This window comes from Pseudomonas sp. P65(2024) (assembly GCF_057480955.1).
Genome location: NZ_JBLIYX010000012.1, coordinates 114,914 through 172,584, shown reverse-complemented (window position 1 = coordinate 172,584; position 57,671 = coordinate 114,914). Strand labels below are relative to the sequence as shown.

General features: G+C 64.8%; 45 protein-coding genes and 2 pseudogenes (1 of these 47 cut by a window edge). 26 read left to right on the top strand and 21 right to left on the bottom strand.

All coding sequences use genetic code 11. The features are described from left to right. The 4 genes from AC25MA_RS17455 to AC25MA_RS17440 form a co-directional block, all read left to right on the top strand. Positions 1-7,228: part of a hemagglutinin repeat-containing protein coding region (locus AC25MA_RS17455; protein WP_486972237.1), annotated on the top strand (this coding region is incomplete at its 5' end). The annotated region extends 6,113 nt beyond the left edge of the window; the window shows 7,228 of its 13,341 annotated nt. A gap of 19 nt (positions 7,229-7,247) precedes the next feature. Then, positions 7,248-7,640, top strand: a complete 393-nt coding sequence (locus AC25MA_RS17450; RefSeq protein WP_247283438.1) for an SMI1/KNR4 family protein — start codon at positions 7,248-7,250, stop codon at positions 7,638-7,640. Between the two features lie 116 nt (positions 7,641-7,756). Further along, the gene (locus AC25MA_RS17445) at positions 7,757-8,161 is read left to right on the top strand and encodes a hypothetical protein (RefSeq protein ID WP_028691123.1); all 405 of its coding nucleotides are present in this window, start codon (positions 7,757-7,759) and stop codon (positions 8,159-8,161) included. 91 nt (positions 8,162-8,252) lie between these two features. After that, the gene (locus AC25MA_RS17440; RefSeq protein ID WP_062360614.1) at positions 8,253-9,179 is read left to right on the top strand and encodes a DMT family transporter; all 927 of its coding nucleotides are present in this window, start codon (positions 8,253-8,255) and stop codon (positions 9,177-9,179) included. A gap of 16 nt (positions 9,180-9,195) precedes the next feature. Here AC25MA_RS17440 and AC25MA_RS17435 read toward each other — a convergent pair. Further along, a pseudogene (locus AC25MA_RS17435) lies at positions 9,196-9,339 on the bottom strand (helix-turn-helix domain-containing transcriptional regulator); the annotation flags it as partial. 95 nt (positions 9,340-9,434) lie between these two features. Continuing rightward, a complete protein-coding gene (locus AC25MA_RS17430) occupies positions 9,435-10,604 on the bottom strand; it encodes an MFS transporter (RefSeq protein WP_486972236.1) in 1,170 nt (389 codons plus the stop codon). 106 nt (positions 10,605-10,710) lie between these two features. Here AC25MA_RS17430 and ptrR point away from each other — a divergent pair, with 106 nt between their 5' ends. Both ptrR and AC25MA_RS17420 read left to right on the top strand, forming a co-directional pair. Further along, entirely contained in the window at positions 10,711-11,604 is an 894-nt protein-coding gene (gene ptrR, locus AC25MA_RS17425; protein ID WP_028691120.1) for a putrescine utilization regulator PtrR, read from the top strand. A gap of 124 nt (positions 11,605-11,728) precedes the next feature. Next, complete coding sequence (locus AC25MA_RS17420) at positions 11,729-11,857, top strand: PA1414 family protein (protein ID WP_256206021.1); 129 nt, start codon at positions 11,729-11,731, stop codon at positions 11,855-11,857. Positions 11,858-11,927: 70 nt separating this feature from the next. Here AC25MA_RS17420 and AC25MA_RS17415 read toward each other — a convergent pair whose 3' ends face one another. Together AC25MA_RS17415 and speB are read right to left on the bottom strand one after the other, a co-directional pair. Further along, on the bottom strand, positions 11,928-13,307 hold the full coding sequence (locus AC25MA_RS17415; RefSeq protein ID WP_088852703.1) for a sodium:solute symporter family protein: 1,380 nt from the start codon (positions 13,305-13,307) through the stop codon (positions 11,928-11,930). Between the two features lie 168 nt (positions 13,308-13,475). Further along, on the bottom strand, positions 13,476-14,426 hold the full coding sequence (gene speB / locus AC25MA_RS17410) for an agmatinase (protein WP_062574808.1): 951 nt from the start codon (positions 14,424-14,426) through the stop codon (positions 13,476-13,478). Positions 14,427-14,652: 226 nt separating this feature from the next. Here speB and AC25MA_RS17405 point away from each other — a divergent pair, with 226 nt between their 5' ends. The 8 genes and pseudogenes from AC25MA_RS17405 to AC25MA_RS17370 all read left to right on the top strand — a co-directional run bounded on the left by AC25MA_RS17405 (position 14,653) and on the right by AC25MA_RS17370 (position 22,127). After that, positions 14,653-15,546 carry a LysR family transcriptional regulator gene (locus tag AC25MA_RS17405; RefSeq protein ID WP_028691117.1) on the top strand — a complete coding sequence of 298 codons (894 nt, stop codon included), beginning with the start codon at positions 14,653-14,655 and terminating at the stop codon, positions 15,544-15,546. A gap of 98 nt (positions 15,547-15,644) precedes the next feature. Continuing rightward, positions 15,645-15,989 (top strand): annotated as a pseudogene (locus AC25MA_RS17400) (PAS domain-containing protein); the annotation flags it as partial. A gap of 234 nt (positions 15,990-16,223) precedes the next feature. Continuing rightward, on the top strand, positions 16,224-17,252 hold the full coding sequence (locus AC25MA_RS17395; RefSeq protein ID WP_371263157.1) for a methyl-accepting chemotaxis protein: 1,029 nt from the start codon (positions 16,224-16,226) through the stop codon (positions 17,250-17,252). Positions 17,253-17,402: 150 nt separating this feature from the next. Continuing rightward, the gene (locus tag AC25MA_RS17390; RefSeq protein ID WP_028691115.1) at positions 17,403-18,002 is read left to right on the top strand and encodes a tRNA-uridine aminocarboxypropyltransferase; all 600 of its coding nucleotides are present in this window, start codon (positions 17,403-17,405) and stop codon (positions 18,000-18,002) included. A 203-nt stretch (positions 18,003-18,205) separates the two neighbouring features. Continuing rightward, positions 18,206-19,615 (top strand): circularly permuted type 2 ATP-grasp protein, encoded by a 1,410-nt coding sequence (locus tag AC25MA_RS17385; protein WP_028691114.1) that lies wholly within the window; start codon positions 18,206-18,208, stop codon positions 19,613-19,615. Positions 19,616-19,618: 3 nt separating this feature from the next. Beyond that, positions 19,619-20,569, top strand: a complete 951-nt coding sequence (locus tag AC25MA_RS17380) for an alpha-E domain-containing protein (protein ID WP_028691113.1) — start codon at positions 19,619-19,621, stop codon at positions 20,567-20,569. Further along, the gene (locus AC25MA_RS17375) at positions 20,566-21,363 is read left to right on the top strand and encodes a transglutaminase family protein (protein WP_186596949.1); all 798 of its coding nucleotides are present in this window, start codon (positions 20,566-20,568) and stop codon (positions 21,361-21,363) included. Before AC25MA_RS17380 ends, AC25MA_RS17375 begins: the two co-directional genes overlap by 4 nt. Before the next feature lie 32 nt (positions 21,364-21,395). Next, positions 21,396-22,127 (top strand): proteasome-type protease, encoded by a 732-nt coding sequence (locus AC25MA_RS17370; protein WP_062360629.1) that lies wholly within the window; start codon positions 21,396-21,398, stop codon positions 22,125-22,127. Positions 22,128-22,221: 94 nt separating this feature from the next. On the opposite strand, the gene AC25MA_RS17365 is transcribed toward AC25MA_RS17370, so the two are convergent. From AC25MA_RS17365 to AC25MA_RS17355, 3 genes are all read right to left on the bottom strand, one after another. Then, positions 22,222-23,577: an HlyD family type I secretion periplasmic adaptor subunit gene (locus tag AC25MA_RS17365; RefSeq protein ID WP_028691110.1), complete on the bottom strand. Its 1,356-nt coding sequence runs from the start codon at positions 23,575-23,577 to the stop codon at positions 22,222-22,224. A gap of 51 nt (positions 23,578-23,628) precedes the next feature. Next, entirely contained in the window at positions 23,629-25,764 is a 2,136-nt protein-coding gene (locus AC25MA_RS17360) for a type I secretion system permease/ATPase (protein WP_145978846.1), read from the bottom strand. A 77-nt stretch (positions 25,765-25,841) separates the two neighbouring features. Beyond that, the gene (locus AC25MA_RS17355; RefSeq protein WP_028691108.1) at positions 25,842-27,215 is read right to left on the bottom strand and encodes a TolC family outer membrane protein; all 1,374 of its coding nucleotides are present in this window, start codon (positions 27,213-27,215) and stop codon (positions 25,842-25,844) included. Between the two features lie 488 nt (positions 27,216-27,703). On the opposite strand from AC25MA_RS17355, the gene AC25MA_RS17350 reads away from it, so the two are divergent. Beyond that, on the top strand, positions 27,704-34,813 hold the full coding sequence (locus AC25MA_RS17350; RefSeq protein ID WP_486972235.1) for a retention module-containing protein: 7,110 nt from the start codon (positions 27,704-27,706) through the stop codon (positions 34,811-34,813). 174 nt (positions 34,814-34,987) lie between these two features. Here the strand turns inward: AC25MA_RS17350 and AC25MA_RS17345 are convergent, their stop codons facing one another. Together AC25MA_RS17345 and AC25MA_RS17340 are read right to left on the bottom strand one after the other, a co-directional pair. Next, positions 34,988-35,350, bottom strand: a complete 363-nt coding sequence (locus AC25MA_RS17345) for a YbaN family protein (RefSeq protein ID WP_028691106.1) — start codon at positions 35,348-35,350, stop codon at positions 34,988-34,990. An 8-nt stretch (positions 35,351-35,358) separates the two neighbouring features. Then, a complete protein-coding gene (locus tag AC25MA_RS17340) occupies positions 35,359-35,946 on the bottom strand; it encodes a YecA/YgfB family protein (protein WP_028691105.1) in 588 nt (195 codons plus the stop codon). A gap of 244 nt (positions 35,947-36,190) precedes the next feature. On the opposite strand from AC25MA_RS17340, the gene recQ reads away from it, so the two are divergent. Further along, a complete protein-coding gene (gene recQ, locus AC25MA_RS17335; RefSeq protein ID WP_088852883.1) occupies positions 36,191-38,338 on the top strand; it encodes a DNA helicase RecQ in 2,148 nt (715 codons plus the stop codon). Positions 38,339-38,476: 138 nt separating this feature from the next. Beyond that, entirely contained in the window at positions 38,477-38,914 is a 438-nt protein-coding gene (locus AC25MA_RS17330) for a MarR family transcriptional regulator (RefSeq protein WP_028691103.1), read from the top strand. Positions 38,915-39,008: 94 nt separating this feature from the next. Here the strand turns inward: AC25MA_RS17330 and AC25MA_RS17325 are convergent, their stop codons facing one another. Further along, on the bottom strand, positions 39,009-41,195 hold the full coding sequence (locus AC25MA_RS17325) for a patatin-like phospholipase family protein (RefSeq protein WP_028691102.1): 2,187 nt from the start codon (positions 41,193-41,195) through the stop codon (positions 39,009-39,011). Positions 41,196-41,261: 66 nt separating this feature from the next. On the opposite strand from AC25MA_RS17325, the gene AC25MA_RS17320 reads away from it, so the two are divergent. Further along, positions 41,262-41,543: an Rdx family protein gene (locus tag AC25MA_RS17320; RefSeq protein WP_028691101.1), complete on the top strand. Its 282-nt coding sequence runs from the start codon at positions 41,262-41,264 to the stop codon at positions 41,541-41,543. Here AC25MA_RS17320 and AC25MA_RS17315 read toward each other — a convergent pair whose 3' ends face one another. Further along, the gene (locus AC25MA_RS17315) at positions 41,544-42,431 is read right to left on the bottom strand and encodes a DMT family transporter (protein ID WP_028691100.1); all 888 of its coding nucleotides are present in this window, start codon (positions 42,429-42,431) and stop codon (positions 41,544-41,546) included. Positions 42,432-42,489: 58 nt separating this feature from the next. Further along, entirely contained in the window at positions 42,490-43,284 is a 795-nt protein-coding gene (locus AC25MA_RS17310; protein WP_028691099.1) for a helix-turn-helix transcriptional regulator, read from the bottom strand. 124 nt (positions 43,285-43,408) lie between these two features. On the opposite strand from AC25MA_RS17310, the gene AC25MA_RS17305 reads away from it, so the two are divergent. After that, entirely contained in the window at positions 43,409-44,224 is an 816-nt protein-coding gene (locus AC25MA_RS17305) for a UDP-2,3-diacylglucosamine diphosphatase (RefSeq protein ID WP_028691098.1), read from the top strand. Between the two features lie 16 nt (positions 44,225-44,240). Here the strand turns inward: AC25MA_RS17305 and AC25MA_RS17300 are convergent, their stop codons facing one another. Both AC25MA_RS17300 and AC25MA_RS17295 read right to left on the bottom strand, forming a co-directional pair. Continuing rightward, complete coding sequence (locus tag AC25MA_RS17300) at positions 44,241-44,825, bottom strand: HD domain-containing protein (protein ID WP_028691097.1); 585 nt, start codon at positions 44,823-44,825, stop codon at positions 44,241-44,243. 102 nt (positions 44,826-44,927) lie between these two features. Next, positions 44,928-45,239 (bottom strand): Mpo1-like protein, encoded by a 312-nt coding sequence (locus AC25MA_RS17295; RefSeq protein WP_028691096.1) that lies wholly within the window; start codon positions 45,237-45,239, stop codon positions 44,928-44,930. A gap of 154 nt (positions 45,240-45,393) precedes the next feature. On the opposite strand from AC25MA_RS17295, the gene AC25MA_RS17290 reads away from it, so the two are divergent. After that, positions 45,394-46,440: an AraC family transcriptional regulator gene (locus AC25MA_RS17290; RefSeq protein ID WP_028691095.1), complete on the top strand. Its 1,047-nt coding sequence runs from the start codon at positions 45,394-45,396 to the stop codon at positions 46,438-46,440. Here the strand turns inward: AC25MA_RS17290 and AC25MA_RS17285 are convergent. After that, complete coding sequence (locus tag AC25MA_RS17285; protein WP_028691094.1) at positions 46,397-47,851, bottom strand: TrkH family potassium uptake protein; 1,455 nt, start codon at positions 47,849-47,851, stop codon at positions 46,397-46,399. The genes AC25MA_RS17290 and AC25MA_RS17285 overlap by 44 nt on opposite strands. A 181-nt stretch (positions 47,852-48,032) precedes the next feature. On the opposite strand from AC25MA_RS17285, the gene AC25MA_RS17280 reads away from it, so the two are divergent. Continuing rightward, positions 48,033-48,590, top strand: a complete 558-nt coding sequence (locus tag AC25MA_RS17280; RefSeq protein ID WP_028691093.1) for a nitroreductase family protein — start codon at positions 48,033-48,035, stop codon at positions 48,588-48,590. Positions 48,591-48,622: 32 nt separating this feature from the next. Here the strand turns inward: AC25MA_RS17280 and AC25MA_RS17275 are convergent, their stop codons facing one another. From AC25MA_RS17275 to AC25MA_RS17250, 6 genes are all read right to left on the bottom strand, one after another. Beyond that, positions 48,623-50,011 carry a sensor histidine kinase gene (locus AC25MA_RS17275; protein WP_062360639.1) on the bottom strand — a complete coding sequence of 463 codons (1,389 nt, stop codon included), beginning with the start codon at positions 50,009-50,011 and terminating at the stop codon, positions 48,623-48,625. A gap of 12 nt (positions 50,012-50,023) precedes the next feature. Then, the gene (locus AC25MA_RS17270; protein WP_028691091.1) at positions 50,024-50,440 is read right to left on the bottom strand and encodes a Spy/CpxP family protein refolding chaperone; all 417 of its coding nucleotides are present in this window, start codon (positions 50,438-50,440) and stop codon (positions 50,024-50,026) included. A 129-nt stretch (positions 50,441-50,569) separates the two neighbouring features. Next, positions 50,570-51,247 carry a response regulator transcription factor gene (locus tag AC25MA_RS17265; RefSeq protein ID WP_028691090.1) on the bottom strand — a complete coding sequence of 226 codons (678 nt, stop codon included), beginning with the start codon at positions 51,245-51,247 and terminating at the stop codon, positions 50,570-50,572. A gap of 7 nt (positions 51,248-51,254) precedes the next feature. Further along, positions 51,255-51,632, bottom strand: a complete 378-nt coding sequence (locus AC25MA_RS17260; RefSeq protein ID WP_371349942.1) for an SH3 domain-containing protein — start codon at positions 51,630-51,632, stop codon at positions 51,255-51,257. Positions 51,633-51,791: 159 nt separating this feature from the next. Next, positions 51,792-52,091, bottom strand: coding sequence for a YciI family protein (locus AC25MA_RS17255; RefSeq protein WP_028691088.1), 300 nt, complete (start codon positions 52,089-52,091; stop codon positions 51,792-51,794). A gap of 1 nt (position 52,092) precedes the next feature. Beyond that, positions 52,093-52,689: a septation protein A gene (locus AC25MA_RS17250; RefSeq protein ID WP_028691087.1), complete on the bottom strand. Its 597-nt coding sequence runs from the start codon at positions 52,687-52,689 to the stop codon at positions 52,093-52,095. Positions 52,690-52,756: 67 nt separating this feature from the next. Here AC25MA_RS17250 and AC25MA_RS17245 point away from each other — a divergent pair, with 67 nt between their 5' ends. The 5 genes from AC25MA_RS17245 to rluB all read left to right on the top strand — a co-directional run bounded on the left by AC25MA_RS17245 (position 52,757) and on the right by rluB (position 57,099). After that, positions 52,757-53,617 (top strand): PHP domain-containing protein, encoded by an 861-nt coding sequence (locus AC25MA_RS17245; protein ID WP_028691086.1) that lies wholly within the window; start codon positions 52,757-52,759, stop codon positions 53,615-53,617. A gap of 13 nt (positions 53,618-53,630) precedes the next feature. Next, positions 53,631-54,260: an L-threonylcarbamoyladenylate synthase gene (locus AC25MA_RS17240; RefSeq protein ID WP_036986145.1), complete on the top strand. Its 630-nt coding sequence runs from the start codon at positions 53,631-53,633 to the stop codon at positions 54,258-54,260. Positions 54,261-54,265: 5 nt separating this feature from the next. Continuing rightward, on the top strand, positions 54,266-55,084 hold the full coding sequence (locus AC25MA_RS17235) for a segregation and condensation protein A (protein ID WP_486950477.1): 819 nt from the start codon (positions 54,266-54,268) through the stop codon (positions 55,082-55,084). 14 nt (positions 55,085-55,098) lie between these two features. Then, on the top strand, positions 55,099-55,860 hold the full coding sequence (gene scpB, locus AC25MA_RS17230) for an SMC-Scp complex subunit ScpB (RefSeq protein WP_062360641.1): 762 nt from the start codon (positions 55,099-55,101) through the stop codon (positions 55,858-55,860). Between the two features lie 174 nt (positions 55,861-56,034). Continuing rightward, positions 56,035-57,099, top strand: coding sequence for a 23S rRNA pseudouridine(2605) synthase RluB (gene rluB, locus AC25MA_RS17225; protein ID WP_028691082.1), 1,065 nt, complete (start codon positions 56,035-56,037; stop codon positions 57,097-57,099). The last annotated feature ends 572 nt before the right edge of the window (positions 57,100-57,671 follow it).

The following is a 57,671-nucleotide window of genomic DNA, read 5'->3' as shown; positions in this document are numbered from 1 at the left end:
GGTCGGCCAGCGTATCGACATTGGGCTGAGCGGTGCCTTGGACAACCTTGGCGGCATCGTCGAAAGCGTGAGTACTTTCGCCATCACGGCCGCCAGCCTGGATAACCAGGCGGGGAAACTACGTGCCCTGGGCAACAGCGGCACAACGCGATTCCAGATCGGCGGCGTGCTGGATAACCGAAACGGAACCGTGGAAACCGCCAACACCGATCTTGCCCTGGTCATCGGCGATCTGGTGAACACCGGGGGCAGCATCGCACACGTCGGCAATGGCGATTTCGGTGTCAGCAGCCAGCAGGTCATGGCGGCGGGAGGTCGCCTGTTGACGCATGGCACCCTGAATCTCAGTGCCGACAGCTGGGTCAACAGCAGCGTGCTGCAAGCCGGCACGCTCAACCTCAATGTCAACAACTTCAGCCAGACCTCGAGCGGGCAGTTGCTGGCGACCAAGGCGTTGCTGGGCACGGGCGGCAACTGGCTCAATGACGGGTTGATTGCCAGCGATGGCACATTGAACCTGACCTTGGGTGGTGCCTATTCGGGCAACGGCCGATTGACCAGCCTGGGGAACATGACCCTGACTGCGGCGCAGATGAGCCTGGGCACCGCCACCAGCATCGCCGGTGGCGACAGCATTGTGGTCAACATCGGCAACCAGCTGAGCAACCTTGGGCGCTTGTCGGCGGCCAATGACCTGACTATCAACGCGGGCAGCCTGTCGAACTACGGTGCATTGGCCGCTTCACGCAACCTGAACTTGATCGCCCAGTCCGTCCACAACGACCAGGCTGCCGACGGAAGTCGAGGCTTGCTGTTCAGTGGGCGGGACATGACGATTAGCACCGCCGATTTCAGCAATCGCTACGCGGATGTGTACAGCCTGGGCAATCTGCTGGTTGCCGGCGTCACCGCGGGTAGTTCTGCGGCAACCTTCCTGAACAGCTCCGGCACTGTCGAGGCGGCCGGCGACATCAACCTGCAGGCATCCAGTTTCGTCAACAAACGCGACAAGTTCAGGGCCAGCCACCAGATCACCGATGGCTACATGACCATCTACTGCGTCCAGCATTGCAAAGGGCCGCGGGTGAGGGGGCCGGTGCACATCTACAAGACCCAGGAAACCGTGGTGCTGGAAGATTCGCCAACGGCAACCCTGGCTGCCGGGCGTAACCTGACCATCGGTGGGGACAGCGTTCTCAATTCTCGAAGTGTGATCTCGGCGGGCAATGATCTCACCATCACGGCCGGCAGCATTACCAACGAGGGTGAGCGTTCCAGGTCGGGAACCGTTGGCAGAGAGGTGGGGGCTGGAGTCAAGATCCCCAGGGCGTATTTCTTCCAGTTGATCAACGAAGTAAACGCCTACAACCAGGCCCACCCACGTTCCGGGCCGTTTGATGAAGCCGCCTTCAACAAACTGGTCGCGAAGTTCGACCCCGGGGTATTTTACGGCATCGATGCAGAGCCCGTGGTCCAGCCGGATCAGAAGTTCATCGCTCCAGCGGTCATTCAGGCCGCCGGGACGGCCAAGCTCACTGCCGCAGGCAGCATCAGCAATATCGTTGTGAACAGGGCGGCAGCGGCTACCGGCAATCGCTCGTTCGATACCCAGGTATCCAGCGTGACGCAGCCCACGGCGGTCAACCTGAATGCGCAGTTGCCACCTGATCTGGCCCAGCGACAGGTCGATCCCACCACCCTGCCAGGCTTCAGCCTGCCAGCCGGGCAGAATGGCCTGTTCCGCCTGAGTGGCAAAGGCAGCGACACAGCCACTGGCACCGCCCAGCGCTGGACATTGGGCAACGCCACTGTCACCTCGCATGAGCGTGAGGTGCTGGCCAGTTCCCGACCGGGCTCGATCCAGGCAATGGATGCGTCCGCGTCCAGAGGAAGTGAGCAGGCAATCGATCGCGTTGCCCACCAACGTGTCGAGTCGGCTGCCAAGGCCAGTGTCATCGGGGTCAATGCGCCTGCGGGCGAGGCCGTGGATAGCTACGTTCCCCCACCGAGCGCAGGTGCGCTGGCCGCCGAGCTGGTGGCACAGGTGCCGGGTATCGGCGCTCGCCCCTGGATTGCGGGCGTCACTCGCCTGCCGGATAGCCAGTACACGAGCAAGCCGCACAAGTATCTGATCGAAACCAATCCGGTGCTGACCGACCTCAAGCAGTTCATGAGCTCCGATTACCTGCTTGGCAACCTGGGCTTCGATCCGGACAAGAGCTGGAAGCGTCTGGGTGACGGCTTCTACGAGCAACGCCTGATCCAGCAGGCGGTGGTGGCTCGCACCGGCCAGCAGTTCATCGATGGCCAGACCTCCGGCGAGCAGCTGTACAAGCACCTGATGGACAATGCCATCCGCAGCAAGGACCAGCTCAACCTGAGCCTGGGTGTCGGTTTGACCTCCGCCCAGGTCGCGGCGTTGACCCACGATATCGTCTGGCTCGAAGCACGCGAGATCAATGGTGAGCAGGTACTTGCGCCAGTGCTGTACCTGGCCCATGCCAATGGTCGACTGGCGCCTGACGGTGCGCTGATCGCGGGGCAGGACGTCCAGTTGATCGCCGGGGAGAATCTCGACAACGTAGGCACGCTGCGTGCCTCGCGCAACCTCAGCGCCACCGCCGGCAAGGACCTGACCAACACCGGCCTGGTCCAGGCCGGCGAGCGCCTGGACCTGCTGGCCGGCAACAGCTTGGTCAACAGTGCCGGTGGCATCGTCTCCGGTCGTGACGTCAGCCTGACCGCCATCAACGGTGACCTGATCAACCGACGCGACCTCACGCGCACGGACATCGTTTACGGCGGCGTGCGTGAGCAGAAGGATTATCTTGAAAGCGCCGCGCGTATCGAGGCCGGCAACAGCCTCAGCCTCAAGGCCGGGCAGGACATCAAGAACGTCGCCAGCGTGATCCAGAGCGGCGGCGACCTGTCGCTCAGTGCCGGTCGTGATGTGAGCCTGCTGTCGGTCGAGGAACGTCAAGGCTTCTACACCGATCGCCAACGCAGCAGCACGGTGCAGCAGCACGGCGCCACGGTCAGCGCCGGTCGCGACCTGAGCCTCGGCGCCGGCCGCGATCTCACCGCCGTGGCCAGCCAGATCGATGCGGGCCTCAACCTTACCCTGGCCGCGGGCGAGGACCTGAACTTGACCTCCGCCGCCAACGAAGCCCACAGCTTCAGCCGCAGCAAGAAAGTCACCCAGTCCAAGGACCAGGTCACCCAGGTCTCGACCACGCTCAAGGCCGGTGGCGATGTCTCGCTGTCCGCGGGCCAGGACATGGCCATCGTCGCCAGCCAGGTCAAGGGCAAGGGCGATGTCGACATCGACGCCGAACGCGACCTGACCATCGCCTCCGAGCAGAACGAAAGCGCTTCGTACTACCTGAAGAAGAGCAAGGGCTCGTTCGGTCGCAGCAGCTCGACGCAGAAAGAGAGCTACCACAGCACCAACGTCGCTTCGGTGATCGAGGCCGGTGGTGACCTCACGGTCAACGTCAGCAAGAAGGACGACGGCGGCATCGCCCTGGACGGTGGCCGCGATGTCTCGGTGATCGGCAGCCAGCTCAAGGCCGGCGGCGATGTCATGCTCGGTGCCACCGGCGATGTGGCGGTGCTGTCCGGCGTCGAGGAGCACGGCGAGTACAGCAAGAAGACCAAGTCCGGCTTCCTGGGCCTGTCGAAGAGCGGCAAGAGCCAGCTGCAGACCCGCGCCACGCAGGTCGGCAGCGAGCTGGATGCCGGCAACGACATCGTCATCGCCGCAGGCAGCGATGTGCGCCTGCGCGCCAGTGAGGCCAATGCCGGCAAGGACGTCGAGCTGCGTGCGGGGTTGATCGACAAAGAGGGTGACGTCAACCTGGTGTCGGCCAATGACACGGCCTATAGCCACAGCGACTCGTACAAGAAAAAGATCGGCATGTCGGTTTCCCCCGGCATCGTCGTCATTCCGTCCGTCTCGCTAGCCTCGGCGAAGAAAGCCGGGCAGGAAGCACGCAGCAGTACCAGTGTCGGCAGTCAGGTCCTGGCGGTGCGTGATGCCTCGCTCCAGGCCGAGCGCGACATCAACCTGCTGGGCAGTGGTGTCAATGCCGGTCGCAATGTCAGCTTGAACGCGGGACGTGATGTCAACGTGGCAGCCGCCGAGAACCAGAGCGACAGCAAGACCTGGTCGAAAACCTCGAGGGTTGGTTTGAGTGCCAGTGCCGACGACAACGGGATCAAGGTGTTCGCGGGTGTCGAGAAGGAAGTGGCTAAGGATCGCTTGCGCGAACAGTTGGCCTCTTCCAGTCAGATCAAGGCCGGCCAGGACCTGGATGTCAACGCGGGGCGTGATATCAACCAGACCGGCTCCGACCTGATCGCAGGCCATGACATCAGCCTGGGCGCGGGCCGCGACATCAATATCGACGCAGCGCGTGAAACCCGTATCCACGAGCAGGAGCGGGAGTATGCGACACAGGGTGCCGGGGCTTCGATCAACCATAACTTCGGGCGCACCAAGGACGCGGTGAGCAACGCCGGCAAGGGCGAGAATGGCGTGAGCAAGGTCGCCAGCACCCTGCAGGCCATTGACGGCATCAACCAGTTCCTTGCCGGGCCAACCGGCGATCTCAAGATCGGCAACAGTTCGCAGAAGAACCAGCAGACCAGCATCGAGCAAAGCAACCGTGGCTCCAGCCTGGAGGCCGGCCACGATATCAAGCTGCAGGCTGGCAACGACGTCAATGTCAAAGGCAGCCAGGTGCAGGCCGGGCGGGACATCGACGTCAAGGGGCGCGACATCAATATCGATGTCGCCCACGGCAGCAGCACCCAGAAGACCCGTGAGTCGCAGAACTGGGCCGGGGTTCACGGTGGTACCAGTGGCGGCATCAAGGTGGGCATCGGCGCCAGCCATGGCGCTGCGGGTGTCGATGGCACCCAGGGCAACTCGACGCCGAGTCAGCTCGACGCGGGGCGCGATATCAAGCTCGACGCCAGCCACGACCTGAACATCGTCGGTTCACAGGTCAAGGCCGGGCGTGACATCGACCTGGCCGCAGGCAATGACCTGAACATCCGCGCTGCGCAGAACGACTCGCACTACGAGCAGAACCGCCGCAGCGGCGGAGGTGAAGTCGGCCTGGCGTTCGGCTCGGAAGGGGTAGGTATCTATGCCAGCGTCAACCTTGGCAAGGGCGCGCTGGAACGCGATGCCCAGCGTCACCAGGAGGCCTATATCTACGCGGGCGACCAGCTGAAGTTCATCAGCGGCAAGGACACCAACATCCAGGGTGCCCAGGTGCGCGGGGACGAAGTCATCGGCCGTGTGGGGGGTGACCTGAGCGTGGCCTCGGCCATTGACACCGGCAAGGTCAAGGGCAAGGAGTTCGACCTGAGTGCCACCGTTACCATCGGCCCGGGCTCGGGTATCAGTGGCTCGGTCGGCAAAGGCAAGACCACGGGTGAAACCGAGTGGGTGGAGAACCAGACCCGCATCAGCGCTCGGGACAAGGTCGATATCCGCACCGAAAACCACACCCAGCTCGATGGTGCCCTGATCGCCGCCGACAACGGCAATCTCAAGCTCGACACCGGCACCCTGGGCTTCAGCGATATTGCCGGCAAGGACAAGGAGCACGGTTACTACCTGAATGTGGGTGGCAGCTGGAAGAAGGGGTCGGCCAGTGCCGGGCAGGACCCTTCCAACGGCAAGATCACCGAAAGTGCAGGCAACGGCGAGAAGGGTCCGAAGAACCAGACCAGCTGGAGCGTCAGCGGCTGGGAGTATGAAAAGGACCGTGAGCAGACCGTCCGCGCCACCGTGGGTGCAGGTGATATCACTGTGCGCAAGGACGCCGAGACCGGCCAGGACTCCACCGTCGGGCTGAACCGTGACCTCGACAAAGCCTACGAAATCACGCGGGACAAGGAGTCGCGTACCGATCTCTATGTGACCGACAGTTCGCTGCACGATGTGCTGAATCCCAAGGAGACGCTGCAGAAGTGGAGCGATGGGCTGCTCGACTACGACAAGACGGCGCTGAAGAACTTCGAACAGGCCGGTAATGCCCTCAACGCCCTGGTCAATCGTTACCAGCGCATGACCGGGCGGCCAATGGACAGCGGCGCTGTTGCGGTCGCGGGCCGGGCGCTGGCGGAAAACACCCTCGAGTCGCTGATCCTGGCAGGAATGTCGCCACGCGATGCCATGGCCTTGATGGGCAAGGAAGACTTCCAGACCCAGGTATTGCAGCAGCTCAACAACCTTGAGCATGTGTTCGAGCAGTCGCAGGATTTCACCCGCGAGCTTGAGCGAAATCTGGGGGCTCTGCAGCTAGACACGACACATGTCACGGCGGAGCGCGACAGCGTCCAATGGACGCTGACCTATGTCTCGACCATCAACGAGTACCTGGACGCGCATCCGGATGGGGCCGAGGCGGTCACCGTGGCACTTGCCATGCTGCAAGGCCCCAATGCTGTCATCCAGTTGGCTGTCAGCCAGGTGATCGACCAGACGGAGCTGGGCAAGGACTTCAATGCCAAGGTCGAGGAGGCCGTGGCGAAGGTTGGCAAGTACATTGCCGAGCGCATGGAGGGAGAGGACGACCTCGACAAGAAGGAAGGTGGCGACTTCCTGATTGGCGGTGGCAAGTTGATCACCAGCGTGATCATGGGTGCCATACCAGGACGCAAGGGCGGCACCCACCATGAAGGGAGCAATGGGCCGGGATCTCACCTGGATGTGCCGGACACCCGCAAGCCGCACGAGCCGCCTGCCGGCGATGTGCCGCCCAAGGGACCGACATCGGCGTTCACCCAGCTTTCCAGCCAGGCACGGCGTTATCTCAATGAGCTGGAGGCGCACACGGGCCTCAAGGTCACCGCTGAGCAACGCGACAACCTGGCAAATGCCTTGCGGGAAAAGAACTACACCAAGCTCACGCCCAAGGAAACCCAGAAACACCGACGCGAGTTCAACAAGGTCAAGGACGAGCTGATCGGCCAGTGGGAAACCAAGACAGGCCAGACATGGCCCCGCTACACCGAGAACGTGATGAGCAAGGATGGAACAAAGGTGGTGCGCAAGGCCGGACAGCCCTACGATGCGCACCACATCATCGAAAGTGGGTTCGGCGGACCTAACGAATGGTGGAACATGCACCCGGCACGCTTCCCCGACCAGCATCAAGGCGGCATCCATGGGAAAGACAGCGTGGGCAGGGAAATCTTCACATCACGATAAGAGGGCATGGTGAATGGGAATGTATGACGATCTGCAGCCGGACAAGGTGTCCGGCCCCCTTTCCAAACTGACGATAGCCGAAGCGCAGGTGCTCTCGGCGCTGGCTGGCCCCCATTTGCAGGTGCCGGCCGATTACCTGGCGTTCATCAGTGAGCTTGGATGGGGGGAAGTGGGTGAGTCGGCCTATATGTTGTACGAAGGCCTGCTGACGCCTGACCAGGTCTACGATGAAGACGGGGACAACGCCCTGGAAGGCATCCTGCTGTTCGGCGATGACCTGCAGGGTTACTGCTCAGGGTTCGACACGAACAATGGTTGGGTGGTTGTCGATATCGACCCGGTGAGCCGTGAGGCCCATCAGGTGGCGGACAGTTTTTCCGAGTACATTCGTGAAATGCTGAACGACTTGTAACCTTCGGGGCGCGCTGCGCAGAGCTATGGGCGGGCTCGTGGTTTTGATTGAACACGTGGCAACCTTGGTCAGTCCCACGCTGTGTACCTATCCGTCCACAGCAGGAGGCTTACCCCATGAGCACATACGACTGGGACCTAATCGAACGCTTGCTGCACGAAGTGCAGAACGGCGCCGGTCACAGTTTCACGCCACGCCCCTATGCCGAGCAGCATGCCGCCGCGCTGGCCGCCGATGGCGAGGCGCCGGGCGATCTGAACCAGCTCAAGGCCCAGGCCTGCGAGTACGAAAAGATCCTCTTGGAACGGGGTTTCATCGAGAGCCGGCCTGAAGCGGAAGGCGGCAACGGCGAGAATTTCGTCCTCAGTCCGCGTGGCTCGCGCCTGCTCAGCCTGATCGACAGCAGCATTCCGGGCTTCGAACACCCACGCCAGGTGCTCGATGAACAGGCTGATGCGCTGGACGAAGCCACCTTCGAGCACGTCTCGGCCAAGGCACAGATCGCTGGCGGATCAATTTAGACTGGCATCGCCGAGGCCGGTCCCCCGATAATCGGGATCCATTCTCACTGCCGAGCCTTGCCATGCCGTTCAACCCGCTGAGGGGCCGCCCATGACTGCGGTCCGCAAGAACCCCGACGCCTTCGCCTTCCAGGTCATGCTGGGGCTGTGCCTGATCTGGGGCTGCCAGCAGGTGCTGATCAAATCCGCTGCCGTGGATATCGCACCGGTCATGCAGGCGGCGTTTCGCAATGGTATCGCCGCGCTGCTGGTGGGGCTGCTGGTCTGCTGGCGGGGAGGCTGGAGCCAGGTGGGCAGCACCTGGCGTGCCGGGTTGCTGGCCGGCGCGCTGTTCGGCCTGGAGTTCCTGTTCATCGCCGAGGGGCTGAAGCTGACCTCGGCGGCGCATATGTCGGTGTTTCTCTACACCGCGCCTATCTTCACCGCCCTGGGGCTGCATTTCATGATGCCCAGTGAACGGCTGCGGCTGTTGCAGTGGCTGGGCATCCTGCTGGCCTTCGGGGGGATTGCCCTGGCCTTTGCTGGTGGCGTTTCCCTAGAGCACCTCGATGGACGCATGTTGCTGGGCGATGCCCTGGCGATCCTGGCAGGCCTGGCCTGGGGCGCGACCACGGTGGTGGTGCGCGGCTCGCGCCTGTCCGAGGCGCCGGCGACCCTGACCCTGTTCTACCAGCTGGCGGTGGGGTTTGTCGGGCTGGTGCTGATCGCCCTGGTGAGCGGGCAGATCGCCGATTTCTCGCTGACCCCGCTGGCGGTGGGCAGTGTGCTGTTCCAGGGGATCGTGGTGTCGTTCGTCAGTTACCTGACCTGGTTCTGGTTGCTGCGCAAATACCTGGCCTCGAACCTGGCGGTGTTTTCCTTCATCACGCCGCTGTTCGGGGTGACCTTCGGCGTGTTGCTGCTGGATGAGCCGTTGAGCTTGAACTTCGTGATCGGCGCGGTGATGGTATTGCTCGGGGTGGTCATGGTCAGCGCCGAGGCGTGGGTGCGGCAGCAGTTGCGCAAGCTGGTGGGATGAGAGGGTAGACGCGCCGGCCCCTGGCGCGCTCCACCACGTCCACGGCTTTTGCTACGTAGGCTGCATCTCCTGTCTCTAATGCGTCAGCCATGAACTGTGCGATGGTTTCCGGAGAAGCCAGATAGGCGGCAGCGTCGAATTCATGGAACGTTTCAGTCATTTTGCGTCCTCTGCGAGTGCTGGAGAATGTAGCCAATGAAACGTTGTCGAGAGAGGCACAAATGATTTCGATCTGTTGCTGAACTGAACCCACCATCACCCGGCTGTTCGGGCATTTGAGTGGCAATCCTGCAGGTAATGACCTCCTGTCACGGCCAGCACTCCGGCCACGGCCAACCCTGCCGCCGCCAACACCAATGCTGGCTGTAATCCACCACTGAAATGACTGCTTAACGCCGCCAGCAACGGCCCGCTCAACTGCCCCAGGGCAAAGCATGCGGTCAGCAACCCGGCATTGCGCTGTGTGGCATGGGGCGCCAGCTCTCGCGAGCGCTGCATCACCAGTTGCATGCAGGCCAGGAACGGTCCGCCGCACAGCAGCACGCCCAATGCCAGACCGATGCCGCCACCGAGCAGGCAGGCCAGTACGCCGAGCCCTTGCAGCCACAGGGTGGTGGTCAGCCAGGCAGAGGTCCGCCCCGGGCGGCGCAGGCTGACGATGGCCACGCCGAGCGCCGATGCCAATCCGAACGCGGGCCAGAACAGGTCGGCTTGCCACTGCCCATGGAACTGCTGGCTGGCCATCTGCGACAGGAAGGTGGCCGGCAGGATGTAGCCGATCCCGTAGAGCGAATAGACCACGCCCAGGCGTCCTATGCCGGTGCCGCGGCCTTGTTCGTTGACGGCCGCAGGCGTGGCGGCGGGCTCCAGCGCCCGTGGCAGCCACGGCAGCACCGCCAGCAGCATGACCAGCGCGGCGACGCCATAGACCAGCCACAGGGCGGCAGAATCCAGCCCCAGCAGGTGCGCACCCAGGGCCAGAACGCCCGTCACCGCGATGCCGACGCCGGGCCCGGCGAACACCAGCGCACCGAGGCGCTGGCGGCCATGGGCGCTGGCCAGTTGCTGGCTGAGGCTGGCGATCATCACCAGTACCCAGGCGCTGGCCACGCCGGTGCCGAAGCGCAGCAGCAGGTGGCTCCAGAAACCGTCGGCGGCCCACGAGGCCAGGGTCAGCAGCACGCACAGCCACAACCCCCCATGCAGGCGCAGGCGCACCTGGGCGGGCTGGCGGGCGAACATGGCGTCCACCGCGCCGAGGAAGTAGCCCAGGTAGTTGGCGGCGGCGACCAGGCCGCCAGCGGTCAGGTCGAACTGGCCCTCGGCGATCAGTCGGGGCAGTTGTGGCGTGAGGGAGAAGCGTCCGATGCCCATGGCCATCATCAGCGCCACGGCGCTGGCCAGCAATTGCACGAAGGGCGACATGGAAAGTCTCCTGCACGAAGGGATGCGATGGATGGCAGGGTAGGGTTCATTGACTTTCAATAAAATTGAATAATGATGATCAAGTTGTTCTGTTTTGGAGAATCTCATGGAGTTCAGCCAACTGCGCATCTTCCAGGCCGTGGCCGAGGAGGGCTCGGTGACCCGCGCCGCCGAGCGATTGCACCGGGTGCCGTCGAACCTGTCGACGCGCCTGCGCCAGCTCGAGGAGCAACTGGGGGTGGAGCTGTTCCTGCGCGAGCGCCAGCGCTTGCAGCTGTCGCCGGCCGGCAAGGTGCTGCTGGACTATGCACATAGGCTGACCAGCCTGCGCGACGAAGCGCTGGCCGCGGTGCAGGGCGGCCAGCCGGCGGGGGATTTCGTGCTGGGCACCATGTACAGCACGGCAGCCATTCATTTGCCGGCGCTGCTGGCGCGCTACCACCAGGCCTACCCGGCGGTGAACCTGCAAGTGCAGGCGGCGCCCAGTGCCGAGCTGCTGGAGGGGGTGCTCAGCCATCGGCTGGACGCGGCGCTGGTGGACGGCCCGCTCAACCTGGCAGGGCTCGATGGCGTGCCGTTGTGCGAGGAAACCCTGGTGCTGATCACCAGCCCCGAGCACCCGGTGGTACACAGTGCCAGGGATGTCGCCGGCAAGGCGGTGTTCACCTTCCGCCAGGGCTGCTCGTACCGCATGCGCCTGGAAGCCTGGTACGCCCATGCCCACACGCCCATGGGGCGGGTCATGGAGATCGAGTCGTACCAGAGCATGCTGGCCTGTGTGATCGCCGGGGCCGGCGTGGCGTTGATGGCGCAGTCCATGCTCGACAGCCTGCCGGGCCGCGAGCAGGTGCGGGCGCATCGGCTGCAGGCGCCGTTCGACCAAGCGATGACCTGGCTGATGTGGCGCCAGGGCAAACGCGGGGCGAATCTGCAGGCCTGGATCGACCTGCAACAAAGCGAAACGATTGACCGACCGTCGGAAGCTGCCATCAGCGCTTGATCCGGGTCAAAATCGCCCCTATGTGTAGGAACAGAGGCATGCGCAATACAGGACATAGGTCTATGATCTGTATGACGCATCGCAAGTTTGATTGACCGTGAGGCTGACCCGTCAAGGGGGCACTATGAACGAACGCATGTACAACTGGCTCCATGACCTCGCCGTCGCCCTGGGGCTGCTCCCGCCACCGCTGCAGCCGGTGCCGATCCCGACCGACGAAGAACAGCGCAAGCGCCAGCCGCGTCGGCGCTGACCCCTGACAAAAAGGCCGCCGCATCCTATCGATGCGGCGGCCTTTTGCGTTGTTGCCCCGGGATCTGGCCTCAGGCCAGGTTCACCGTCGCCACCGGCTTGCGCGAAGCCAGGCTGACCACCACGAAGCTCACCAGGCCGATGGCCAGGCTGTAGTAGATCGGCGAGTTGGCTTCCAGGCCGTCCTTGAACATGAACAGCAGCGCGGTACCGAAGCCCAGCGTCATGCTGGCGATGGCCCCGGCGGTGGTCGCGCGTTTCCAGAAGATCGCGCCGATCAGCGGGATCAGCATGCCGCCCACCAGCAGGTTGTAAGCCAGGGTCAGGGCGCTGATCACATCGTTCACTGCCAGGGCGATACCCAGCACCACCAGGCCGGTGAGCAGGGTGAACAGGCGGTTGATGCCCAGGCTCGACTGCTTGCCGCCGCGCAGCTTGGGCAGCAGGTCTTCGGTCAGGGTGGTCGAGGCGGCCAGCAGGCCCGCGCTGGCGGTGGACATCATCGCGGCCAGGGCGGCGGCCATCAGCAGGCCGCGGATGCCCTCGGGCAACTGGCCCTTGATCATCTCGGCGAAGGCGTTGTTCGGGTTGGCCAGGTCCGGCATCAGCACATGGGCGGCCATGCCGATCAGGGCGCAGGCCAAGCCGTACAGCACGCAGTAGATACCGGCGGTGGTGCCGGCGCGCTGGCAGACCTTCTCGTCACGGGCGGTGAACACGCGCTGCCAGATATCCTGGCCGATCAGGATGCCGAAGAAGTAGATCAGGAAGTAGGTGATGATGGTGTCCCAGCCGATGGTGGTCCAGCTGAAGCTGGCCGCCGGCAGCTTGGCCACCAGGGCGTCCCAGCCGCCGGCCTTGTACAGGCACACCGGCAGCAGGATGAACATCAGGCCAACGGTCTTGATGATGAACTGGACGATGTCGGTCAGGGTCAGCGACCACATGCCGCCGATGGTCGAGTACACCACCACCACGCCGCCGCCGAACAGCAGCGCCATCCAGAACGGCACGTCAAGCAGCACCTGCAGCACGGTGCCCATGGCCAGGGTCGAGGTCACCGCGATCATCAGCGCGTAGGCGAGCATGATCGCCGCGCTGGCCTGGCGGGCCATCGGGTTGTAGCGGCGCTCCAGTACCTGGGTGACGGTGAAGATCTTCAGGCGCAGCAGCGGCTTGGCCAGGAACAGGTTGAGGGCGATGATTCCCAGGCCCAGGGCGGCGCACAGCCAGAAGCCGGAAATGCCATGGACGTAGCCCAGGCGCACGGTGCCGACGGTGGAGGCGCCACCGAGCACGGTGGTGGCCATGGTGCCCATGTACAGGGTCGGGCCGAGGTTGCGCCCGGCCACCAGGTAGTCTTCGTGGGTCTTCGCGCGCCGCATGCCGTACCAGCCGAGGCCGAGCATGCCGGCGGCATAGATCAGTACAACGATGATGTCCAAGGCCATTGGGGGTCTCCCGATTATCTTTATTATGGCGAGATCGGCCGTCCGGACGCTGCAAGGCGCCCGGCGGTCCTGTCATGTGTTGGCGGGCCTCAATGGCCCTCCCGAATGGCTCCTGCCAGGGTCAAGCAATCGATTGCAGCGCCCCTGCAAACGGGCGGTATTCGGCGGTTAGCGGCGTACCACGCCAGGCAGCACGCAGAGCATTTCGAACAGCAGGTTGGCGCCCAGCAGCGAGGTGTTGCCGGTGGTGTCGTACGGTGGGGAGACTTCGACCAGGTCGCAGCCGATCAGGTCCAGGCCGTGGCAGCCGCGGATGATCTCCATCGCCTGGATGGTGGTCAAGCCGCCGATCTCCGGGGTACCGGTGCCTGGTGCCCAGGCCGGGTCGATGCCGTCGATGTCGAACGACAGGTACACCGGGCCGCCACCGACTTTCTCGCGCACTTCGGCCATCAGCGGCTCCAGCGACTTGTGCCAGCATTCTTCGGCCTGGACCACACGGAAGCCCTGGCGACGGCTCCAGTTGAAGTCGTCGGCGGTGTAGCCCTGGGCGCGCAGGCCGATCTGCACCACGCGGTCGCAATCGAGCAGGCCCTCTTCCACGGCGCGGCGGAAGGTGGTGCCATGGGCGATCTTCTCGCCGAACATATGGTCGTTGACGTCGGCGTGGGCGTCGATGTGCACCAGGCCGATCTTGCCGTGCTTCTTGTGCAGGGCACGCAGGATCGGCAGGGTGATGGTGTGGTCGCCACCGAGGGTCAGCGGGATGACATTGTGCTCGACGATTTCATCGTAGGCCTCTTCGATGATGCGCACGGCGTCCAGCAGGTTGAAGGTGTTGATCGCCACGTCACCGATGTCGGCCACCGACAGCGAGTCGAACGGGGCGGCGCCGGTTGCCATGTTGTACGGGCGGATCATCACCGATTCGGCGCGGATCTGCCGCGGGCCGAAACGGGTGCCCGAGCGCAGCGAGGTGCCGATGTCCAGGGGCACGCCGATGAACGCGGCGTCGAGCCCTTCGGCGCTCTGCAGGTGGGGGAGTCGGAGCATGGTGGCGATGCCGCCGAAACGCGGCATTTCGTTGCCGCCCAGTGGTTGGTGGAGAATCTTGTCCACGGTGGGCCTCATCAGTCGGTCGATTGTTCTGTTTGTTCGAACCTGTGCCGCCGCGCGCCTCGTTGCTCTGGTTGTGCTGGCGGGCAGGGACATTTCGCCGCAGTCTGCGCAAGGTAGTGCCCGGGAAGAATCGCTACCGACAAAAACTTACTTCAGGAATTTCTGAACTATCGGTGCGCGGCCGGGTTAGACTCAGGCCATTTCCAGCCCACGGACCCGTTGCCCCATGGCCTCATCGCTGCCCGACCTGAAACTGCTGCGCATCTTTGCCAGCGTGGTGCGTCACCAGGGCTTCGCCAACGCCCAGCGCGACCTCAACCTGTCGACCTCGGCCATCAGCACCTACATGAGCCAGCTGGAAAGCGCCCTGGGCATCGTGCTCTGCCACCGAGGCCGTGGCGGTTTCAGCCTGACCAGCAAGGGCGAGCTGTTTCATCAGGAGACCCTGCGCCTGCTGGGGGAACTGGATGGCTTCGAGCAGTATGCGGCGGCGCTCAAGGGCGAATTGCGCGGCACCCTCAACCTCGGGGTGATCGACTCCACCGTGGGCGACCGCGCCCTGCCGCTGGCGGAGGCCATCGGCGCCTATAGCCAGGAACACCCGGCGGTACACCTGCACCTGTCGGTGTCCAGCCCTTACGAACTGCAATTGGGCGTGCAGGACAACCGCCTGGACCTGGCCATCGGCGCGTTTTCATCGCGCATGAGTGGCCTGGTCTACCAGCCGTTGTACCGCGAGCAGCACTGGCTGTATTGCAGCAGCCGTCACGCGCTGTTCGGCGAGCGACGGATCCCGGAGCCGGTGATTACCCAACAGCGCATGGTCGGGCGTGGCTATTGGAGCCAGGCGGAGCTGGCCCGGCACGGTTTCAAGCACAGCGCCGCCACCGTGGAGAGCATGGAAGCGCAACTGATTCTGATTCTCTCCGGCGCCTACATTGGCTACCTGCCCGAGCACTACGCCCAGGCCTGGGTCGACAAGGGCGACCTGCGCGTGCTGTCGCCGGCGACCTTCGGCTACCAGGCGCCGTTTTCCCTGATCATCCGCCGTGGCCGGAGCCGGGAACCCTTGATCCAGACGTTCCGTGACCTGCTCAAGAGCCAGCTCAATGTGGGCTGATCCAGGTCGCTTTCAGCACATTCCGTCAGGTCGGGTAAATTTCCTACGAAAGTTGACCGCTCACGTGATGGCCTTCTGCTAAATATCTACTTGCTTTGATGATTTTCCCACTCATCTGGATAAGCAAGGGATCGCCAACGATGCGCATGAATTTGCCCGTCACCGAGCACGAAAGAACCTTTCCCCAAGACCAGCGGCTGATCTCCACCACCGACCTGAACAGTCGCATTACCTATTGCAACGACGCCTTCGTGGCCATCAGCGGTTTCACCTACGACGAACTGGTCGGCCAGCCGCACAATCTGGTGCGTCATCCTGACATGCCGCCGGCGGTCTTCGGGCATATGTGGGACACCATCAAGCAAGGCAAACCCTGGATGGGCGTGGTCAAGAACCGCGCCAAGAACGGCGACTTCTACTGGGTCAGCGCCTACGTCACGGCGGTCTACGAGAACGGTCGCATCAGCGGCTACGAGTCGGTGCGCTCGGTGCCGACCCGGGAGCAGATCCGCCGGGCCGAGAATTTGTATGCCCGCCTGCGGGCGGGGCGCTCGCCAGTGCCCCTGGCGGCGCGCCTCGGTTATGGCGTCGGTCATGGCTGGCCTTTGATTGGCGCAGGCTTGCTTTCAGCCGCCGCCTACCTGTGGCTGCCCCCCTACGCGGCACTGGGTGTGCTGATGGCCAGCCTGCTGGCGGCCTGGTACGTGGTCGAGCACCGGCAGAACCAGTCGATCCGACGCACCCTGCAAGAGCACCCCAAGGCCTTCACCAGCCCGCTGGTGGCGCTGACCTACAGCGACAACCCCGGGCTGCAGGGCCAGCTCGACCTGGCGATCATCAGCGAGGAGGCGCGCCTGCAGACTGCGCTGACCCGTCTGGTGGACGCCGGTGTCGGGGTCAAGTCACGGGCCGCGCAGTCCGCCGACCTGTCCGATGCCCAGGCGCAGATGCTCGACCGCCAGCGCAGCGAGACCGACCAGTCGGCCACCGCCATCGCGCAGATGGCGGCGACCATCCAGCAGGTCACCCATAACGTGCAGAGCACCGCCCATGCCGCCAGCGACGCCGACCAGCTGGCACAGCAGGGCAGCGACCTGGCGCAGCAGAGCCTGCGCGCCATGGGCAGCATGAGCGAGGCGGTGAGCGACATCGGCCAGGCGGTCAACGCCCTGGCCGAGCAGACGCAGTCGATCGGTAGCGTGGTGGATGTGATCACCTCGATTGCCGAGCAGACCAACCTGCTGGCGCTCAATGCCGCCATCGAGGCGGCGCGGGCCGGCGAGCAGGGCCGGGGTTTCGCCGTGGTGGCGGATGAAGTGCGCTCGCTGGCGCAGCGGACCCGCGCCTCGACCGAGGAGATCCACCACATCATCTCCACCCTGCGCTCCGGTGCCGACCGCGCGGTGGCCAGCGCCAGCCGCGGCCAACAGATCTCCAGCGACAGCGTGCACAGTGTCGAGGCGGTGCAGGCGGCGTTGTCGGGGATCGCCCAGGCGGTCAGTCGCATCACTGGCATGAGCCAACAGATGGCCACGGCGTCCGAGCAGCAGAGCCATGTCGCCGAGGACATCAACCAGCAGATCGTGCGCATCGCCCATTTGTGCGACGAAAGCGCGGGGCAGGCCAGGCAGGGGGCCGAGATCAGCCAGGACCTGGAGCGCATGGCGGAGTACCTGCACAGCCTGGCGGAGCGGTTCAACCGCTGAAGTTGGACTGTGTGAGCGGTGCGTGGGAGCGGGCTTGCCCCGCGATTGCGGTGCTGGCTTTATCGCGGGGCAAGCCCGCTCCCACGAATGCCTCGCAGCAACCCGGGGATGGCAGCCCTGTGGCAAACTACCCGCCCCAAGGAGCCCCCCATGCCCAGACCCCGCTGCGAGCGTTGTCAGCGCCCGCTCGCCCATTGCCTTTGCCCACTGATCCCGCACCTGGACAGCCGCACCCGCGTGGTCGTGCTGCAGCACCCCAGTGAAACCGCCCACGCCCTGAACACCGCACGCCTTGCGGTCCTTGGGCTGGTCAACGCCGAGCTGCGGATCGGCGAGGTGTTCGACGACCTGCACACGCTGCTGGCCACGCCGGGCTATCGACCCGCGTTGCTGTTCCCCGGTGATGAAGCCGAGGTTCTGCAAGGCTATGGTCAAGACGTCGACCTGCCGCTGATGCTGATCGTGCCGGATGGCACCTGGCGCAAGGCGCGCAAGATGCTGTACCTGAACCCGCAGCTCGAGGCGCTGCCGCGAGTGGCCCTGGGCAACGTCCCACCCTCGCGCTACCGGCTGCGCAAGGCACCGGAACCAGGGGCCTTGTCGACCCTGGAGGCGGTGGTGCAGGCGTTGAATGTGTTGGAGGCGCCGAGCGGCTTCGCTGCTTTGTTGAGGCCTTTCGAAGCGCTGATCGAGGGGCAGATCAGCGCGATGGGGCAGGAGACGTTCGAACGTAATCATGGCGAAAAGTGAGCACTACGCCGATCACCAGCACCCTGTTTTGGTTCACCGACAGGGGCGCGTTCGCCGGTGAGGCCCTGATCTGGGGCATGGCCGCCGCCTGCTGCGGCCCGTGCACACCTCGTCCCGCCTGAGGTGCCGTGTTTCCGGCACTGCTATTGCTAGGTCAACCATGCATCGATAACGGACAAGCATTGCGTGGTGAGGAACTGATTATGCCTCGGGCCTTTTTCAATGAGATGTACGATGCGGCGGGTGATTGCCGGCCTCATTATCAGGCGTTCGCACGCTGGCTGGCCGATACGCCGTTGGAGCTGCTCGAACAGCGGCGTCGCGAGGCGGACCTGCTGTTTCACCGGGCAGGCATCACGTTCACCTTGTACGGCGATGAGCAGGGTACCGAGCGGCTGATCCCCTTCGATATCATTCCGCGCAGCATCAAGGCCAGCGAGTGGCAGGTCGTGGAGCGTGGCTGCATCCAGCGGGTGCAGGCGTTGAACCTGTTCCTCGAGGACATCTACCACGACCAGCGGATCCTCAAGCAAGGCATCATCCCACCGGAGCAGGTACTGGCCAACGACGGTTACCAGGTGGCCATGCAGGGGCTGGACCTGCACCGAGGCATCTATGCGCACATCGCCGGTGTCGATCTGGTGCGCGATGGCGACGGCAGCTACTACGTCCTGGAAGACAACCTGCGCACACCGAGCGGCGTGAGCTACATGCTCGAAGATCGCAAGATGATGATGCGGCTGTTCCCGGAGCTGTTCGCCGCCCAGCGGGTGGCGCCCATCGACCACTATCCCAATCTGTTGCTGGACACCCTCAAGCGCTCAAGCCCGCTGGACAACCCCACCACCGTGGTGCTGACTCCGGGCCGCTTCAACAGTGCCTATTTCGAGCATGCCTTCCTGGCGCGGGAAATGGGTGTGGAACTGGTGGAGGGCGCTGACCTGTTCGTGCGTGACAACCGGGTGTTCATGCGTACCACGTCAGGCCCGCAGGCGGTCGATGTGATCTACCGCCGGCTGGACGATGCCTTCCTCGATCCGCTGACGTTCAATCCGGACTCGTTGCTGGGCGTGCCAGGACTGATCACGGCCTACCGGGCCGGCAACGTTGTGCTGGCCAACGCCGTGGGCACCGGAGTGGCTGACGACAAGTCGATCTACCCGTATGTCGACGACATGATCCGCTTCTACCTGAGCGAAGAGCCGATTCTCAAGAACGTGCCCACCTGGCAATGTCGCAAGCCTGCGGAGTTGTCCCATGTGCTGGCCAATCTGGCGGACCTGGTGGTCAAGGAAACCCAAGGGTCTGGTGGCTACGGCATGTTGGTCGGGCCGGCCGCCAGCACGGCGGAAATCGAAGCGTTCCGTGCCCGTATCAAGGCGCGACCCCATGCGTACATCGCACAGCCCACGCTGTGCCTATCCACTTGCCCGACCTTTGTCGAAAGTGGCATATCGCCCAGGCATATCGACCTGCGCCCCTTTGTGCTGTCAGGCAAGGAAACCCGCCTGGTGCCAGGTGGCCTGACCCGCGTGGCGCTGCGTGAAGGCTCGCTGGTGGTCAATTCTTCCCAGGGCGGCGGCACCAAGGACACCTGGGTGGTGGAGGACTGAATCATGCTTTCAAGAACGGCTGCCGACCTGTATTGGATGTCCCGTTACCTTGAGCGCGCGGAGAACCTCGCACGCATGCTCGAAGTCAGCTATTCGCTTTCGCTGATGCCGCAGGCGGGGCGTAGCGATGGCCGAGCCGAGCTGGCGATGTCGCTGCTGGCGGCGGGGACGCTGGACGATTATCACCGTCGCCATGGTGAACTCAACGTCGAGTACATGCTGCATTTTTTCGCCCTGGACGAACGCAATCCCGGCAGCATCTATTGTTGCCTGCGCGCGGCTCGCAGCAATGCGCATGCCGTGCGCGGGCGGATCACTGCTGACATGTGGGAGAACATCAACGCTACATGGCTCGAGATGCGCAACATCGCCGACAAGGGCCTGGCACGCTACGGCATCAACTCTTTCTGCGAATGGGTCAAGGAGCGTTCGCATCTGTTCCGCGGAGCCACCGCCGGCACCATCATGCGCAATGACGCCTATGGCTTCATCCGGCTGGGCACCTTCCTCGAACGGGCCGACAACACGCTGCGCCTGTTGGATGCGCGCTACGAAATGTTTGGTGAGGAGTCCGAGGAGGTCAGTGACAATTCGGCCCGTGGCTATTACCAGTGGAGTGCCTTGCTGCGGGCACTGTCCTCCTTCGAGGCGTTCAATGAAATCTACCGCACGGCTCCCGGTGCCGAGCAGGTGTCGGAGATGTTGTTGCTACGCGCGGACGTACCGCGTTCGCTGCATGCCTGTGTCGAGGAGCTGGCCCAGTTGCTGGCCGGCCTGCCGGGCGACAACGGGCGCCCGGCGCAACGCCTGGCGGCAGAGCTGAGTGCGCGGTTGCGCTTTACCGGTATCGAGGAAATTCTCGCGTCCGGATTGCATCAGTGGCTGAACCATCACATTGGCCAGATCAATCATCTGGGGCAGAGCGTTCACGATTCCTATCTGGAGGTAGTATGAGACTGTCCATTCGTCACGACACCACTTATCACTATTCCGACGATGTCTGCATGAGCATTCAGCTGCTGCGACTGACGCCCCAGAGCAGCGAGCGCCAGCGCGTCCTGCAATGGCAGCTGGAATTGCCGCGCCCGGTAGGCAGCCAACTTGACCCTTATGGCAACGTCCTGCACGTGCTGACGCTCGACGAACCCCATGGTGCGTTGATGCTGAGCGCCCACGGCGAGGTGGAGATCGACCAGACCCTGGAGGTGGAGCACGACTCTCGATCGGCCTTGCCCTTCCTGCGCTCGAGCAAGCTCAGCAACCCCGACGAGGCGTTGCGCGATTTCGCCGTGCGCCACTGTGGCGCTCGTCGTGATCGGACGGCGCTGATCGAGTTGATGAACGGATTGGCCGATCACATGGCCTACAGGCCCGGTTCGACGGCGGTCGATACCGTGGCCGCCGAGGCGTTCGCCAACCGCGCCGGAGTCTGCCAGGACCATACCCACGCTTTTCTCGCCTGTGCCCGCAGCCTGGGCGTGCCGGCGCGCTATGTGTCAGGTTACCTGTGCACCGAGGACGAGAACCATCTGGCCAGTCACGCCTGGGCCGAGGCCTGGCTTGACGATGGCTGGTACAGCTTCGATGTGACCAACCGCCTGGCTCGGCCCGAGCGCCACCTGAAACTGGCGGTGGGGCATGATTACCTGGACGCTTGCCCGGTACGCGGCATGCGCCGTGGCGGTGGGACCGAGTCGATGCAGGCACAGGTTCTGGTCAGCTCCAAGCCACAGCTTCAGCAGCAATAGCGACACTTCCTACCTCTGCATGAGTTAGCACCATGACGTACTGCGTTGCGATGCACCTGGCCGATGGGCTGGTGTTCATTTCGGATTCACGGACCAATGCGGGGATCGACCAGATATCGACGTTTCGCAAGCTGTTCGTTTTCAACCGCTCGGGCGAGCGTGTGATTGTGCTGCAGACCGCCGGCAACCTGGCCACGTCGCAATCAGTGGTGAGCCTGCTCCGTCAGCGCTGCAACCAGGACGGCGCGCACCTGTTGAACGTGCCGACGCTGTATGACGCCACGGCGCTGGTGGCCGAGACCATCCGCGAGGTGATCGCCCGCGACTGCACCAAACTGGCAGGCAAGGTCGACCTGAGCTGCTCGTTCCTGGTGGGCGGGCAGATCGCCGAGCAGCCCATGGGGGTGTACAACATCTATCCCCAGGGTAATTTCATCCAGGCCACGGAAGACACGCCGTTCATGCAACTGGGCGAGAGCAAGTACGGCAGGCCGATCCTTGATCGCAACCTGCTGTATCACACCCCCCTGGGCGAGGGATTGCGCTGTGGCCTGATCTCGTTCGATTCGACCATGCGCAGCAACCTGTCGGTGGGCATGCCACTGGATGTGCTGGTGTATCGCAAGGACAGCCTGGCTGCCAGCAACTGTCACCGGATCGGCACCCACGATCCCTATTTTCTGCGGATCCAGGCGCAGTGGGCCGATGGTCTGCGGGATCTGCTCGCCGCGTTGCCGGAGCCACCGGAGGTTTATATCCGCTGAGGGCGTTTATCGGGGATAGGGGCGCACCACCGATCCCGCTGTGCTGATATGCCTGTCTGAGCGGGCTTGTCCGTGAAGGCGCCTGGATAGGCATTCACCGCTCTCGCAACGCTTCGGTCCTGGCCTTGAGGACGGGTTTGAGCAGATAGTCCAGCACGCTCTTCTGCCCGGTGATGATATCCACCGTGGCCACCATCCCCGGAATGATCAGCAGCGGCTTGTTGTCCCCGCCCAGGTGGTTCTTGTCCGTGCGCACCTGGATCAGGTAGAACGCATTGCCCTTGTCGTCGGTGACGGTGTCCGCGCCGATCAGCTCCAGCTTGGCCTTGAGCCCGCCGTAGATGGTGTAGTCGTAGGCGCTGAACTTGACCATCGCGGTCTGCCCCGGGTGCAGGAACGCCACGTCCTGGGGCCTTACCTTGGCCTCGATCAGCAGGTTGTCCTCGATCGGCACGATCTCCACCAGGTCGCTGCCGGGCTGGACCACGCCGCCGATGGTGTTGACCTTCAGCAGCTTGACGATGCCGCGCACCGGCGACACCACGGTGGTGCGGTTGACCCGGTCGTCGATGGCGATGCTGGTGGCGGTGATCTTCGACAGCTCCGTGCGCTTGTCGTTGAGTTCCTTGGCGGCGTCGGAACGGAAGCTGGCGTCGGATTCCTGGATCTTGCTGCGGATCTCCGCGATCGCCGCTTCGGCGCGGGGAATGGCCAGGTTGGTGGCATTGAGCTGGCCGCGCGCCTCGACGCTGCGCTGCTTCAAGCGCAGGATTTCCACGGGGGATATGGCACCCTTGCTCACCAGTGGCGAGGACATGTCCAGTTCCTGTTGCAGCAGGCCGACCGCCGAGCGGTATTGATCGACCTTGGAGCGGAACTCGGCAAGCTCCTGGGTCTTTTGCCGCAATTGTTCGTTGAGGGTCTGCTTTTCGCTGGCCAAGCGGCGCTGGCGCGAGTCATACAGAGCGGCTTCGTCCTCGGCCACCTGCGGTGCCTTGGCGCGGACTTCGCTCGACAACACGAAGGGACGGCCTTCGGACTCGGCCGACAGGCGCTCGACCTGGGCGGTGAGCGCGTAGCGGTCGGCTTCACTCTCGCCCTTGTTCGACTTGAAGCGCGTGTCGTCCAGGCGCAGCAGGGTCGCGCCCTTGTCGACCATCTGCCCTTCACGCACGAAGATCTCGGTGACGATGCCGCCCTCAAGGTTCTGCACCACCTGCACCTTGCTAGACGGAATGGCCTTGCCCTCGCCGACGGTGACCTCGTCGAGCACCGCGAAATTGGCCCAGACCAGGGCTACCAACAGCAGGATCGCGGCCAGCCACACGGTCAGGCGCGACAGGCTGGGCGATTCCTGCAAGGTGGCACCGGCCAGCTCCGGCATGTAGTCGCGCTCGGCGCGCTTGTCGGCGCCCTGGAGGTAGCTGCGCACGCTGTGGCTGAGGGGCATGTTCTACCTCCGGTGCAGACCGAGGCCGTTGTGGAATCCCAGGTTGTTGGTTCACAGCGCCGCGCCGATACGGCCCTTGCGCAGCGCGTCGATGACCGCGTCCTTCGGCCCGTCGGCGACGATCTTGCCGTTGTCCAGCACCAGCAGCCGGTCCACCAGGCTGAGCATCGAGGTGCGGTGTGTGACCAGCAGCAGGGTTTTGCCCTGCACCCAGTTCAGCAGGCGCTGGCGCAGTTGCTCCTCGCTGCTGTTGTCCATGTGGCTGGTGGGTTCGTCGAGGATCAGGATCGGCGGCTCCAGCAGCAGGGCCCGGGCCAGCAGCACGGCCTGGCGTTGGCCGCCGGACAGCAGCTGGCCGCGCTCGCCCACCGGGCGGTCGAAGCCTTGCGGGTGCTGGCGGGCCAGTTCGCTGACCCCGGTCAGCTCGGCCACCTCGAGCATGCGCGCATCGCTGACGTGGCGGGCGCCGAGCGTGAGGTTGTCGCGCAGGCTGCCGGCCAGCAGGGGCAGGTCGTGGGCCACGTAGCCGACCTGGCTGCGCAGGTCGGCGATGTCCAGCTGGCGCAGGTCGAGGTTGTCCAGCAAAACCTGGCCATCTTCGGGGTGATGGAAGCCCATCAGCAGGCGGGTGAGGGTACTCTTGCCCGAGCCGCTGCGGCCGATGATACCGATGCGCTCGCCCGGCTTGAGTGTGACGCTGACATCATTGAGCGCCGGGGCCGTTTGCCCGGCATAGCGAAACGTGGCGTGGTTGATGCTGATGCCACCCTGCAGCGCGGTGTGTTCCAGGGCCTGGTGCTCGGCTTCGCGTTCCTGGGGCAGGCTCATCAGCGCGTCGGTGCTGCGCATGGTCAACTGCGCCTGCTGGTAGCGAGTGATCAGCCCGGCGATCTGGCCCAGCGGCGCGAGGACCCGGCTGCCGAGCATGTAGCTGGCCACCAGCGCGCCGACGCTGAGGTTGCCGGCGATGATGCTGTAGACCCCGGCGACGATGGTGGCCATGCCGCAGAATTGTTGGATGAAGAGCGTGCCGTTGCTGGCCAACGAGGACAGGTTGCGGGCATGGGCGTCGAGGCGGGCGATGGCGCCGTTGGTGTGCTCCCACTGGTACTGGCGTTCGCTTTCGGCGCCGCAGGCCTTGAGGGTTTCCAGTCCGCCGAGGGTCTCGATCAGCAGCGCCTGGCGCACCGCGCCGAGGCTCAGACTCTTCTGTACCGTGTCACGCAGGCGCACCTGGATGAACAGCGCCAGGCCCACGGCCAGCGGGAAGGCGATCAGCGGGATCACCACCAGCCAGCCACCGAGCAGGCCGATCACCAGCAGCATCAGCGCCACGAATGGCAGGTCGATGATGCTGGTCAGGGTGACCGCGGTGAGGAATTCACGCAGTCCCTGGAAGTCATGGATGCTCTGGGCGAAGCCGCCGATGGTGGCCGGCCGCGCCTTCATGCTCATGCCGGTAATGCGTTCGAACAAAGTGGCCGAGAGAATCAGGTCGGTCTTCTTGCCAGCCTGGTCCAGCAGGTGCGCACGAACCATGCGCAGCACCAGCTCGAAGGCTGTGCCGATGAACAGGCCGGCCACCAGCACCCAGAGGGTGGACAGCGCCTGGTTGGGCACCACGCGGTCGTAGGTCTGCATGACGAACAGCGGCACCATCAAACCCAGCAGGTTGATCAGCAGGCTGGCCAGCAGGGCATCGCCATACAGCCATCGGGAGTGGCGCACGGTGTCGCGGAACCAGGCGTTGACCCGCGGGATCAGTGGGGCGCGCACCTCTTCCAAGGTATGACGGGGACGGGCGAACAGGGCCTGGCCGCTGTAGGCTTCGGCCAAGGCATCGCGTTCGACCCACTGCTCGCCGCCTTCGGCTTCGCACGGCAGCAGCAGGCCCCGGCCGTTGTCCCCCCAGCGCTGCAGCACGGCGCTGCGGCCGTCGTTGAGGATCAGCAAGACCGGCAGGTTGAGTGCCGAGATGGCGTCCAGCTCACGCTGCAGAACCCGCGCCTGCAACCCCGCCCGCGCGGCGGCGCGGGGCAGCAGGGCCAGGGGCAGGCGCTGCGCGGCCAGCGGCAGGCCGCTGCACAGGCTGGCGCGGCTGGCAGGGCAGCCGTGCAACTTGCACAGGATCAACAGGCCATCGAGCAACGGATCATCAACATCCAGGCGCGGTTGCGCGCTTTGCATACTGGTCACGATGGCCTACTCCTGCCGCGGTGGACGGGAAACGGGCGCTGGCGAAAAATCTCTTGTCTCGTCAGAACCTAGCGCATGTCTGGCAGTTTCGCCTCGTTGCGTACTTCGGTCTTGGCGATGGCCTCGGGCGGCAGCGAGATGTGCTGCTTGCTCAGCAACTCACCCATGGTCGCCAGGACTCGGTACATGGAGAACTCTTCGGTGTAGCGCACTTCGGTATAGCGTCGGTTGGCGTTGTACAGCTCGTTCTCGCTATCGAGCACGTCGAGCAGGGTACGCTGGCCCAGGCCGAACTGGTCCTGGTAGGCGGCGCGTACGCGCTGGGTGGTTTCGGCGTACTCGCGGGCGCTCGGGGTCTGCTTGCGGGCGTTGTTCATCGCGTTCCAGGCCAGGCTGAGGTTTTCATTCAGCTCGCGCAGGGCGTTGTTGCGGATGTCCATCGCCTGGTTGATCTTGTGCGCGTCGGACTGCAGGCGGGCCTTGTCGCTGCCGCCGCGGAACAGGTTGTAGCTGAGCTCGACGCCGGCCTGCCAGTCGTTGTTGTCGTGGCCCTTCTGGCCGCCGATATTGTTGTTGGCGCCGGTGGCCAGCACCGCGTCCAGGCGCGGGTAGAAGGGCGACTTGGCCACTTCGTATTGCTGCTCGGCGGAGCGTACGTCAGCCTGGGCCGACTTCAGGTAGGGGTTGTTCTCCAGCATGCCCTGGCGGGCGTTGAGCAGGTCGGCCGGTACTTCGCCCTTGATCGTGACCGGTGTTTCCAGCTCGTCCGGCATGCGCCCGACTACGCTGTAGAAGTTGGCCTCGGCGTCGGCCAGGTCGACCTCGGCGGTGTCCAGGTTGTTCTCGGCCAGGGCGCGACGGGCGCGGGACTGGTCGAGGTCGGCGGTGCTGCCCACGCCACGCTCGCTGCGCAGGCCGATCTGGTCGTTGACCCGCAGGTGCGCCTGCAGGTTGTTCTTGGCCAGGGTCACCAGCTCGCGGCGCTTGAGCACTTCGAGGTAGACCTCGATGGCGCGCAGGGCGACGGTCTCGGCGGTGGCCTGGGTGTAGTAGGCGCGCGAGGTGGCCACCGCTTCGGTGCGGGCGACCTCGTTGGAGGTGTTGAAGCCGTCGAACAGCATCTGCCGCAGGCGCAGTTCGGACTGGGTGTAGTTGAGGGTTTCCTTGTTGTGGTTACGCGTGCCGTCGGGGTTGAAGCCGCGGGTGTTGGTGTTGTCCGAGCGTTGCCGGCCGTAGCCTGCGACCAGATCGACGGTTGGGTAGTACCCCCCGCGGGCGAACTTCACATCCTCGTCGGCCGACAGCCTGCTGTTGCGGCTGGCGCTGATCTCGGGATGCTGGTCCACGGCGTTCTGGACAGCCTCGGTGATCGACATCGCCTGACTGTTGGCACACGCCATGGCCAACAAAATCGCACTGGTGATGGGGGTTAAAGCGCGCATGGGGTACATCTCCCTGGTCTTGAATAATGTCCTGCTGTTCGCCAAAAAAATGACGAAAAATTAGAATCAAACCGTTTCAGGTTTGTAACAACAGAGCTAAGAACATTTATCGGGCGAGCTAAGAAGATTTTTTCATAAGATATATGCAAAAAAAAACTTATGCGGTCTAAGGAATCCGGGACATTGTTTCATTCAGGTGGTTACGGGAATTGGCTGGGACAGGCGATTTTCGGGCCTTTGTGAAAGTTCCAGATTTTTTGCAGCTAAGGAGACAGGGGAGGAAGGCGAAAGCGGAATTTGGCGACAAAAAAATGGCACTTGATAATGGCCATTCGCCCTCTTCGCTATCGCGGCAGTCGTCACAAGGAGCGTGGTTTCTCACGAACGTGACAGCAGCGATCCACCAGCCATGGCACTCGGAACGTTGCGCACATTACCCGGCACGCCTTGATCTGCGAAAAGCCCATCGGCAGGGGAGGCGTACGCTCATGGCTAAATTAGTCGGTGTAGTCGGCAAGGTGATCGGCCAGGTATTCGCGGTGGGCGACGATGGTCATCGCCGCCTGTTGGTGGAAGGCGACCGCTTGTTCGCCGGCGAACAACTCGAGACCGGCAGCGAGGGCGCCGTGGCGGTGCGTTTGCACAATGGCGCGGAGCTGACCCTGGGTCGCGGCAGCAGCCTGGAGATGACCACCGACCTGCTGGCCAATCGCGCTCCCCATGTGCAGGCGCCTGATGCTCAGCCCAGCGAGGCCCAGCTCAGCGATGTCGAGCAGTTGCAAAAAGCCATTGCCGCAGGTGCCGACCCCACGCACGACGCTGAAGCGACGGCGGCGGGTGGCAACCCCTCAGGCGTTTCGGGGGCGCTCGGCGGAGGCCACAGTTTCGTGATACTGACTGAAGTGGGCGCCCGTGTGGATCCCACCATCGGTTTCCCCACCGCGGGATTCAATGGCTTCCCCCTGCTGGCCAACCTCGAGCTTGGCGGCCTCGATGGCAACGATGACGGGCCGCTCCCAGCCAATACGCCGGTGGTCGACAATCCGGTCAGCCTCACTGGCCTGGAGGTCAGCCCGGCCGAATTGACCCTGGACGAGGCCAACCTGCCACAGGGCTCGGCCAGCAACCCTGCGGCGCTGACACAGGCCGGCAGTTTCACGGTGGTGGCTGCCGACGGCGTGTTCAACCTCAGTGTCGGTGGCATCAATGTGGTCACGGCGGGCGTGGTCACGGGCGTCGGGCAGTCCATCGTCACCGGGCTCGGCAATGTGCTGACCATTACCGGCTACAACCCGGCCACCGGCGTGGTGAGCTACAGCTACACCCTGACCGGCGCCGAGCATCACCCTGACGGCACGGGTACCAACACGCTGGGCGAGCATTTCCCGGTGCTGGTCAGCGATACGGATGGCGACGTGGCCAGCGGATCCCTGGACGTGATCATCCGCGACGATGTGCCACGGGCCGTAAACGACAGCAATCCCACCGCCGCCACCGAGCAGCAGGTGGAACTCAGCGGCAATGTGCTGAGCAATGACATCCAGGGAGCGGACCGTATCCCAAGCGGTCCGGTGGTGGCCGGTACCTTCGTTGGCACCTACGGCACCCTGGTGCTGGCGGCGGACGGTTCCTACACCTACACCCTCAACACCAACGACCCGGACTTCAAGAACCTGCACGGCGGTGGCAATGGGGTGGAGACCTTCACCTACACCCTGAAGGATGCCGACGGCGACACCAGCACCGCGACCCTGACCCTCAACGTCAGCAACCTCAACGACCCGGTGACCCTGGGCGGGCTGGACGTGAACGGTGGCGAACTGACCGTCTACGAGAAGAACCTGGCCGACGGCAGCGCGCCGAACCCGGGCGCCCTGACCCAGAGCGGCACTTTCACGGTCAGCGCGCCGGATGGCCTGCAATCCTTGAGCGTCGGCGGCATCAGCGTGGTCAGCGGTGGCGTGGCGGCGAGCTTCCCGCAGTCGATCACCACGGCCCTGGGCAATACCCTGACCATCACCGGCTACAACCCGGCCACGGGCGTGATCAGCTACAGCTACACCTTGCTGGACAATGAGACCCATGCCAACGGCGACGGCGCCAACAGCCTCACGGAGCACTTCACCGTCACGGCCACGGATACCGACGGCAGCACGGCCAGTGGCTCGCTGGACGTCAATATTGTCGATGACCTGCCCAAGGCTGTGAACGACACCAATGCCACCGCTGCCACCGAACAGCATGTGGAACTCAGCGGCAATGTGCTGAGCAATGACCTCCAGGGGGCGGATCGGATCCCCAGCGGTCCGGTGGTGGCCGGTACCTTCGTTGGCACCTACGGCACCCTGGTGCTGGCGGCGGACGGTTCCTACACCTACACCCTCAACACCAACGACCCGGACTTCAAGAACCTGCACGGCGGTGGCAATGGGGTGGAGACCTTCACCTACACCCTGAAGGATGCCGACGGCGACACCAGCACCGCGACCCTGACCCTCAATGTCAGCAACCTCAACGACCCGGTGACCCTGGGCGGGCTGGACGTGAACGGTGGCGAACTGACCGTCTACGAGAAGAACCTGGCCGATGGCAGCGCGCCGAACCCGGGTGCTCTGACCCAGAGCGGCACTTTCACGGTCAGCGCGCCGGATGGCCTGCAATCCTTGAGCGTCGGCGGCATCAGCGTGGTCAGCGGCGGCGTGGCGGCGAGCTTCCCGCAGTCGATCACCACGGCCTTGGGCAATACCCTGACCATCACCGGCTACAACCCCACCACGGGCGTGATCAGCTACAGCTACACCTTGCTGGACAACGAGAGCCACGCCAACGGCGACGGCGCCAACAGCCTCACGGAGCACTTCACCGTCACGGCCACGGATACCGACGGCAGCACGGCCAGTGGCTCGCTGGACGTCAATATCGTCGATGACCTGCCCAAGGCCGACAGCGACTTCGCCAACGTCTATGAAGGCGGTACGGTCAGTGGCAACGTGCTGGTCAACGATGTGAGTGGTGCCGATACGGTGGCCGACGGCAAGTATGTGGTGGGCGTGCGCGCGGGCAGCGACACGTCCTCATCGGCCATCGGCCAGTTGGGCAGCAATGTGGTTGGGCAGTATGGCTACCTGACCCTCGACGCCCAAGGCAATGCCACCTACCACGCCAACCCCGACAGCGTGGCGCCGGCCGGTGCCACGGATGTGTTTGTCTACACCATCCGCGATGCCGATGGCGATGAGAGCACCACCACCATCACCATCAGCGTGCACGACTGTTCGCTCATTGCGGGTCCCAACAGCGGCGTGACCGTCTATGAGAAGGCGCTCGATCTCATCAAGGACGGCCATGACCTGGCCGGTGGCAATGTCACCGGCAGCGATCCTGGCGCCACAGGCGAGACGGCCAGTGGATCGCTGGCCGGCTCCATCAGTGGCGGAGTGGGCGCCTTGACCTTTTCCCTGGTCGGCAACGCCACCGGCCAGTACGGCCAGATCCTTCTGAACGCCGATGGCTCCTACACCTACACCCTGACCTCGGCGCCAAATTCGCCGAATCATGTCAACGATGGGCCGAACGTGCTGACGGAAACCTTCACCTACCAGGTGAAGGATTCGCTGGGCAACACCACCACCAGTACCATCGTGATCAGCATCGTCGACGACGTACCCAAGGCCCACAGCGACTTCGCCAACGTCTATGAAGGCGGCACGGTCAGCGGCAACGTGCTGGTCAACGATGTGATCGGCGCGGATGTGCCGGCCGATGGCAAGTACGTGGTCGGCGTGCGCGCAGGCGCCGACACCTCGACCTCGGCCATCGGCCAGCTGGGCAGCAATGTGGTTGGGCAGTACGGCTACCTGACCCTCGACGCCCAGGGCAACGCCACCTACCACGCCAACCCCGACAGCGTGGCGCCGCCCGGTGCCACCGATGTATTTGTCTATACCATCCGCGATGCCGATGGCGACGAGAGCACGACGACCATCACCATCGACGTGCACGATATCTCGCTGGTCGCCTGTCCGGACGACACGGCCAAGGTCTACGAGAAAGCCCTGGACCTGACCAAGGATGGCAACGACTTGGCCGCCGGCACGGTCACCGGCAGCGATCCGCATGCCACCACGGAAACCACCAGCGGCTCGCTGGCCGGCTCGGTCAGTGGCGGCGTCGGCGCCCTGACCTTCACCCTGGTGGGCAACGCCACCGGGCAGTACGGCCAGATCCAGCTGAACGGCGATGGCACTTACACGTACACCCTGACCTCGGCGCCGAACTCGCCCAACCATGCCAACGACGGCCCGAATGTGGTCACCGAGAGCTTCACCTACCAAGTCAAGGACTCGCTCGGCAACACCACCACCAGCACCATCGTGGTCAGCATCGTCGACGATGTGCCCAAGGCTCATTGCGATGTGGCTTCGGTCACGGAAGGCGCCAGTGTCAGCGGCAACGTGCTGGATAACGATGTGGTCGGCGCCGATGTACGTGCCGACGGACAATACGTGGTCGGCGTGCGAGCAGGCTCCGACACCTCGACGTCAGCCATCGGCCATGTCGGCGATACGATCGTCGGCCAGTATGGCTACCTGACCCTGGACAGCCAGGGCAACGCCACCTACCACGCCAATCCCAATAGCGTGCCGCCCACCGGGGCAACCGACAGCTTCGTCTACACCATCCGCGACGCCGATGGCGACGAGAGCACCACGACCATCCGCATCAATGTCCAGGACAGCAAACTGGTGGCGTGCGAGGACAACGACGTCACCGTCTACGAAAAAGCCCTGGACCTGCACAAGGATGGCAACGACCTGGCCGCCGGCAGCGTGACCGGCAGCGATCCGAACTCCACCGGCGAGACGGCCTCCGGCAGCCTGGTCGGCTCGGTGCATGGTGGCGTCGGCGCCCTGACCTACAGCCTGGTCGGCAACGCCGTGGGCCAGTACGGCCAGATCCAGCTCAACGCAGACGGCTCCTATACCTACACCCTGACCTCGGCGCCGAAGACCCCGGGTGGCGCCAACGACGGGGCCAACACCGTCAACGAGTACTTCACCTACAAGGCCACCGACGCCCTGGGCAACACTGTCACCAGCACCATCGCCATCAACATCGTCGACGATGTGCCGACGGTACAGTGCGCGGTGCGCAGTATCACGCCCGGCCAGGTGGACTCCAACATCCTGCTGGTGGTGGATGTGTCCAGCAGCATGGCCGCAAGCTCCGGCGTGCCGGGGTTGACCCGCCTGGAGCTGGCCAAGCAGGCCATCAATGCCTTGCTCGACAAGTACGACGAGATGGGCGACATCAAGGTGCAGATCGTCACTTTCGGCACCGGCGCCGAGATCAAGACACCCGTGTGGGTCTCCATCAGCGAGGCCAAGAGCCTGATCGCCGGGCTCAATCCCGGCGGCTCGACCTACTACGACTCGGCGGCCACCAAGGCCCAGGAAGCCTTCGCCACCACCGGCAAGCTGGTGGGTGCGCAGAACATCAGCTACTTCTTCTCCGACGGCGAGCCCACCAACGGCCACGCCATGACAGCGCCGCGCGAGGCTGCCTGGGAAACCTTCCTCGACAACAACGGCATCAAGTCCTACGCCATCGGCATGGGCAGCGGCGTCAACGAAGGCAACCTCAATCCGCTGGCCTACGACGGCAGCAGCCATACCGACACCAACTCGGTGGTGGTCACCGACCTCAGCCAGCTGAGTGCGGTGCTCTCCGGCACGGTGCAGGGCGCGCCGATCACCGGCAGCCTGATGAGCGGCGGCGACTTCGGGGCCGACGGCGGCTTCATCAAGGCGCTGCTGGTGGACGGCACTACCTACACCTATGATCCGAAGGCCAATGGCGGGCAGGGCGGCTATGCGGTCAGTGGCGGGGTGGACAAGGCCTCGTTCGACACCGTGAGCAACAGCCTGAATATCAAGACCGGCCTGGGCGGTACCCTGGTGGTGAACATGGACAGCGGCGAGTTCACCTACACACCGCCGAAGGACAACGGCAGCGGCCAGGTAGAGAAGTTCGGCTTTACCGCCAGCGACAACGACGGCGATACCCGCAGCGCTAGCCTGACGGTGAACATCAATGGCAATGGCGCGCCGGTCGCCGGCGCCGACCACATCATCACCAACATCAAGGGCGCCACCCTGAGTGTGCCGGCCGAGGCCTTGCTGGCCAATGACAGCGATCCGGACCACGATACCCTGAGTGCCGCGCCAACTACGTTCAACACCAACTTCGCCGACAAGGGCGCGGGCTTCACGGCGGGTACGCAGGCCCAGACCATCACCTTCAACGCCACCGCCAACAAGGCCGAGAACCAGTTGCGCGACCTGGCCCGCAGCGAGTTCACCAGCCTCAATGGCAGCATGACCGCCGCCCTGGTGGTGGCCGGTTACCTGGGTTCGATAAGCACCGCCAACGCCAACGACGAGGACACCCTGACGGTCACCCTGCGCAAGGGCGAGACCCTGACCCTCGACCATGACCGGCCCGCCGGCAACCTGCTGATGGAGTGGAAGGACGCCGGCGGCAGTTACCAGACCATTGCCGATGGCGGCAGCTTCACGGCTACCCATGGCGGCGTGTACAGCATCCATGTGATCAACACCGAGAACGCCTCCGGTAACAGCAAGGCCGCCGAGAACTACAAGCTGAGCCTGGTGGTGGACTACAGCAACGCCAGCAACGACGACTACCACGGCAGTTACACCGTCAGCGACAACCATGGCGGCACGGCCACTGGAGCGGTGGATATCACCTACCAGGCCGGCAATACCCTCACCGGTACCTCAGGGGACGATGTGCTGCTGGCCGGGGCGGGTGACACCATCCTGCACGGCGGCGCCGGCAACGATGTGCTGGTGGCCGGCGCAGGCAACAACAGCTTGTATGGCGGCGATGGCGACGACTTGCTGATTGGCGGGCCGGGCAATGATCTGCTCGACGGCGGCCCCGGCAACGACACCGCCAGCTATGCCAGGGCAACCAGTGGCGTGACCGTCGACCTGAGCCATGTCGGCCAGCAGAACACCGTCGGCGCGGGGCTGGACACTCTTACCGGCATCGAGAACCTGATCGGCTCGGACTACAACGACACCCTGACCGGAAACGACGGCGACAACCTGCTCAACGGTGGCGCGGGCAACGATGTGCTCAGGGGCGGTGCCGGCAATGACATCCTGATCGGCGGGCGCGGCGATGACACCCTCACCGGTGGCAGCGGCAACGACACCTTCGTCTGGCAGAAGGGCGATACCGGGCACGACACCGTGACCGACTTCACCCCGGGCAGCGATCGGCTGGACCTGTCGCAACTGTTGCAGGGCGAGAACGCCACCAGCGCGTCGCTGGACGACTACCTGCACTTTAAGGTCAGTGGCAGCGGCGTCAACGTGGTGTCGACCATCGAAGTCAGCAGCATCGCCGGCGCGGCGCCGACCCAGACCATCGACCTGGCCGGGGTGGACCTGGCGCAGCACTACGGGGTCGCCGCCGGGGCGGGCGGGGTGATCGCGGCGGGGCATGACACGGCGACCATCATCACCGGCATGCTCAATGACCATTCGTTGAAGGTGGATACGGTGTAAGCGGCTGTCTTGCTGACGATAGGGCGTTGCGCGTTTCCCTGTGGGAGCGGCCTTGCGTCGCGAAAGGGCCGCAGAGCGGCCCCAGGATTTCAGCGTTGATGCAAAGTTCGGTGGGGCCGTTTCGCGGCCCTATCGCGACGCAAGGCCGCTCCCACAGGGTGAGTATTGTGCTCGCTACGGTCGCTGCAGGGTCTTCTGCCTGAGGATCCAGGTACTGACCAGCACCGCGCTGGTCAGCATGAACACCCGTGCCCAGAACAACGGCACCAGGTAGCAGGACAGTCCGATGCTGGCCCACATCAGGCCGATCGCATAAACCTTGCCCCGCAGCGGAATTCCCTCGCCGCTGAGGTAGTCGCGGATCCATGGCCCGAGTTTCGGATGATTCACCAGCCAGTGGTGAAAGCGCGGCGAGCTGCGGGCGAAACAGGCCGCCGCCAGCAGCAGGAACGGGGTGGTGGGCAGTACCGGCAGGAAGATCCCCGCCACCCCGAGCGCGACACTGAGCCAGCCGGCGGCCAGCAGCAGGTAGCGCACCACGTCGATCAGTGGTGGCGCGGCTTGAGCAGGGCAGGTTTCTCTTCGGGGGCGTGCAGCAGCAGGAACAGGGCGCTCAGCGCCTCGGGGATCTGCACGATCATGTCGTCCTGCAGGTTGGCGTTACCGGCGATGTCGGCGAACTCCGGCTGCTCGTCGAACAGGCCCGAGCCGACCATGATCGGCAGCAGCATTTCGCTGACTTCTTCCTCGGCGTTCTCGAACCAGGCCTCTTCACGCAGGAACACGCCCTCCATGAAACCGATGCACCAGCCGCGCAGGTCGGAATCGTCCGGCTCGTCGGTCAGGTCCAGCTCGCAGGGCAGGTCGAATTCTTCGTCGCTGGCCAGTTGGCGGGCGATGTGCGCCTTGAGCGCGACCAGGGTGGCCTCGATCTCGGTGCGCTGGGCATCGCTGGCATAGTGCGGTTCTTCGGCGAACAGCGCGTCGATCCATTCGCGTTCTGGAACTTCCTCGGAGCAGATCGACAGCGCGGTCAGGTAGCCGTGGGCGGCGACGTAGTCCAGCGCTTCTTCGTGCAACTCATCGGCGTCGAGGAAGGCTTGCAGGCGGGTCAGTTGCTCGGCGAAGGACATTACAGGGCTACCTTGGGGAATAAACGATAGTGAATTCTAGCACCTTGCGGCGGCTGCGGGGCAAAGGGAACGTCTGTCCGCGGGGCATGCCGGGGGTGGGGCAGTCGGGTATACTCCGCAGTTTTTCGTGCTCTGGTGGCGTTTTCCTGCCATCTGGCAAAAACCGCTTACGCATTCGATGTGTGCGCGGCGGATTTATCGTCCAGCCTGAGTCCAGGATGGTACGGCGATTTTGGAGTGGCAAATGCTCGAACAGGCTCAGCGCGTCCTCAAGGATGTCTTCGGTTACGACAGTTTCCGCGGGCGCCAGGCAGCGATCATCGAATGTGTGGCAGGCGGCGGCGACGCCCTGGTGCTGATGCCCACCGGTGGTGGCAAGTCGTTGTGCTTCCAGGTACCTGGCCTGCTGCGCCCGGGCCTGACCGTGGTGGTGTCGCCGCTGATCGCGCTGATGGACGATCAGGTCGCCACCCTCGACGAGCTGGGCGTGGCCGCCGCGGCGCTGAACTCCACCCTCAGCGCCGAGCAGCAGCGCGACCTGGCCGGGCGCCTGCGCCGTGGCGAGGTGAAGATGCTCTACCTGGCCCCTGAGCGTCTGGTCCAGCCGCGCATGCTGGATTTCCTGCGCGGCCTGGACATTGCCCTGTTCGCCATCGACGAGGCTCACTGCGTGTCGCAGTGGGGTCATGACTTCCGTCCCGAGTACCTGCAACTGGGCCAGCTCGCCGAGCTATTCCCGCATGTGCCGCGCATCGCCTTGACCGCCACCGCCGACATGCGCACCCGCGAGGAGATCGTCCAGCGCCTGCACCTGCAGGGCGCCGAGCGCTTCCTGTCGAGTTTCGACCGACCGAACATCTTCTACCGCATCGTGCCCAAGGAATCGCCGCGCAAGCAGTTGATGGCGTTCCTCGGCGAGCGCCGCGGCAACGCCGGCATTGTCTATTGCCTGTCGCGCAAGAAGGTCGACGAGACCGCCGCCTTCCTGTGCGACCAGGGCTTCCCGGCGCTGCCGTACCACGCAGGCCTGGCCGCCGAGACCCGCGCCGCCAACCAGCACCGCTTCCTCAACGAGGAAGGGCTGATCATGGTCGCGACCATCGCCTTCGGCATGGGCATCGACAAGCCCAACGTGCGCTTCGTCGCCCACCTTGACCTGCCCAAGTCACTCGAGGCCTATTACCAGGAGACCGGCCGCGCTGGCCGTGACGGTCTGCCCTCGGATGCCTGGATGGCCTACGGCCTGCAGGACATGGTGATGCTCAAGCAGATGCTGCAGAACTCCGAGGGCGACGAGCGCCACAAGCGTATCGAGCAGCACAAGCTCGACGCCATGCTGGCGCTGTGCGAGGAGACCCGCTGCCGTCGCCAGTCGTTGCTGGCCTACTTCGACGAAGTGCTCGATCAGCCGTGCGGGCATTGCGACAACTGTGTCGACAATGTGCAGACCTGGGACGCCACCGAACCTGCCCGTCAGGCGCTGTCGGCGGTGTTCCGCACCGGCCAGCGCTACGGCGTCGGCCACCTGGTCGATGTGCTGCTGGGCAAGGACACCGAAAAAGTACGTAATTTCGGCCACGAGAAACTCTCGGTGTTCGGCGTCGGCAAGGCCTTGGCCGAGGCCGAATGGCGCTCGCTGTTCCGCCAGCTGGTGGCCCGTGGCCTGGTGGATATCGACCTGGAAGGCTATGGCGGCCTGCGCCTGTCCGACAGCTGCCGGCCGTTGCTGCGCGGCGAGGTGAACCTGCAACTGCGCCGCGACCTCAAGCCGCAGATCGCGGCCAAGGCCTCCGGCGGCAGTGGCGGCAGCCCGGCCAGCCAACTGGTGCGCGCCGAGGAGCGCGAACTATGGGAAGCGCTGCGTACCTTGCGGCGCAAGTTGGCCGAAGAGCACAGCGTGCCGCCCTACGTCATCTTCCCCGACTCGACGCTGCTGGAGATGCTGCGCAGCATGCCCACCAGCCTCAGCGACATGGCCCAGGTCAGCGGTGTCGGCGCGCGCAAGCTGGAGCGCTACGGCCAGGCCTTCCTCGAGGTGCTCAACGGCGCCGGCGGCACCGAGGAGGCGCCGAAGGTGGTGCTCGACCTGCGCCACGAACTGGTCAGCCTGGCCCGCGCCGGCATGACCCCGGCGCAGATCGCCGGGCAACTGAACTGCACCGAGAAGAACGTCTACAGCTTGCTGGCCGAGGCCATCGGCCGCCAGGAACTGAGCCTGGAGCAGGCCCTGGACCTGCCGGAGGAGCTGATGATGGAGGTGCAGGACGCCTTCCTCGACGGCGAGGGCGAGTTGCCGCCGGTGTCCGGCGTGGCGCCGCTGTTTGGCCCGCGGGTGCCGGAAGGCGTCCTGCATTGCGTACGGGCGGCGCTGGCGGTGGAGTTCGGCTTGTGATTGCCGGCATTTGCGCCAATTGCTGACCTTTGTCATACCCTTACATGATTATCAGCAATTTCCGAGGCGTCGAACCTTGCCTGATTGGCCGGGCCATGATTAGCTGGCTAATAATTAGTTCTATTCATTGAGTTGCTTATGCCCCTGACCGACAACCAACACCGCTTCGGCATGCAGCTGGCCCAGATGTCTCGGGGCTGGCGTGCCGAACTGGACCGACGCCTGGCCGGGCTCAACCTGTCGCAAGCCCGTTGGCTGGTGCTGTTGCACCTGGCCAGGTTCGACGAGGCGCCGACCCAGCGTGAGCTGGCCCAGAGCGTGGGCGTCGAAGGCCCGACCCTGGCGCGCTTGCTCGACAGCCTAGAGAGCCAGGGGCTGGTACGCCGCCAGGCGGTGATGGAAGACCGCCGGGCCAAGAAGATCCTGCTGTGCCCGCCGGCCAAGCCGCTGATCGATCAGATCGAGACCATCGCCAACGCCTTGCGCCTCGAGCTGTTCACCGGCATAGACGAGGCCGACATGGAAGTGTGCATGCGCGTGCATGCGAAGATTCTCGATAATCTCGAGAAGTCCTGAACCCTTCATCAATCGCGGGGCAAGCCCGCTCCCACGAGTCTGCTTGCGCAATTGTCTGCATGACTTGTGGGAGCGGGCTTGCCCCGCGATCGTTCTAGAAGGTGTGCCCCAGGTTCAGGTACACCGCCTTCTCATGGGCATCGTTGGCCCCATAACTCAGGTTCAACGGCCCCAGCGGCGTTTCCAGCCCCAGGAAGATGCTCGCCGCATTGATATAGCCACTGTCGAACTCATTGTCGTTGTTCCACGCCCGCCCACGCTCCAGCGAGCCACCCAGGTACAACGGGAAGTCCAGGGGCAGGTAGGCCCGTGGCGTCAGGCGGCGGTAATAGACCATGCGCAGCAGGCTCATGTTCTGCCCCGAGATCGAGTCCTGGCGAAAGCCCGACAGCTGTCGGGCGCCGCCGAACACGAAGCTTGAAGTGACCACCTCGGCGTCATCCAGCGTACGTCCATACCTGCCGCCCAGCACCAGGGTGTTCGGCCCGCTGCTGAAGGCCTTGTCCAGGTTGAACAGCCACTGCCGGTAGTTCTGGTCCGAGTCCAGTGACTTGTCGTACTTGCGCACGGTCAGGCCGATGTCCTCGCCACTGTGGGGGAAGTAGACGTTGTCGAAGGTGTCGAACGAGTACTTGAGCTCGTAGAACCCCTCGTTGAAGCTGACCTTGGGCAGGTCCTGGTCGCCGATGCGCACCTCGGCGTTGCCCCAGGCCTTGCCCACGCCCAGGCGCACCTCGCCGTAAGTGCCGATCTGCCGGCCGAGATTGAGCCCGAAGCCATAGCGTTCCAGGCGGTACTCGGCCACCGGGTCGTTGTCCAGGGTCGCCTCGACGTTCTGCGAGCCCAAGGCCAGGTAAGGGGCGACGAAGTAGCGCGAGCCCACGTCCAGGGGCTGGTAGAACTCGCTGTACAGTTCCTGCTCGTCGCCGATCTGCGCGCGGGTCAGCCATTCGCCGCCGAGCCGGTTGATGCCATTGACCCGGTAGCTGGCGCCGAGGTTGAAGGCACTGTCGCCACGCAAGTCGTCCGACAGGTTCAGGCCCAGGCGCAGGTAGTCGGTGCCGCCACGCCGGCCACGGGCGTTGATCACCAGGGTATGCTCGTCGCCCTTGTGCGCCACGCGGTATTGCACCTGGTCGAAGTAGTCCAGGCCGTAGAGGGTGCCCATGTCGGTCTGCAGGCGGCCGAGATCCAGCGGCTCGCCGACGGGCTGGCGAATGTAGTAGCGGATCACATCGTCGCTGACCTTGGAGTCGTTCTCCACGCGGATGGCGGTGATGATCGGCGTGCGCTGTTTCGGCGAGCGCGCCACCGCCAGGTTGCTGTCGCCCTCGGGCTGGCGCAGCGCCGCCAGGCGCGGGTCGAGGGCACGGGTGGCGCGGTAGCCGGCGTCGATCATGTCCCGGGCGCGGCCGAAATCGGTAACGCCGAAGGCCGACAGCGGTGGCTGTACCAGGATGTCTTCGCGGCGCAGGCTGGCCAGTTGTTCCTCGGAGTTGCGCCGGGTCATCAGGGTGATCGACTGGTTGAGCACGTCCACCACCGTGGCCAGTTGCTTGCGGTTGCGCAGCGGGGTGCCGATGTCGACGACGATGGCCAGGTCCACGCCCATTTCGCGCACCACATCCACCGGGATGTTGTCGGTCATGCCGCCATCCACCAGCAGCCGGCCGTCCAACTCCACCGGGGCGAACACCGCCGGGATCGACATGCTGGCACGGATCACCTGGGGCAGGTGGCCGCGGCGGAAGATCACCTTCTCGCCGCTGGTGATGTCGGTGGCCACGGCGCGGAAGGGGATTGGCAGCTTGTCGAAGTCGCGAATGTCGGCGGTGTGGGCCAGCTTGCTTTCCAGCAGCAGGGCCAGGTTCTGGCCCTGGATCACCCCCAGCGGCAGGCCCAGGCTGCCATCGTCGCGAAAGCTCAGCTTCTGCTTGACCAGGAAGTCGCGGTCGTCCTGCTTGCGTCGGAACGGCACATCCTTGCGCGGCGGCGCATCGGACAGCGCCTGCTGCCAGTCCAGCGTGGTGGCCAGGTTTTCCAGCTCGGCGATGCTGTAGCCCGAGGCGTACAACCCGCCGACCACCGCGCCCATGCTGGTGCCGGCGATGGCGTCGATGCGCACGCCCTGTTCCTCCAGGGCCTTGAGCACGCCGATATGGGCCAGGCCGCGGGCGGCGCCGCCCGACAGTACCAGGCCGATCTTCGGCCGTGCCGTCTCGGCGGCAAGCACAGCGAAGGAGGTGAGCATCAGCAGGAGGCAGTACAGCAGGCGGCGCATCGTGAGTCTCAAACCAGAGGATAAAGACCGCTAGTATAAGCGGCCCTTCCTACTGAGTTTCCCTACATGGCAGACAGCAAGCCACAAATCGTCATTACCTATTGCACCCAGTGCCAGTGGCTGCTGCGCGCCGCCTGGCTGGCCCAGGAACTGCTCAGCACCTTTGCCGACGACCTCGGCCGGGTGGCGCTGGAGCCTGGAACCGGCGGGGTGTTCCGCATCACCTGCGACGGCGTGCAGATCTGGGAACGCAAGGCCGACGGCGGCTTCCCCGAGGCCAAGGTGCTCAAGCAGCGGGTGCGCGACCAGATCGATCCGCAGCGCGACCTGGGCCACAACGATCGCTGATCAGGCGCTTTCGGGCTGTGGCTGGCGGGCGGGTTGCTCGGCGGCCAGGCGGCTGGACAGCACGATGGCGAAGATGATCAAGGCGCCGCCGGCGAGCATGCGCAGGGTCGGCTGTTCGGCGAACACCACCCAGGCCACGGCGATGCCGTACACCGGCTCCATGCCGAACACTACCGCGGCTGTGCGCGCCTTGATCACCGCCAAGCTGGCGACGAACAGGCTGTGGGCGACGCCGGTGCAGAAAACGCCGAGCAGGGCGATCCACAGCCAGTCCAGCGGCGTCACCGCGTCCAGGCCGGGCGCGGCGAACGGCAGCAGGCACAGGCTCACCACCAGGTTCTGCCACAGCGCTGCCTGCACGGCGGGCAGGCGCCCGGAACCGGCGCGGTTGGTCAGCGACAGCAGCGAGAACAGCAGGCCCGAGAGCAGCGCCCAGAGCAGCCCGCCGGTGGCTTCGCTGGCCAGGTCGAAGGCCGGGGTGACCAGCACCAGGCCAATGCTCACCAGCAGCACCAGCAGCGCTTCGTTGCGGCGGATGCGTTCACGGAACAGCAGGCCCTCAAGGATCACGGTGAAGGCCGGGAAGCTGGCGAAACCGAGAGTGGCGATGGCCACGCCGCCGACCTTGACCGCGATGAAGAAGCTCACCCAGTGCCCGGCCAGCAGCGCGCCGCCCAGTAGCAGGCGGCGCAGGTCCTGGCCGCGCAGCGGCTGCCAGGCCTGGCGCGCCAGGCCGGCGAACAGGGTCAGGGCCAGCACCGCGAACAGGGCGCGGCCGAAGACGATGATCGAGGGGCTGGCGCTGGCGGCCAGCTTGCCGAAGACGCCGGTCAGGCCGAAGAACAGCGCGCCGATATGCAGGGCGCCGAGGGCGGTGCGGTGGTTCATGGTGGTCCTTTGCATTCGCAGGGAGAGAAGATCCTGGCGCTCAGTGTAAGAGCCCGGTCTAGCTGTGTCTGTCGCCCACCTCGCGCCCGTTGTCGCCAGACTCGCGCCGCAACGCCAGCGGCGTGCAGCCGAACGCCCGCATCACCGCCGCGCTGAAGGCACTCTGCGAGCCATACCCCACCCGCGCCGCGACCTCGCCCACCGGCAACAGCGTTTCACGCAACAGTCGCCGGGCCATCGCCAACCGCCGCTCACGGATATAGTCCATCGGCGTCATACCGCGCTCGCTGGCAAAACGCGCATGCAGTCGCGCGCTGGAAAGCCCGGCCAGCCGCGCCAGATCGGCGACCTGCAATGGATAGGCGGCGTGCTGCTCGATATGCCGGTCGAAGGCGGCATAGGGCAGGCGCCTGCTGGCCAGTACCGGGGCACCGACCTGCGGGTTGAGGCTGGCCAGCAACAGCACCGCGCCTTGGCGGGCAATCAGCGGGTCGTCCACCGGGCTTGCCGCCAGCCAGTCCACCAACTGCTGCTGGCGGCTGTCCAGGCCCAGGGGGCCGGGGCGGTCGAGCAGGCGGCGGCTGTTGTCGGCGTGCTCGCCCAGGTGCTCGCCAAGCCAGTGCCCGCCTGGCACGTCCAGCACCAGGCAGTGGCTACCCTCGGGGCTCCCGCAGGTGTGGTGGGCACCGGCAGGCACCACCATCAGGTCCTGGCGACCGACCCTGCCGCCGCGGCCATCCACCTCGAAATCCAGGCGTCCGCCCAGGCCGAACACCAGTTGCGAGTGGTCGTGGCTGTGGGCGATCAGGTCGTGGCGATAATGGCGCAGCGAAAGCAGGGGGGCGGCGGTCATGGTGAGTCCTCACGAAGCAGGTGAAGAGTGTACACCTCAAGGCGGACGCAGGATGGTCATGCACCTGCCACCAATCTGTCACCGGTGCCTGCCAGTCTCCAGCAAACAGCGCCGGAGCCTGCCCATGACCCACGCCGAACCCCTTCGCCCGTCACGCAAGCTGCGTGTCCGCACCCTGTGGATTTCCGATGTGCACCTGGGCACCCGGGATTGCCAGGCCGAACACCTCGCGCATTTTCTCAAGGGCTACCAGGCCGAGCGCATCTACCTGGTCGGCGATATCATCGACGGCTGGAAACTGCGCGGCGGCATCTACTGGCCCCAGGCTCACACCAACGTCATCCGCCGCCTGCTGACCCTGAGCAAGCGCGGTACCGAAGTGATCTACGTCACCGGTAACCATGACGAGTTCCTGCGCCGCTACTCGAAACTGATCCTGGGCAATATCCAGCTGGTGGATGAGGCCGAGCACCTCACCGTCGATGGCCGGCGGCTGTTGGTGATACACGGCGACCAGTTCGACGTGATCACCCGCTACCACCGCTGGCTGGCGTTTCTCGGCGACCGGGCCTACGAATTCACCCTGGTGCTCAACCGCTGGCTCAACCACTGGCGCGCCCGTTATGGCTACGGTTATTGGTCGTTGTCGGCGTACCTCAAGCACAAGGTCAAGGGGGCGGTGAACTTCATCAGCGATTTTGAAGACGCCATCGCCCACGAGTGCACCCGGCGTGGCTTCCAGGGCGTGGTGTGCGGGCATATCCACCATGCCGAGATTCGTCGGGTGGGCGAGGTGGAGTACCTCAACTGCGGTGATTGGGTGGAGTCGTGCACGGCGCTGATCGAGCACTGGGACGGGCGGATCGAGCTGTACCGGTTCGCCGAGGCGCAGGCGCGGGAAGCCGCGTCGCGCCTGGCGGAGCTTGGTGAACCGGCTTGATCGCCGTCCCTGCCGGTCAGGCCGACGCTTTCAGGGCTGTCTTGTAGATCGACTGCCTGGGCCGGGCGAACAGCCGCTCCATCATCGGCTCGAAGAACGACAGCGGCAGGCTCGGGTACTCGGGGTCGAATGCCGCCGCGTCGTAGCGCGCGCAGAACTCGATGGTCCGTTGGTATTGCGGGTGATCGCTGAACTGCTCGCGCAGGTGGCGATCCATGCCTAGGTGGTGAAAGAAATAGTAGCCCTGGAAGATCCCGTGCTTCTCGACCATCCACAGGTTCTCGGCGCTGACAAAGGGCTTGAGGATCGCTGCGGCGATATCCGGGTGATTGTAGCTGCCGAGGGTGTCGCCAATGTCATGCAGCAGGGCGCAGACCACGTACTCCTCGTCGCGGCCGTCACGGTAGGCGCGGGTGGCGGTCTGCAGCGAGTGGCTCAGGCGATCGATGGGAAAACCGCCGAAGTCGCCATCGAGCAGGCGCAGGTGGGCGAGGATGCGCTGGGGCAACTGCTGGGCATATGCGCGAAAGTCGTCGGCAATGATTGCCCAGTCCTGGGCGGTGCCGTCGCGCATGTGGCTGAAATTCGCTTGCTTGTTCATCGCCGCGGGCCACTCGTGTCGGGGGCATGCCTGGCAGTGTTGGCCAGGGCGCGGGCTTTGGCAGTGGCCGGCCGGGACGCGAACCTGGCCTTGCGGGCCGATTCAGAGGCTGAGCCGGCCCAGCAGGATGTCGCGGAACATGGCGAAGTCGCCGACCAGGCTATACCAGGGATGGGTGAAGGTGGCCGGCCGGTTCTTCTCGAAGAAGAAATGCCCGGCCCAGGCGAAGCCGTAGCCGGCCAGCGGCACGGTCAGCAGCAACAGCCACTGGCCGCTGCCGATGCTGTAGGCGAGCAGGGCGATCACCAGGCTGGTGCCGACGAAGTGCAGGCGACGGCAGGTGGCGTTGCTGTGCTCGCCCAGGTAGTAGGGATAGAACTCGGCAAAACTGCGGAACTGCGCTGTGCGGGTCATGGCGGGTTTCCGGATCTGCGGGTCGTGCTTACAGGATACACGGCGTGGAGCCTGAATCGAGTCTAGAGTCATTGGGGGCAGTGGCCAGTGACAATAGGCGCCAATTGAGTATCCTTTCGGTTCACCGCAGGAGCGGTCAGCACAAGAGCCTGTCATGAGTGAGAGAACCACGTCAGCCAGCTGGGCATCAGGGATCGTCAAGGCACTCGAGCTGGAAGGGCTCGATTGTCCGGCCATGTTCAAGCAACTAGGGCTCGACTTTTCCGCCCTCGACGACCCCGATGCGCGATTCACCCAGGATTCGATGACCCGGCTGTGGCAGCTGGCGGTCGAGTTGTCGGGCAATGAGGCCATCGGCCTGAACATGGCCCGGGTGGTGCGACCGGCCTCGTTCCATGTGGTGGGTTATGCGCTGATGTCCAGCCGCACCCTGGCCGAGGGTTTCGAGCGCCTGGTGCGCTACCAGCGGATCATCGCCGAGAGCTCGGACCTGAGCTTTCGCCTCGAGCCGGACGGCTACGCCCTGGTGCTGACCGTGCATGGCGATCACCTGCCACCGACCCGGCACAGCGCCGAGGCCTCCCTGGCCTGTGCCCTGGCCCTGTGCACCTGGCTCAGCGGGCGGCCGATCCAGCCGCGGCGGGTGCTGATCCAGGGCGGCCAGCCGAAGAATGTCGAGCCGTACAAGGTGGCGTTCCATGCACCGCTGGTGTTTGGCGCGCCCCATGACGCGCTGGTGCTCGAGCGTGCCGACATGGAGGCGCCGCTGCCGACCGCCAACGAGGCGATGGCGGTGCTGCATGATCGCTTTGCCGGGGAATACCTGGCGCGCTTCTCGGAAAGCCGCGTGACCCACCGCGTGCGCCAGGTGCTGTGCCGCATCCTGCCCCAGGGCGAGCCCAAGCGCGAGACCGTGGCCCAGGCCCTGCACCTGTCGCAGCGCACCTTGCAAAGACGTCTGCAGGACGAGGGCACCAGCTTCCAGACCCTGCTCGACGACACCCGCCGCGAACTGGCCGAGCAGTACCTGGCCCAGCCCGGCACCACCTTGCTGGAGACCGCCTACCTGCTGGGTTTCGCCGATCCGAGCAACTTCTACCGGGCGTTCCGCCGCTGGTTCGACACCACCCCGAGCGAGTACCGCACGCGGTTGTCGGTCAGTGACGCCAGAACGCCGGCATGCACAACACCAGCACCGTGATGATCTCCAGGCGGCCCAGCAGCATGCCGCCGGAGAGGATCCACTTGGCCGCGTCCGGCAGGCTGGCGTAGTTGCCGGCCGGGCCGATCACCTCGCCCAACCCGGGGCCTACACCCGACACCGTGCCGGCGGCGCCGGTCAGCGCGGTCATCCAGTCCACGCCCAGCAGTGACAGCAGCAGGGCGATGATGCAGATGGTGATGGCGAAGAAGAACGAGAAGGTCAGGATCGAACGCACGATCTCTTCGTCGAGGCGATGGCCATTGTACTTCTGCTTGATCACCGCCCGCGGGTGGATCAGCTGGTTGAGGTTGGCCTTGAGCAGGATGTAGGCGACCTGGAAGCGGAAGATCTTGATGCCGCCGGCGGTGGAGCCCGAGCAACCGCCGACGAAGCCCAGGTAGAAGAACAGCATCAGCGAGAAGTTGCCCCACATGCTGTAGTCGCCCAGGGCGAAGCCGGTGGTGGTGACCACCGAGGTGACGTTCAGCGCCACGTGACGCAGGGCGTCGAGCCAGTGCAGGTCGGTGGTGGCCCAGTACCAGGTGCCGAGCACCAGCCAGGTGGCCACCAGCATGGCCAGCAGGCCCTGCACCTGCTGGTCCTTGATCAGTGCCTTGCGGTGGCCGCGCAGGGTGGCCACGTACAGGGTGAACGGCACGCTGCCGAGAATCATCACCACCACCGCGACCCAGTGCACCGCAGGGATGTCCCATTTGGCCAGGGACTGGTCGGAGGTGGAGAACCCGCCGGTGGAGATCGCCGACATGGCGTGGTTGATCGCGTCGAATGGGCTCATCCCCGCCCACCAGAACGCCAGGCTGCCGAGCACGGTGATGCCGACATACACCGCGACGATCGACTTGGCGACCATGTGCGAGCGCGGCATGACCTTTTCCGAACGGTCCGAGGACTCGGTCTGGAACAGGCGCATGCCACCGATGCGCAGCAGCGGCAGGATCGCCACCGCCATGCCGATGAAGCCGATGCCGCCCAGCCAGTGCAGCATCGAGCGCCACATCAGGATACCCGGCGACATGGTGTCCAGGCCGCTGAGCACGGTGGCGCCGGTGGCGGTGATGCCAGACATGCTTTCGAAGAAGGCGTCGGTGTAGCTGATGTGTTGCGTCAGCAGGAACGGCAGGGCGGCGAACACGCAGACCACCAGCCAGCTGCTGACGGTCAGCAGGTACATGTCGCGGGGACGCAGGTGCACGTGCTCGGGGCGGCCGGGGATGACCAGGCCGAGCCCGGCGAGGAAGGTGATCAGGCTCGACCAGAGGAACGACGGCATGTCGCCGGTGCGCTCGAAGACCACCAGGGTCGCCATGGGCACCACCATGCTCACTGCCAGGGTGATCAGGAAGATGCCGATGATGAAACCAATGATCCTTAAGGTCGGCAACGCCATGTGATCTGCTCTGACTCGCTACGGAAAGGGCGTCATTCTACCTGTGGGGGAGGTGATGTAAACGTACGATTGAGCGTGTCGTGGAAGCGCTGCTGCTCCTGCGACAGGGCAATCCCGCTCCCACAAGGGCGGCGCTATGGTGCAGAATGGCCGCACTTCCAATCTGCCAGGAGGGTAGCCCGTGGAGGCTCTCGACGCATTGCTCAACCGTGTTTCCGTGCCACGCCTGACTGAACCGGCGCCCAATGCCGCCCAGCGCGAGGCCCTGTTCCAGGCCGCGCTACGTGCGCCGGACCATGGCCAGTTGCGTCCCTGGCGCTTCCTGACTATCGAGGGGCAGGGCCGCGAGAAGCTCGGCGAGCTGTTCGCCGAGGCGGTGCAGGCCAAGGGCGATGCCACTCCGGCCGCGCTGGACAAGGCCCGGGCGATGCCGCTGCGGGCGCCGTTGCTGATCGTGGTGATCGCCCGCTTGCAGGATCATTTCAAGGTGCCGAAGATCGAGCAGCGCCTGGCCGCCGGCTGCGCCGCCCACGGCATCCTCGTTTCCGCCCACGCCCAGGGTATCGGCGCCGTGTGGCGCACCGGCGACATGGCGTACGACGCCCATGTCCACGAGGGCTTGGGCCTTGAGGCGAGTGAAGAGGTGGTCGGCTACCTGTATGTCGGCACGCCGATGGGCGAGCCGCGCACGGCGCCGGTCCTGGAGACGGCGCGGTACGTCAGCGCCTGGGGCGAGTGAGCATTGGGGCCGCTCTGCGGCCCCGCGATTTGTCAGCCAGCACTGAGGTTGCAGGGAAGCGCCAGCGTCGCAATGAACCCACCCTGCGGATGATTGCCCAGCACCAGGCTTCCGCCATGGCGCTCAGCCGCCTTGCGCGCAATCGCCAGCCCCAGGCCATGCCCCGGCGCCTCCTGCCCCGGCGCCCGGAAGAACGGCTCGCCCAACTGCGCCAGGTGCTCTGCCGCCACCCCCGGCCCATGATCGCGCACGCTCAGCACGATGCGATCCTGTTCGCGGCGGGCATGCACCTCGATCGGCTGCCCGGCCGGATTGAAGCGCAGGGCATTGCGCAATAAATTGTCCACCGCCCGTTCGATCAAGGTCGGCCAGCCGTGCAAGGTCAGGCCTGTCTGCGCCTCCAGTCGCACGTCCTGTTCCGGCGCTGACAGTTGGGCGTCCTTGCGCACGCCGCCCAGCAAGGCATTGAGGTCAACGGGCTCGGCATGGGCCTGGTCGGCATCGACCCGGGCCAGCACCAGGATCTCGCTGATCAGGTCTTCCAGACGATCGCACTCGCGGGTCAGCCGCGGCCACAGGGCCTGGCGCTGCTGCGGTTCGGCGCGCTCGGCCAGGGCCAGGGCGATGCGCAGCCGCGCCAGCGGCGAGCGCAACTCGTGGGATACATCGCGCAGCAGCTGGCGCTGGCTGCCGATCAGGCTCTGCAGGCGCGCGCCCATCTTGTTGAAATCGTTGGCCAGCACGCCGAACTCGTCGCGGCGCACTGCCAGCCGCGCCAGGCTGTTCTGCTGGTAACTGGTCTGTCCAAGGTCGTGCACCGCGCCGCGCAGGCGGCTGAGCGGTCGGGTGATCGACAGGGTGACCAGCAGGCTGAACAGGGTCAGTACCACCAGGGCGATCCCCAGGGCGCTGAGCGGCCAGATCAGGCTCTCGCGGTGCCAGGCGGCCAGTTCGGGGTGGGGAATGCGGTAGATCAGCAGATAGGTCTCGCCGCTGGTGGGGCTGGTGTATTCCTCGGTCAGGCGGCGCCAGGGCAGGCGGCGCTCGTCGTTGTGCTGGCGCGCCTCGAAGGCGGCGGCGCGGCGCGGGAAGGTACCGGGCACCACGGCATCGCCGCTGTCGTCGAGCACCTGCACGTCGATCTTGTAGCGCTGCTTGCGTCGCTCCAGGAAGCGCTGTGACGACTCCAGGCCGTCCTGTTCATAGTGTTGGGCCCAGTGACTGGCCAAGTTGTTCAGGCCCGGATGGCGGCTGAGGATCCAAGTGTCCTGGTTGAGCATGTGCCCGAGCAGGATCGACAGCCCGGCGACCAGGGCGATGGCCAGCCAGAAGCTGGCCAGGATGCGCCAGAACAGTGAACGCAAGACGAGCACCTCCGAGAAAGGGCGAAAGCCCGGCCCGCGGGGGCGCGGGCCGGGCATCGGGCTGACAGCTTACTGGGCCTTGCCGGCTTTTTCAGCCTTCCAGGCCTGGAACTCCTTCCATTCGGCCTTGCGCGCGGCGCGTTCCTTCTGCAATTCGTCGAACTTCTTCTGCTGCTCGGGCTTGAGCAGGGCGCGAATCTGGCCGTCGGTCTTGTCGTGGCTGGCCTTGAGTTCGTCCTTCATCGCTTTCTGCTCGGCGGCCGGCAGCTTGGCCATGTAGCGCTCGGTGATGTCGCGGCGCTGCTGCATCTGCTCGCCCATCAGCTTGCCGATCTGCTGGCGCTGGTCGCGGCTCAGGTCCAGCTGGGCGAAAGGCGCGTCACCGCGATGATGGGGGCCGTCGTGGCGCGGGCCGCCGTCAGGCATGGCCATGGCCACGGTCGGCAGGGCGGCGGCGAACATCAGGGCGATCAGGGTCTTGCGCATGGTGTCTCTCCTTTCAGGGGCCGGCGGTTACCGGATGAGCCCAGTCTAGGGAGATCAAGGTCAAGGGCGGTCAGGCGAGGGTAAAGGCTGGGTAAAGATGAGCGGGGGCGCGAAGCGGCCCCCCAACGCCTACAAGCTGTAGTAGTAGCCGCGGCTGCGCAGGGCAACGATGCGCGGGCGGCCATCCGGGTGCGGGCCGATCTTCTTGCGCAGGTTGCTGACGTGCATGTCCAGGCTGCGGTCATAAAGCGTGAGCTTGCGACCCAGGCCGATCTGCGCCAGTTCCTGCTTGTCCAGCGGCTCGCCGGGCTGGCGCAGCAGCGCCTCGAGGATGCGGCTCTCGGACAGCGTAAGGGTCATCTCGCGCTCGTCGATGCTGACCACGCCACGCACCGGGCTGAAGGTCAGGTCGCCGATCTCGACCTGGCTGCTGGGCGCGCTGGGGTGGCTGCGGCGCAGCACGGCGCGCAGGCGGGCGGTGAGCTCGCGGGGGTCGCAGGGCTTGGCCAGGTAGTCGTCGGCGCCCAGCTCCAGGCCGAGGATGCGGTCCAGCGGCTCGCCCCGGGCCGAGAGCATCAGCACCGGCAGGTCGGTGTGCTCGCTGCGCAACTGTTTGAGCAGTTCCAGGCCGCTGCCATCGGGCAGCATGACATCCAGCACCACCGCCGCCGGGGCGTGGGTGGCCAAGGCCTGGCGCGCACTCTGGCCATCGTGGCAGGCGCGCACCGCAAACCCTTCCTGGGTCAGCCAGCTGCCGAGCAGCTCGCACAGTTCCTGGTCATCATCAATCAGTAACAGCTCGCTCATGTCTCACTCAATTCAACCATTGCCGGCGTCTTCTGTGTCCGCCGCTGGCTAAGATACCGCAGACTGCCGACAACAGTGCAACGACCGAACCGATCAGGAACCACTGCTGCTGGTCGGTGAGCAGGCGCTGGGGCGCGCTGCTGGCGGCCTGCAGCTCCTTGACCGCCAGCTTCAGACGCTGGTTGTCCTGGCGCAGGCGCGAGAGTTGGGCGCTTTCGCGCGCGTTGTCCTGGTTCTGCAGTTGCAGGGTCAGCGCGTCGCGCTGTTTCTCGCTTTCTTCCAGGCGCTGCTGCAGCTCGGTGATCCGCGCCCCGGCTTCCAGCGACAGCGGCTGTTCGGCCGCGGCGAAAGGGGACGACAGCAACAGGCAAAGCAGCAGGGACATCGGACCTTGACGCATTGGAACTCCTGATTCGTATCGATTCAGGAGGTTGTCGGCCGGTTGTCGGAATTTATGAATAGCGCAGCGCGGGGTGTGGCAAGAAGCAGGCTTTGTCGGCGCGGCCTTGGCCTGCTACCACAAGGCCTGTGCTCAACAGCCCGTTTATGGCAGGACTTGCTTGAATGGCTTGACCACGACCTTGTCGTAGACGCCCGCGGCGATGTACGGGTCGGCGTCGGCCCAGGCCTGGGCCGACGCCAGCGAATCGAACTCGGCGACGATCAGGCTGCCGCTGAAACCGGCGGCTCCCGGGTCGTTGCTGTCGATGGCAGGGTGCGGGCCGGCAAGCACCACACGGCCCTCGGCCTTGAGCTGTTGCAGGCGCTCAATATGGGCGGGGCGTGCGGCCAGGCGTTTTTCCAGGGAGTTTTCGACGTCGCTGGCGATGATGGCGTAGAGCATGTCAGTCCTTGGGTTTGGAGGTGGAAGGGTCGGTATCGTGCAGGTGACGCGACAGGTAGACACCCTGGGCCACCAGGAACAGCACGGTCATGCCCAGGCTGCCGAACACCTTGAAGTCGACCCAGATGTCCTGGAAGGTGAAGGCGACGAACAGGTTGGCGGCGCCGCACACCAGGAAGAAGCCGATCCACGCCAGGTTCAGGCGGGTCCAGACTGTTTCAGGGAGTGTCAGGGCGTGGCCCATGATGCGCTTGATCAGCACCCGGTCACCGATGAAGTGGCTGCCGGCGAAGGCCAGGGCGAACAGCCAGTTGACCACCGGCGCCTTCCATTTGAGGAAGGTCTCGCTGTGGAAGGCCAGGGTCAGGCCGCCGAACACCAGGCAGGCGACCAGGGTCAGCAACTGGCCCTTTTCCAGCTTGCCGTGGCGCAGGAACAGCGCGCCGTAGACCACCACGGAGCTGGCGATCAGCATGGCGGTGGCGCTGTAGATCCCGCCAAACTCGAAGCCGTGGCCGGCGAATTCGACCGGGCGCGGGTCCAGTTTGTAGACAATGAAGAACAGCAGCAGCGGGATGAAATCGATGAATTGTTTCACAGTGGCAGCCAGAAGCGGGATGTGACGGCATAATAACAAACATCGATTCCTGCGAAAGCGCTCCTCCATGAATGTTGATCTGCACTGTCACAGCACGGCCTCCGACGGCGCCATGTCGCCCACGGCACTGGTCGCCCGGGCCCATGAGCACGGGGTGCGGATGCTGTCTCTCACCGACCACGACACCCTCGAAGGCCTGCCCGAGGCCCGCCAGGCCTGCCTGGACAACGGCATGCAGTGGATCAGCGGGGTGGAGTTGTCGTGCACCTGGGGCGGCGCCACCATCCATGTGCTGGGTTACGATTTTCCGCTCGGTGCCCCGCCCTTGCTCGAGGCCATCGACAACCTGCACCGTGGCCGCTGGCTGCGCGCCGAGGAAATCGACCGCAAGCTGGCGGCCAAGGGCATGCCCGGCGCGCTGGACGGCGCGCGCGCCGTGCAGCAGGAGCTGGGCGACAGCGGCAACGCTCCGGCGCGCCCGCACTTCGCCGAATTCCTGGTGCGCGCAGGTTTCGTCAAGGACCGTGGCGAGGCCTTTCGCAAGTGGCTGGGCGCCGGCAAGTTGGGGGACGTCAAGCTGCACTGGCCGACGCTGGAGGAAACTGTCGCCACGTTGCGCCAGTCCAATGCCTGGGTGAGCCTGGCCCATCCCATGCACTACGAACTGACCCGCAGCAAGCGCAGACGGCTGATTGCCGACTATATTCAGGCAGGAGGGCAGGCGCTGGAGGTGGTCAATGGGATGATGCCGCCCGAGCAGGTGGGGACCATGTCGATCCTTACCCGTGAGTTCGGCTTGCTGGCAAGCGCCGGCAGTGACTTCCACGGCCCTGGCACCTGGGGCGAGATCGGTGCCTACCGGCCATTGCCCGAGGACCTGCCACCCCTGTGGCGCCGATTCCGACATGAACAGCCTATGGCGGTATGAACAGGACGACTACGTGAGCCAATTTTTCCAGATCCACGCGGAAAATCCGCAGGCGCGCCTGATCAAGCAGGCGGTCGAGATCATCCGCAAGGGTGGGGTCGTGGTCTACCCGACCGACTCGGCCTATGCGATGGGCTGCCAGATCGGCGACAAAGGCGCCATCGAGCGGGTGCGCCGCCTGCGCCAGTTGGACAAGAACCACAACTTCACCCTGCTGTGCTGCGACCTGTCCGAGATGGGCACTTTCGCCAAGATCGACACGGCGACGTTCCGCCTGCTCAAGGCGCACATTCCGGGGCCCTATACCTTCATCCTCAATGCCACCCGTGAAGTGCCGCGCCTGTTGTTGCACGACAAGCGCCGTACCATCGGCTTGCGCGTGCCGTCCAACCCCATCGTCCTGGCCCTGCTCGAAGAGCTTGGCGAGCCGCTGATGAGCGTCAGCCTCATCCTGCCGGGTGACGATGAGCCGATGACCGATCCCTACGAGATCCGCCAGCGCCTGGAGCACCATGTCGACCTGATCATCGACGGTGGCTTCGGCGACCTGAAGGCTTCGACCGTCATCGACCTGTCCGGTGACGAGCCGGAGCTGATCCGTGAAGGCTGCGGCGACCCCACGCCGTTCCTGGTCAACGTGTGAGCCAGCTGGAAGCGCCCGAGGCGCCGGCCCTGGAGGCTGAAGCGCCGCAGCAGTTGCAATTGGCCCTGGTCTACGGCGAAGCCCTGACCGAGCTGCCGGTGGACCTGTACATCCCGCCGGACGCGCTGGAAGTGATCCTTGAGGCCTTCGAAGGCCCGCTGGATCTGCTGCTGTACCTGATCCGCAAGCAGAACATCGACATCCTCGACATCCCGGTGGCCGAGATCACTCGCCAGTACATGGGCTATGTCGAACTGATGAAGAGCGTGCGCCTGGAACTGGCCGCCGAGTACCTGGTGATGGCCGCCATGCTCGCCGAGATCAAGTCGCGCATGTTGCTGCCGCGCTCCAGCGAGATCGAGGAAGAGGAGGGCGACCCGCGCGCCGAACTGATCCGCCGCCTGCAGGAGTACGAGCGCTTCAAGGCTGCCGCCGAAGGCATCGATGAACTGCCGCGGGTTGGCCGCGACGTCGTCGTGCCGCGCCTCGAGGCGCCCCAGGCCAAGGTGCGCAAGCTGCTGCCGGAGGTGGCGCTGGAGGAGATCCTGCTGTCCATGGCCGAGGTCATGCGCCGCAACGACCTGTTCGAGAGCCACCAGATCACCCGCGAGACCTTGTCGACCCGCGAGCGCATGAGCGAGGTGCTCGAACGCCTCAAGGGCGGTGGCTTCGTGCCTTTCGTCGAACTGTTCACCCGCGAGGAGGGCAAGCTCGGCGTGGTGGTGACCTTCATGGCGATTCTCGAACTGGTGAAGGAATCGCTGATCGAACTCGTGCAAAATGAGCCTTTCGCCCCGATCCACGTCCGTGCCCGGGCAGAGTGACCTGACGACTACCGATGAACCTGAACGAACCCCGCGAACTGGCGTCGCTGATCGAGGCCTTCCTGCTTGCCTCGGGCAAGCCGCAATCCCTCGAACGCCTTCACGAGTTGTTCGAGGAGGCCGAGCGCCCGGCCCCCGCTGTTTTCAAGAAGGCCCTGGAGGTGCTGGGCAAGTCCTGCAGCGGCCGTGCCTTCGAGCTCAAGGAGGTGGCCAGCGGCTATCGCCTGCAGATTCGCGAAGACTATGCGCCCTGGGTCGGTCGCCTGTGGGAGGAGCGCCCGCAGCGCTATTCCCGCGCGCTGCTGGAAACCATGGCGCTGATCGCCTATCGCCAGCCCATCACCCGTGGCGAGATCGAGGACGTGCGCGGCGTGGCGGTCAACAGCAACATCATCAAGACCCTGATGGAGCGCGAGTGGATCCGTATCGTCGGCTACCGCGAGGTGCCTGGCCGGCCGGCGATGTTCGCCACCACCAAGGTGTTTCTCGATCACTTCAACCTCAAGAGCCTCGACGAGCTGCCGGCATTGGCCGAGTTGCGCGAGTTGGAGCCTGAACCGATGCTCGATCCGGACGAGGCGCCGGTGCCAGCGCATCTGCAAGCCATGGCCGATGCCAGCCTGGACGAGGAGGGCGAAGAGGTGGAGTCCAAGGAGGAGACCAGTTTTCGCTCGCTGCTGGTTGAGCTGGATGCGATGGAAGAGGGGCTCAAGACCGATTTCGATGATTTGCGCGATGAGGCGTCCATCGAGCCCGAGGATGAACCAAAGGCCTGACTGCCGGCTTTGTGGGAGCGGGCTTGCCCCGCGATGAGGCTGGCATCGCCAACGCATACCTTTGGGCGGAACCTACAGAGCTATCATCAAAAACCTTCTACCCTCCAGTGCGTTCCCCCGCCGAACCGCGTATGATGCGCGCCCGCTTTCACTACTACACCGGGAGGTGCCCAGATGAGTGACAAAGACCTGCAAGACCAACAACCTACCCCGCCGTCCGGCGAAAAGCTGCAGAAAGTGCTGGCGCGCATCGGCGTCGGCTCGCGTCGTGACGTCGAGGCCTGGATCGGCCAGGGCCGTATCAAGGTCAACGGCGTCGAGGCCACCCTGGGCCTGCGCGTCGACCTGCACGACGCCATCACCGTAGACGGCAAGCTGATCAAGCGTGTCGAGGCCGCCGAGGCGACCCGCCGCGTGATCATGTACAACAAGCCCGACGGCGAAATCTGCACCCGTGACGACCCGGAAGGCCGCCCGACCGTGTTCGACCGCCTGCCGCGCCCGAAAGAGGGCCGCTGGATCAATATCGGCCGTTTGGACATCAACACCACCGGCCTGCTGCTGTTCACCACCGACGGCGAGCTGGCCAACCGCCTGATGCACCCGTCCTATGAAATGGACCGCGAGTACGCCGTGCGTGTGCGCGGTGAGGTCGACGACGACATGATCGATCGCCTCAAGGCCGGCGTGGTGCTCGAGGACGGTCCGGCCAAGTTCACTGACATCCAGAAGGCACCGGGCGGCGAAGGCTTCAACCACTGGTACCACTGCGTGGTGATGGAAGGCCGCAACCGTGAAGTGCGCCGCCTGTGGGAATCACAGGGCGTGGTGGTCAGCCGCCTGAAGCGTGTGCGTTTCGGCCCGGTGTTCCTCAACTCCGACCTGCCGATGGGCCGCTGGCGCGAAATGAGCCAGGGCGAGATCGACATCCTGGCCGCCGAAGTCGGCCTGCAGCCAGTGGCGCTGCCGGAGATGAAGCTCAAGGCCAAGGACAAGCTCGAGCGTCTGCAGCGCAAGTCGACCCGTCCGCTGGGGCGTGGCGAGCGTGTGCGCACCTTGCGTCCGGCTGCCGAAGGTAAGGCCGAGCGCCCGGCGCGCGCGCCGCGTGAAGAGTCTGCGCCGCGCAAGAGTGGTCGTGGCAGCACGGTGGCCGAGCGCCCGAGCGAGATGCGCAAGCGTCCGGCCCGTCCCGAGGGCGACAAGCCTGCCGGCCGTGGCCGCGGCAAGCCGCGTGGCTGATTCACCCCGGTAGCGAAAGAGCCAGCCTTCGGGCTGGCTTTTTTGTGGCTGCGGTTTATGGCACGGGGCAAATCGGCCCCAAGTACCTGAACAGACAGAAATTTTCCCGGCCAGTGGCAAATTTTCAAACCACTATGTAAAGAAAATTATACGATTCGAGGCCTTTTCCTCGGCTTGCCAGTGATTTACCGCTCTTCGTCACAAAATCTTTCCAAGACTTGCGCGCCAGAGCCTCCCCGACACCCTTTCCCCCCTTCCCAAACCTCTGCCCAAACGCTGAGATAGCGCCATTGCCGTGTGCAGAGCCAGGCAGGATAGCCAGGCATCGAAAACAACAAAATGGAGGCGCCATGTACGCCGATCACTCCGCCTTTTCAGGCCTTCACCCCAGGACCGGTGCGTTTTTTCCACAGGAAACGATGCAACGCGTTGACGCCTGCGCGTTTGCAGGGGTATACAATGCGCCGCGTTTTACCTGTGACCCCCTTGCGTACCGCGCACTCTTGCTGACACCCGGTTGATCCGTCCGGGCACCTCGCCCGTCAGGACAGTCCCGTCCAAGAACCCAAGGT

What these genes read in the sequence shown, in the direction of transcription:
- AC25MA_RS17255 (WP_028691088.1), bottom strand. Translation starts at nt 52,091, where the DNA reads ATGCTCTACGCCATCATCGCCAGCGACGTCGAAAACTCCCTGGAAAAA.
- ptrR (WP_028691120.1), top strand. Translation starts at nt 10,711, where the DNA reads ATGGAGTTCAGCCAACTGCGCATCTTCCAGGCCGTGGCCGAGGAGGGC.
- AC25MA_RS17395 (WP_371263157.1), top strand. Translation starts at nt 16,224, where the DNA reads ATGGCCAGCCTGCTGGCGGCCTGGTACGTGGTCGAGCACCGGCAGAAC.
- AC25MA_RS17365 (WP_028691110.1), bottom strand. Translation starts at nt 23,577, where the DNA reads ATGCCCCTCAGCCACAGCGTGCGCAGCTACCTCCAGGGCGCCGACAAG.
- AC25MA_RS17310 (WP_028691099.1), bottom strand. Translation starts at nt 43,284, where the DNA reads ATGACCGCCGCCCCCCTGCTTTCGCTGCGCCATTATCGCCACGACCTG.
- AC25MA_RS17350 (WP_486972235.1), top strand. Translation starts at nt 27,704, where the DNA reads ATGGCTAAATTAGTCGGTGTAGTCGGCAAGGTGATCGGCCAGGTATTC.
- AC25MA_RS17295 (WP_028691096.1), bottom strand. Translation starts at nt 45,239, where the DNA reads ATGACCCGCACAGCGCAGTTCCGCAGTTTTGCCGAGTTCTATCCCTAC.
- AC25MA_RS17450 (WP_247283438.1), top strand. Translation starts at nt 7,248, where the DNA reads ATGTATGACGATCTGCAGCCGGACAAGGTGTCCGGCCCCCTTTCCAAA.
- AC25MA_RS17380 (WP_028691113.1), top strand. Translation starts at nt 19,619, where the DNA reads ATGCTTTCAAGAACGGCTGCCGACCTGTATTGGATGTCCCGTTACCTT.
- AC25MA_RS17315 (WP_028691100.1), bottom strand. Translation starts at nt 42,431, where the DNA reads ATGAACCACCGCACCGCCCTCGGCGCCCTGCATATCGGCGCGCTGTTC.
- AC25MA_RS17385 (WP_028691114.1), top strand. Translation starts at nt 18,206, where the DNA reads ATGCCTCGGGCCTTTTTCAATGAGATGTACGATGCGGCGGGTGATTGC.
- AC25MA_RS17440 (WP_062360614.1), top strand. Translation starts at nt 8,253, where the DNA reads ATGACTGCGGTCCGCAAGAACCCCGACGCCTTCGCCTTCCAGGTCATG.
- AC25MA_RS17245 (WP_028691086.1), top strand. Translation starts at nt 52,757, where the DNA reads ATGAATGTTGATCTGCACTGTCACAGCACGGCCTCCGACGGCGCCATG.
- AC25MA_RS17370 (WP_062360629.1), top strand. Translation starts at nt 21,396, where the DNA reads ATGACGTACTGCGTTGCGATGCACCTGGCCGATGGGCTGGTGTTCATT.
- AC25MA_RS17390 (WP_028691115.1), top strand. Translation starts at nt 17,403, where the DNA reads ATGCCCAGACCCCGCTGCGAGCGTTGTCAGCGCCCGCTCGCCCATTGC.
- AC25MA_RS17375 (WP_186596949.1), top strand. Translation starts at nt 20,566, where the DNA reads ATGAGACTGTCCATTCGTCACGACACCACTTATCACTATTCCGACGAT.
- AC25MA_RS17265 (WP_028691090.1), bottom strand. Translation starts at nt 51,247, where the DNA reads ATGAGCGAGCTGTTACTGATTGATGATGACCAGGAACTGTGCGAGCTG.
- AC25MA_RS17260 (WP_371349942.1), bottom strand. Translation starts at nt 51,632, where the DNA reads ATGTCCCTGCTGCTTTGCCTGTTGCTGTCGTCCCCTTTCGCCGCGGCC.
- AC25MA_RS17430 (WP_486972236.1), bottom strand. Translation starts at nt 10,604, where the DNA reads ATGTCGCCCTTCGTGCAATTGCTGGCCAGCGCCGTGGCGCTGATGATG.
- AC25MA_RS17355 (WP_028691108.1), bottom strand. Translation starts at nt 27,215, where the DNA reads ATGCGCGCTTTAACCCCCATCACCAGTGCGATTTTGTTGGCCATGGCG.
- AC25MA_RS17415 (WP_088852703.1), bottom strand. Translation starts at nt 13,307, where the DNA reads ATGGCCTTGGACATCATCGTTGTACTGATCTATGCCGCCGGCATGCTC.
- AC25MA_RS17360 (WP_145978846.1), bottom strand. Translation starts at nt 25,764, where the DNA reads ATGCAAAGCGCGCAACCGCGCCTGGATGTTGATGATCCGTTGCTCGAT.
- AC25MA_RS17405 (WP_028691117.1), top strand. Translation starts at nt 14,653, where the DNA reads ATGGCCTCATCGCTGCCCGACCTGAAACTGCTGCGCATCTTTGCCAGC.
- AC25MA_RS17445 (WP_028691123.1), top strand. Translation starts at nt 7,757, where the DNA reads ATGAGCACATACGACTGGGACCTAATCGAACGCTTGCTGCACGAAGTG.
- AC25MA_RS17325 (WP_028691102.1), bottom strand. Translation starts at nt 41,195, where the DNA reads ATGCGCCGCCTGCTGTACTGCCTCCTGCTGATGCTCACCTCCTTCGCT.
- AC25MA_RS17340 (WP_028691105.1), bottom strand. Translation starts at nt 35,946, where the DNA reads ATGTCCTTCGCCGAGCAACTGACCCGCCTGCAAGCCTTCCTCGACGCC.
- AC25MA_RS17300 (WP_028691097.1), bottom strand. Translation starts at nt 44,825, where the DNA reads ATGAACAAGCAAGCGAATTTCAGCCACATGCGCGACGGCACCGCCCAG.
- AC25MA_RS17420 (WP_256206021.1), top strand. Translation starts at nt 11,729, where the DNA reads ATGAACGAACGCATGTACAACTGGCTCCATGACCTCGCCGTCGCCCTG.
- AC25MA_RS17270 (WP_028691091.1), bottom strand. Translation starts at nt 50,440, where the DNA reads ATGCGCAAGACCCTGATCGCCCTGATGTTCGCCGCCGCCCTGCCGACC.
- AC25MA_RS17290 (WP_028691095.1), top strand. Translation starts at nt 45,394, where the DNA reads ATGAGTGAGAGAACCACGTCAGCCAGCTGGGCATCAGGGATCGTCAAG.
- rluB (WP_028691082.1), top strand. Translation starts at nt 56,035, where the DNA reads ATGAGTGACAAAGACCTGCAAGACCAACAACCTACCCCGCCGTCCGGC.
- AC25MA_RS17285 (WP_028691094.1), bottom strand. Translation starts at nt 47,851, where the DNA reads ATGGCGTTGCCGACCTTAAGGATCATTGGTTTCATCATCGGCATCTTC.
- AC25MA_RS17320 (WP_028691101.1), top strand. Translation starts at nt 41,262, where the DNA reads ATGGCAGACAGCAAGCCACAAATCGTCATTACCTATTGCACCCAGTGC.
- scpB (WP_062360641.1), top strand. Translation starts at nt 55,099, where the DNA reads ATGAACCTGAACGAACCCCGCGAACTGGCGTCGCTGATCGAGGCCTTC.
- AC25MA_RS17275 (WP_062360639.1), bottom strand. Translation starts at nt 50,011, where the DNA reads ATGCCCGGCCCGCGCCCCCGCGGGCCGGGCTTTCGCCCTTTCTCGGAG.
- AC25MA_RS17305 (WP_028691098.1), top strand. Translation starts at nt 43,409, where the DNA reads ATGACCCACGCCGAACCCCTTCGCCCGTCACGCAAGCTGCGTGTCCGC.
- AC25MA_RS17330 (WP_028691103.1), top strand. Translation starts at nt 38,477, where the DNA reads ATGCCCCTGACCGACAACCAACACCGCTTCGGCATGCAGCTGGCCCAG.
- recQ (WP_088852883.1), top strand. Translation starts at nt 36,191, where the DNA reads ATGCTCGAACAGGCTCAGCGCGTCCTCAAGGATGTCTTCGGTTACGAC.